This window comes from Massilia genomosp. 1 (genome assembly GCF_011682185.1).
GTDB lineage: Bacteria > Pseudomonadota > Gammaproteobacteria > Burkholderiales > Burkholderiaceae_D > Telluria_A > Telluria_A rubra.
This window is the reverse complement of sequence record NZ_WHJF01000005.1, coordinates 56380-111923: the sequence shown is the minus strand read 5'-3', so window position 1 is coordinate 111923 and position 55544 is coordinate 56380. Positions and strand designations below refer to the sequence as shown.

General features: G+C 63.6%; 57 protein-coding genes and 2 tRNA genes (1 of these 59 running past the window's edge). 41 read left to right on the top strand and 18 right to left on the bottom strand.

Annotated elements, in window-relative coordinates:
• The 4 genes in view from F1735_RS03365 to F1735_RS03350 are tightly spaced (at most 34 nt apart) and all read left to right on the top strand, a layout consistent with a single transcriptional unit that may run on beyond the window.
• Positions 1-1257, top strand: partial view of a peptidylprolyl isomerase gene (locus tag F1735_RS03365; RefSeq protein WP_229505607.1) — the 3' portion only. 147 nt of this gene lie to the left of the window's left edge; 1257 of the gene's 1404 nt are visible here — the last part of the coding sequence; its start codon lies off the left edge, out of view; the stop codon is at positions 1255-1257.
• Between the two features lie 2 nt (positions 1258-1259).
• On the top strand, positions 1260-2309 hold the full coding sequence (gene pdxA / locus F1735_RS03360) for a 4-hydroxythreonine-4-phosphate dehydrogenase PdxA (RefSeq protein ID WP_167235601.1): 1050 nt from the start codon (positions 1260-1262) through the stop codon (positions 2307-2309).
• 34 nt (positions 2310-2343) lie between these two features.
• On the top strand, positions 2344-3129 hold the full coding sequence (gene rsmA, locus F1735_RS03355; RefSeq protein WP_167235600.1) for a 16S rRNA (adenine(1518)-N(6)/adenine(1519)-N(6))-dimethyltransferase RsmA: 786 nt from the start codon (positions 2344-2346) through the stop codon (positions 3127-3129).
• A 13-nt stretch (positions 3130-3142) separates the two neighbouring features.
• Positions 3143-3496: a DUF5710 domain-containing protein gene (locus F1735_RS03350; RefSeq protein ID WP_167235599.1), complete on the top strand. Its 354-nt coding sequence runs from the start codon at positions 3143-3145 to the stop codon at positions 3494-3496.
• A gap of 163 nt (positions 3497-3659) precedes the next feature.
• On the opposite strand, the gene F1735_RS03345 is transcribed toward F1735_RS03350, so the two are convergent.
• Complete coding sequence (locus F1735_RS03345) at positions 3660-5912, bottom strand: PhoX family protein (protein ID WP_167235598.1); 2253 nt, start codon at positions 5910-5912, stop codon at positions 3660-3662.
• Between the two features lie 219 nt (positions 5913-6131).
• Here F1735_RS03345 and F1735_RS03340 point away from each other — a divergent pair, with 219 nt between their 5' ends.
• Positions 6132-7250, top strand: coding sequence for a serine hydrolase domain-containing protein (locus tag F1735_RS03340; protein WP_167235597.1), 1119 nt, complete (start codon positions 6132-6134; stop codon positions 7248-7250).
• A gap of 263 nt (positions 7251-7513) precedes the next feature.
• Here F1735_RS03340 and F1735_RS03335 read toward each other — a convergent pair whose 3' ends face one another.
• The gene (locus F1735_RS03335) at positions 7514-8128 is read right to left on the bottom strand and encodes a hypothetical protein (protein WP_167235596.1); all 615 of its coding nucleotides are present in this window, start codon (positions 8126-8128) and stop codon (positions 7514-7516) included.
• Between the two features lie 50 nt (positions 8129-8178).
• Complete coding sequence (locus F1735_RS03330; RefSeq protein WP_167235595.1) at positions 8179-8787, bottom strand: hypothetical protein; 609 nt, start codon at positions 8785-8787, stop codon at positions 8179-8181.
• A gap of 227 nt (positions 8788-9014) precedes the next feature.
• Between F1735_RS03330 and F1735_RS03325 the strand changes: the two genes are divergently transcribed.
• A complete protein-coding gene (locus F1735_RS03325; protein WP_167235594.1) occupies positions 9015-9731 on the top strand; it encodes an HAD family hydrolase in 717 nt (238 codons plus the stop codon).
• Positions 9732-9860: 129 nt separating this feature from the next.
• Complete coding sequence (gene hrcA, locus F1735_RS03320; RefSeq protein WP_166893655.1) at positions 9861-10877, top strand: heat-inducible transcriptional repressor HrcA; 1017 nt, start codon at positions 9861-9863, stop codon at positions 10875-10877.
• A gap of 40 nt (positions 10878-10917) precedes the next feature.
• Here hrcA and fur read toward each other — a convergent pair whose 3' ends face one another.
• The gene (fur, locus tag F1735_RS03315) at positions 10918-11346 is read right to left on the bottom strand and encodes a ferric iron uptake transcriptional regulator (RefSeq protein WP_126073843.1); all 429 of its coding nucleotides are present in this window, start codon (positions 11344-11346) and stop codon (positions 10918-10920) included.
• A 90-nt stretch (positions 11347-11436) separates the two neighbouring features.
• Here fur and F1735_RS03310 point away from each other — a divergent pair, with 90 nt between their 5' ends.
• The 5 genes from F1735_RS03310 to F1735_RS03290 are packed head-to-tail and all read left to right on the top strand — an operon-like array spanning position 11437 to position 14263.
• The gene (locus F1735_RS03310) at positions 11437-11997 is read left to right on the top strand and encodes an outer membrane protein assembly factor BamE (protein ID WP_167235593.1); all 561 of its coding nucleotides are present in this window, start codon (positions 11437-11439) and stop codon (positions 11995-11997) included.
• A 42-nt stretch (positions 11998-12039) separates the two neighbouring features.
• Positions 12040-12837, top strand: coding sequence for a 4-hydroxy-tetrahydrodipicolinate reductase (gene dapB, locus F1735_RS03305; protein ID WP_167235592.1), 798 nt, complete (start codon positions 12040-12042; stop codon positions 12835-12837).
• A gap of 8 nt (positions 12838-12845) precedes the next feature.
• Positions 12846-13502 carry a MotA/TolQ/ExbB proton channel family protein gene (locus tag F1735_RS03300; RefSeq protein WP_167235591.1) on the top strand — a complete coding sequence of 219 codons (657 nt, stop codon included), beginning with the start codon at positions 12846-12848 and terminating at the stop codon, positions 13500-13502.
• A 10-nt stretch (positions 13503-13512) separates the two neighbouring features.
• A complete protein-coding gene (locus F1735_RS03295) occupies positions 13513-13935 on the top strand; it encodes an ExbD/TolR family protein (protein ID WP_167235590.1) in 423 nt (140 codons plus the stop codon).
• 1 nt (position 13936) lies between these two features.
• Positions 13937-14263, top strand: coding sequence for a barstar family protein (locus F1735_RS03290; protein ID WP_166893646.1), 327 nt, complete (start codon positions 13937-13939; stop codon positions 14261-14263).
• A gap of 66 nt (positions 14264-14329) precedes the next feature.
• Here F1735_RS03290 and F1735_RS03285 read toward each other — a convergent pair whose 3' ends face one another.
• Entirely contained in the window at positions 14330-14692 is a 363-nt protein-coding gene (locus F1735_RS03285; protein ID WP_167235589.1) for a VOC family protein, read from the bottom strand.
• A gap of 134 nt (positions 14693-14826) precedes the next feature.
• On the opposite strand from F1735_RS03285, the gene F1735_RS03280 reads away from it, so the two are divergent.
• The gene (locus F1735_RS03280) at positions 14827-15168 is read left to right on the top strand and encodes a hypothetical protein (protein WP_167235588.1); all 342 of its coding nucleotides are present in this window, start codon (positions 14827-14829) and stop codon (positions 15166-15168) included.
• Between the two features lie 53 nt (positions 15169-15221).
• Here F1735_RS03280 and F1735_RS03275 read toward each other — a convergent pair whose 3' ends face one another.
• The gene (locus F1735_RS03275) at positions 15222-15986 is read right to left on the bottom strand and encodes a DUF6597 domain-containing transcriptional factor (RefSeq protein WP_167235587.1); all 765 of its coding nucleotides are present in this window, start codon (positions 15984-15986) and stop codon (positions 15222-15224) included.
• Positions 15987-16553: 567 nt separating this feature from the next.
• On the opposite strand from F1735_RS03275, the gene leuS reads away from it, so the two are divergent.
• From leuS to F1735_RS03220, 11 genes are all read left to right on the top strand, one after another.
• Positions 16554-19208 (top strand): leucine--tRNA ligase, encoded by a 2655-nt coding sequence (leuS, locus tag F1735_RS03270; protein WP_167235586.1) that lies wholly within the window; start codon positions 16554-16556, stop codon positions 19206-19208.
• Positions 19209-19211: 3 nt separating this feature from the next.
• On the top strand, positions 19212-19730 hold the full coding sequence (locus tag F1735_RS03265; protein ID WP_167235585.1) for an LPS-assembly lipoprotein LptE: 519 nt from the start codon (positions 19212-19214) through the stop codon (positions 19728-19730).
• Between the two features lie 7 nt (positions 19731-19737).
• A complete protein-coding gene (gene holA / locus F1735_RS03260) occupies positions 19738-20754 on the top strand; it encodes a DNA polymerase III subunit delta (protein ID WP_167235584.1) in 1017 nt (338 codons plus the stop codon).
• A gap of 60 nt (positions 20755-20814) precedes the next feature.
• A complete protein-coding gene (locus tag F1735_RS03255; protein WP_167235583.1) occupies positions 20815-22080 on the top strand; it encodes a glutamate-5-semialdehyde dehydrogenase in 1266 nt (421 codons plus the stop codon).
• A 24-nt stretch (positions 22081-22104) separates the two neighbouring features.
• Entirely contained in the window at positions 22105-22515 is a 411-nt protein-coding gene (locus tag F1735_RS03250) for a CopD family protein (protein WP_167235582.1), read from the top strand.
• A gap of 10 nt (positions 22516-22525) precedes the next feature.
• Positions 22526-23125, top strand: a complete 600-nt coding sequence (locus tag F1735_RS03245) for a 2-hydroxychromene-2-carboxylate isomerase (protein ID WP_167235581.1) — start codon at positions 22526-22528, stop codon at positions 23123-23125.
• 194 nt (positions 23126-23319) lie between these two features.
• A complete protein-coding gene (locus tag F1735_RS03240; RefSeq protein WP_373888462.1) occupies positions 23320-24522 on the top strand; it encodes a THUMP domain-containing class I SAM-dependent RNA methyltransferase in 1203 nt (400 codons plus the stop codon).
• A gap of 2 nt (positions 24523-24524) precedes the next feature.
• Positions 24525-25805, top strand: coding sequence for a multidrug effflux MFS transporter (locus F1735_RS03235; protein WP_167235580.1), 1281 nt, complete (start codon positions 24525-24527; stop codon positions 25803-25805).
• Positions 25806-26136: 331 nt separating this feature from the next.
• Complete coding sequence (locus tag F1735_RS03230; RefSeq protein WP_167235579.1) at positions 26137-28365, top strand: putative bifunctional diguanylate cyclase/phosphodiesterase; 2229 nt, start codon at positions 26137-26139, stop codon at positions 28363-28365.
• An 88-nt stretch (positions 28366-28453) separates the two neighbouring features.
• Positions 28454-29686 carry a putative DNA modification/repair radical SAM protein gene (locus tag F1735_RS03225; RefSeq protein WP_167235578.1) on the top strand — a complete coding sequence of 411 codons (1233 nt, stop codon included), beginning with the start codon at positions 28454-28456 and terminating at the stop codon, positions 29684-29686.
• Complete coding sequence (locus tag F1735_RS03220; RefSeq protein ID WP_167235577.1) at positions 29662-31137, top strand: UdgX family uracil-DNA binding protein; 1476 nt, start codon at positions 29662-29664, stop codon at positions 31135-31137. The genes F1735_RS03225 and F1735_RS03220 overlap by 25 nt, the downstream gene beginning before the upstream one ends.
• Positions 31138-31162: 25 nt before the next feature.
• On the opposite strand, the gene F1735_RS03215 is transcribed toward F1735_RS03220, so the two are convergent.
• Complete coding sequence (locus F1735_RS03215) at positions 31163-32287, bottom strand: hypothetical protein (protein WP_167235576.1); 1125 nt, start codon at positions 32285-32287, stop codon at positions 31163-31165.
• Positions 32288-32707: 420 nt separating this feature from the next.
• Here F1735_RS03215 and F1735_RS03210 point away from each other — a divergent pair, with 420 nt between their 5' ends.
• The 6 genes from F1735_RS03210 (at position 32708) to F1735_RS03185 (ending at position 36247) form a co-directional block, all read left to right on the top strand.
• Positions 32708-34027, top strand: coding sequence for a DNA methyltransferase (locus F1735_RS03210; protein ID WP_167235575.1), 1320 nt, complete (start codon positions 32708-32710; stop codon positions 34025-34027).
• Between the two features lie 64 nt (positions 34028-34091).
• Entirely contained in the window at positions 34092-34907 is an 816-nt protein-coding gene (locus F1735_RS03205; protein WP_229505606.1) for a hypothetical protein, read from the top strand.
• A 117-nt stretch (positions 34908-35024) separates the two neighbouring features.
• Positions 35025-35100 (top strand) — tRNA-Arg (locus tag F1735_RS03200).
• Positions 35101-35185: 85 nt separating this feature from the next.
• Positions 35186-35259: transfer RNA gene (locus F1735_RS03195), tRNA-Gly, on the top strand.
• A gap of 83 nt (positions 35260-35342) precedes the next feature.
• Entirely contained in the window at positions 35343-35804 is a 462-nt protein-coding gene (locus tag F1735_RS03190; RefSeq protein WP_167235573.1) for a hypothetical protein, read from the top strand.
• A gap of 20 nt (positions 35805-35824) precedes the next feature.
• The gene (locus F1735_RS03185) at positions 35825-36247 is read left to right on the top strand and encodes a hypothetical protein (protein WP_167235572.1); all 423 of its coding nucleotides are present in this window, start codon (positions 35825-35827) and stop codon (positions 36245-36247) included.
• 38 nt (positions 36248-36285) lie between these two features.
• Here F1735_RS03185 and F1735_RS03180 read toward each other — a convergent pair whose 3' ends face one another.
• Positions 36286-36567, bottom strand: coding sequence for a hypothetical protein (locus F1735_RS03180; RefSeq protein WP_167235571.1), 282 nt, complete (start codon positions 36565-36567; stop codon positions 36286-36288).
• A gap of 159 nt (positions 36568-36726) precedes the next feature.
• Positions 36727-37434: a S24 family peptidase gene (locus F1735_RS03175; protein WP_167235570.1), complete on the bottom strand. Its 708-nt coding sequence runs from the start codon at positions 37432-37434 to the stop codon at positions 36727-36729.
• An 89-nt stretch (positions 37435-37523) separates the two neighbouring features.
• Here F1735_RS03175 and F1735_RS03170 point away from each other — a divergent pair, with 89 nt between their 5' ends.
• The 4 genes from F1735_RS03170 to F1735_RS03155 all read left to right on the top strand — a co-directional run bounded on the left by F1735_RS03170 (position 37524) and on the right by F1735_RS03155 (position 40437).
• Positions 37524-37730: a helix-turn-helix transcriptional regulator gene (locus F1735_RS03170; RefSeq protein ID WP_166896283.1), complete on the top strand. Its 207-nt coding sequence runs from the start codon at positions 37524-37526 to the stop codon at positions 37728-37730.
• Between the two features lie 191 nt (positions 37731-37921).
• Entirely contained in the window at positions 37922-38344 is a 423-nt protein-coding gene (locus F1735_RS03165; RefSeq protein ID WP_167235569.1) for a phage holin family protein, read from the top strand.
• Between the two features lie 118 nt (positions 38345-38462).
• Positions 38463-39143 carry a tRNA (guanosine(46)-N7)-methyltransferase TrmB gene (gene trmB, locus F1735_RS03160; protein ID WP_167235621.1) on the top strand — a complete coding sequence of 227 codons (681 nt, stop codon included), beginning with the start codon at positions 38463-38465 and terminating at the stop codon, positions 39141-39143.
• 118 nt (positions 39144-39261) lie between these two features.
• A complete protein-coding gene (locus F1735_RS03155; RefSeq protein WP_167235568.1) occupies positions 39262-40437 on the top strand; it encodes a DUF418 domain-containing protein in 1176 nt (391 codons plus the stop codon).
• Here the strand turns inward: F1735_RS03155 and F1735_RS03150 are convergent.
• The gene (locus F1735_RS03150; protein WP_167235567.1) at positions 40361-41290 is read right to left on the bottom strand and encodes a DMT family transporter; all 930 of its coding nucleotides are present in this window, start codon (positions 41288-41290) and stop codon (positions 40361-40363) included. The genes F1735_RS03155 and F1735_RS03150 overlap by 77 nt on opposite strands.
• 101 nt (positions 41291-41391) lie before the next feature.
• Here F1735_RS03150 and F1735_RS03145 point away from each other — a divergent pair, with 101 nt between their 5' ends.
• A complete protein-coding gene (locus tag F1735_RS03145) occupies positions 41392-42279 on the top strand; it encodes a helix-turn-helix domain-containing protein (RefSeq protein ID WP_167235566.1) in 888 nt (295 codons plus the stop codon).
• A gap of 3 nt (positions 42280-42282) precedes the next feature.
• Here F1735_RS03145 and recQ read toward each other — a convergent pair whose 3' ends face one another.
• From recQ to F1735_RS03115, 6 genes are all read right to left on the bottom strand, one after another.
• Positions 42283-44106 carry a DNA helicase RecQ gene (recQ, locus tag F1735_RS03140; protein ID WP_167235565.1) on the bottom strand — a complete coding sequence of 608 codons (1824 nt, stop codon included), beginning with the start codon at positions 44104-44106 and terminating at the stop codon, positions 42283-42285.
• On the bottom strand, positions 44106-44939 hold the full coding sequence (locus tag F1735_RS03135; protein ID WP_167235620.1) for an undecaprenyl-diphosphate phosphatase: 834 nt from the start codon (positions 44937-44939) through the stop codon (positions 44106-44108). Before F1735_RS03135 ends, recQ begins: the two co-directional genes overlap by 1 nt.
• A gap of 140 nt (positions 44940-45079) precedes the next feature.
• Entirely contained in the window at positions 45080-45826 is a 747-nt protein-coding gene (locus F1735_RS03130) for a YoaK family protein (RefSeq protein WP_167235564.1), read from the bottom strand.
• A gap of 26 nt (positions 45827-45852) precedes the next feature.
• Complete coding sequence (locus F1735_RS03125) at positions 45853-46797, bottom strand: carbohydrate kinase family protein (RefSeq protein WP_167235563.1); 945 nt, start codon at positions 46795-46797, stop codon at positions 45853-45855.
• A 1-nt stretch (position 46798) separates the two neighbouring features.
• The gene (locus tag F1735_RS03120) at positions 46799-48007 is read right to left on the bottom strand and encodes an AGE family epimerase/isomerase (protein WP_167235562.1); all 1209 of its coding nucleotides are present in this window, start codon (positions 48005-48007) and stop codon (positions 46799-46801) included.
• Between the two features lie 106 nt (positions 48008-48113).
• Complete coding sequence (locus tag F1735_RS03115) at positions 48114-49133, bottom strand: LacI family DNA-binding transcriptional regulator (protein ID WP_167235561.1); 1020 nt, start codon at positions 49131-49133, stop codon at positions 48114-48116.
• A gap of 351 nt (positions 49134-49484) precedes the next feature.
• Between F1735_RS03115 and F1735_RS03110 the strand changes: the two genes are divergently transcribed.
• From F1735_RS03110 to F1735_RS03095, 4 genes are read left to right on the top strand one after another with little or no spacing between them, the layout of a single operon-like run.
• Positions 49485-51728, top strand: coding sequence for a glycoside hydrolase family 3 C-terminal domain-containing protein (locus F1735_RS03110; RefSeq protein ID WP_167235560.1), 2244 nt, complete (start codon positions 49485-49487; stop codon positions 51726-51728).
• Between the two features lie 6 nt (positions 51729-51734).
• Positions 51735-53069 carry a glycoside hydrolase 5 family protein gene (locus F1735_RS03105; RefSeq protein ID WP_167235559.1) on the top strand — a complete coding sequence of 445 codons (1335 nt, stop codon included), beginning with the start codon at positions 51735-51737 and terminating at the stop codon, positions 53067-53069.
• A gap of 20 nt (positions 53070-53089) precedes the next feature.
• Positions 53090-53542: a glycoside hydrolase family 27 protein gene (locus F1735_RS03100; RefSeq protein ID WP_229505605.1), complete on the top strand. Its 453-nt coding sequence runs from the start codon at positions 53090-53092 to the stop codon at positions 53540-53542.
• On the top strand, positions 53533-53700 hold the full coding sequence (locus F1735_RS03095) for a hypothetical protein (protein ID WP_167235558.1): 168 nt from the start codon (positions 53533-53535) through the stop codon (positions 53698-53700). Before F1735_RS03100 ends, F1735_RS03095 begins: the two co-directional genes overlap by 10 nt.
• A 15-nt stretch (positions 53701-53715) precedes the next feature.
• Here F1735_RS03095 and F1735_RS03090 read toward each other — a convergent pair whose 3' ends face one another.
• Complete coding sequence (locus tag F1735_RS03090) at positions 53716-53916, bottom strand: hypothetical protein (RefSeq protein ID WP_167235557.1); 201 nt, start codon at positions 53914-53916, stop codon at positions 53716-53718.
• 81 nt (positions 53917-53997) lie between these two features.
• On the opposite strand from F1735_RS03090, the gene F1735_RS03085 reads away from it, so the two are divergent.
• Positions 53998-54330, top strand: coding sequence for a hypothetical protein (locus tag F1735_RS03085; RefSeq protein WP_167235556.1), 333 nt, complete (start codon positions 53998-54000; stop codon positions 54328-54330).
• Between the two features lie 24 nt (positions 54331-54354).
• Here the strand turns inward: F1735_RS03085 and F1735_RS03080 are convergent, their stop codons facing one another.
• Positions 54355-54612, bottom strand: coding sequence for a YkgJ family cysteine cluster protein (locus tag F1735_RS03080; protein WP_167235555.1), 258 nt, complete (start codon positions 54610-54612; stop codon positions 54355-54357).
• Between the two features lie 95 nt (positions 54613-54707).
• Between F1735_RS03080 and F1735_RS03075 the strand changes: the two genes are divergently transcribed.
• Entirely contained in the window at positions 54708-55463 is a 756-nt protein-coding gene (locus F1735_RS03075; RefSeq protein ID WP_167235554.1) for a FadR/GntR family transcriptional regulator, read from the top strand.
• Positions 55464-55544: the final 81 nt, after the last annotated feature.

Below are 55544 nucleotides of genomic sequence, written 5' to 3'. Positions count from 1 at the left end.
TTGCCGCCGGCCTCGGCCTCGGCCAACGTCATCGATTCGATCGCCGTGGTGGTCAACGATGAAGTCATCACCCGCAACGAAATCAGCGCCCGCGTGCGCGCCGTCGAAGGCGCGATGAAGTCGCAAAACGCGCCCGTGCCCGAGGCGGCCGACCTGCAGCGCCAGGTCATCGAACGCATGATCGTCGAACGCGCCCAGATGCAGCTGGCCAAGGAGATGGGCGTGCGGGTCGACGACACCATGCTCGACCGCGCCATCGGCCGCATCGCCGAGCAGCAGAAGCTGTCGGTGCAAGAGATGCGCAACCAGATGGAAAAGAGCGGCACCACCTTTGCCGCCTTCCGCGAAGAGATCCGCAGCGAAATCATGATGCAGCGCCTGCGCGAGCACGAAGTCGACAACAAGATCCAGATTTCCGACGCCGAAGTCGACACCTACCTGGCCGCCGAAAAAGCCGCCGCCGCCGACAAGGTCGAGATGAACCTGGCGCAGATCATGGTGCGCATTCCCGAAAACGCCTCGCCCGAGCAGATCGCCGCGCGCCGCGCGCGCGCCGACGATGTGATGCGCCAGTTGCGCACCGGCGGCGACTTCGCCAAGATCGCCGCCACCTACTCCGATTCGAGCGATGCGCTCAAGGGTGGCGAAATCGGCTGGCGCGCCGCTGACCGCTTGCCGCCGCTGTTTTCCGACGCGCTCGGCAAACTGAAACCTGGCCAGGTCACGCCGGTCCTGAAAAGCACCACCGGTTTCCACATCCTGAAAATGGTCGACAAGCGCAACCTGGCCGACGCCAGCGCGCCGGCGGCGGTGCAGCAGACGCGCGCGCGCCACATCCTGCTCAAGGTCAGCCCGACCATGACGGCGGCCGACGCCAAGCGCAAGCTGACCGAATTGAAGGAACGCCTCGACAACAAGGCTGCCAAGTTCGAAGAACTGGCGCGCCTGTTCTCCAACGACGGTTCGGCCAGCAAGGGCGGCGACCTCGGTTGGCTGTACCCGGGCGACACCGTGCCCGAATTCGAAACCGTCATGGCCACCCTGAAACCGGGCGAACTGAGCGACGTCATCGAAACCCCGTACGGCTTTCACCTGATCGAAGTCATGGAACGCAAGAGCGATGACCAGAACAAGGAACGGGTGCGCATGGCTGCGCGCCAGGTGATCCGCGACCGCAAGCTCGAAGAAGCGACCGAAGACTGGGCGCGCCAGGTGCGCGACCGCGCCTACGTCGAATTCCGCGACGAGAACAAGTAAGCATGCGCCAGGCAAGCATACGGCCGGCGATCGCCATCACCACGGGCGAACCGGCCGGGATCGGGCCGGAAATCTCGATCCGCGCTGCCTGGGCCATGCGCGCGCAGGTCAACTGCGTGCTGCTCGGCGACGCCGCCTTCCTGGCGCTCACCGCCAGCCTGATCGACCCCGATATCAAACTGGCCGCCTTGTCGGTGCAGGCGCTGCGGAGCGGCGGCCTGCCGCACTTCGGCCCGGCGCGCATCTGCGTCATCGACGTGCCGCTGGGCGCCCATGTGGTGCCGGGCGTCCTGGACCCGGCCAACGGCCGCGCGGTGCTGGCCACGCTCGACCTGGCGGTCGAAGGCGCACGCGCCGGCTGGTTCGACGCCATGGTCACCGCGCCGCTGCAAAAGAGTACCATCAACGACGCCGGCGTGGCCTTTTCGGGCCATACCGAATACCTGGCCGAACAGACCGCCACCGCGCAGGTGGTGATGATGCTGGCCGGCGAAACCGCGCCTGACAATGTTGCGCTGCGGGTGGCGCTGGCCACCACCCATTTGCCGCTCAAGGATGTGTCGGCGGCGATCACGCGCGACGGTTTGGCGCGGGTGATCGATATCATTCATCACGACCTGAAAACCAGATTCGGCATTGCCGCCCCGCGCATCCTGGTCACCGGCCTCAATCCGCACGCGGGCGAGAACGGCTACCTGGGACGCGAGGAAATCGACACCATCACGCCGGCGCTGGAAGATGCGCGCGCGCGCGGCATCGACGCGCGCGGCCCGTATCCGGCCGATACGCTGTTCCAGCCCAAGTACCTGATGGACGCCGACTGCGTGCTGGCCATGTACCACGACCAGGGCCTGCCGGTGCTCAAGTACGCCACCTTCGGGCGCGGCGTGAACATCACCCTCGGCCTGCCGCTGATCCGCACCTCGGTCGACCACGGCACCGCGCTCGACCTGGCTGGCGCCGGGCTGGGACAAGCCGACTGCGGCAGCATGGAGCAGGCCATCCGCACCGCATTGCAGATGGTCGACGCACAGCGCGCATCACAGCCTTAGACCGCACCCTTAGAACAGAATCGAAAAGAAGAATATGAAACACGTCGCCCGCAAGCGCTTCGGCCAGAATTTTTTGACCGACAAACTCGTCCTCGATAACATCATCGACGCCATCGGACCCGAGAAGGGCCAGGCGATGGTCGAAATCGGGCCGGGCCTGGCCGCCATGACGGCGCTGCTGCTCAAGCGCCTCGACCACATGCACGTGGTCGAACTCGACCGCGACCTGGTCGCGCGCCTGGAAAACAACTTCCCGCGCGAGAAGCTGACCATTCATTCGGGCGACGCGCTCAAGTTCGACTACGGCCTCATTCCGGTACCGGAAGGGCAGAAGCTGCGCGTGGTCGGCAACCTGCCGTACAATATTTCAAGCCCGCTGCTGTTCCACCTGGCCGACTTCGCGCACCTGATCGAAGACCAGCATTTCATGCTGCAAAAAGAAGTCGTCGAACGCATGGTGGCGGCGCCCGGCAGCAAGACCTACGGACGCTTGTCGGTGATGCTGCAGTGGCGTTACGACATGTCGCTCATGTTCATCGTGCCGCCGACCGCGTTCGACCCGCCGCCGCAGGTGGAATCGGCCATCGTGCGCATGCTGCCGGTGCCGCCCGAACGCAAGCTGGCGTGCGACGGCCCGACCCTGGAGGCGGTGGTGATGAAGGCGTTCTCGCAGCGCCGCAAGGTGATCCGCAACTGCGTGGCGGGGATGTTTACCGAGGCCCAGCTGGTCGAGGCGGGGATCGATCCGTCCACGCGTCCGGAGACGGTCAGCCTGGAGCAGTACGTGGCGCTGTCGAATTTGCTCAAGAAACCGGCCTGACAGGAGGGCAGTCATGATCATGCTCAAAGTGCCGTACGCCGAAAAAGACGAGGCCAAGGGCCTGGGCGCGCGCTGGAACAAGGATAGCAAGCTGTGGTACGTGCCGGACGGGGTCGATGCGGCGCCGCTCCAGCGCTGGGTGCTCAAGGGCGTGCCGCCGCCAGCGTCGGGCAAGCCATCGGGTGCGCCGGCAGGCAGGGTCGATTCGTATGTGGGCAAGCAGGTCGTGGGAGCGCGCTATGCGGCGCTGGAACACGGATGCAATCCGTTCGAGGCGTGCGTGGAGTGCGGGCCGAAGCTGGCGGCGTCGGGATGGGCGGATGCGCGTGCCGAAGTGCTGCGGATTGTGGCTGGGCTGAAGACCTGATCTGGTTCCTTCGCTAACCGTTGGAGCCGTCGTCCCCGCGTAGGCGGGGATCCATAGCACCTATGATCAACGGTGCTATGGATTCCCGCCTGCGCGGGAATGACGGTTTTGAGGCAGGTGGGAACAAGGCCTGATCAGGCCGGTCCACCTTCCAAATCGCTCCTTACGTCCCGATCCGGCCACCATCATTCTTGGTAATGACGATGGTCGCCGAACGCGGGCGCTTGCCCGGGCCGTAGCCGGCGTTGCTCGGCCACTGGCTGGTGTACTTCGACGGATCGGCCAGGTTCGCCTGCGCCGTGGTCTCGCCCGGGTGCTGGATGTTGATGAACATCGACTTGCCATCCGGCGTTTCACAAATCCCCGTGATTTCCGAACCCGCCGGCCCGACCAGGAAGCGCTTGAGCGTGTCCGCTGTCGGCTTCTTGCCCACATACGTATCGACCGCCAGGGTGCCGCCAGCCGCTTTCGGATGGTTCAGGGTGAGCTTGGCGCCGTCGCCGACCGTGCCTGGCACCGCGGCCAGCATCATGCAATTGGTGACGTCGGTGTAGGCGCCATCGTCGGTCTGGATCCAGCAGATGCCGGTGTACGGGCTGAACGCCAGGCCGTCCGGGCTCGAGAAATCCTGGTCCGCCGTCAGGTTCGACAGGTTCACGAAGCCGCCGGCGGCGCCCGTTTCGGCGCCGAACAGGTATACATCCCACGTAAAGCTGGTCGCGGCAGCGGCGCCGGCGCCTTCTTTCATGCGCAGGATATGGCCGTTCGGGTTACCGCTTTGGGCCGAGCTGCCTTTCATGTCGGTGTAGGCGCGCGGGTTGGCGCTGTCCGGCGCCAGTTGCGACGAGGTCGGGTCGACCGCGCGGTTCGAGTTGTTGGTCAGCGAGTAGTAAATTTCGCCGTTGGCCGGATTGACCGAGCACCATTCAGGACGGTCCATCTTGGTCGCGCCCACCGCATCGGCGGCCAGGCGGGCGTTGATCGCAATGTCGGCCTGGTCGGCGAACTTGTATGCGCCGTACGCGGCGATGGCGGCGTTCGACATGGCCAGCTCGATCCACTGTCCGCTGCCGTCGGCATTGATCTTGGCGACATACAGCTTGCCGCTGTCGAGGTATTTGTCGCCGGTGGCCATGCGGTCCGTGGCGGTGGCGTCGGCGGCGGCCCAGACGGCGCTCGAGACGAATTTGTAGATGTACTCGTTGCGCGAATCGTCGCCCATGTAGACAGCGAGCTGCTGGCCGACCACCGGGTTGCCGAAGGCAGCGCTTTCGTGGGCGTAGCGGCCCAGGGCCGTGCGCTTCTTGGCCGACTTGGACTTGTCGTACGGGTCCATTTCGACGATGTAGCCCATGCCGTTCATTTCGTTGCGGTAGTCGTCGCTGCCGTCCGTCGACGCGCCTTTTTTGCTGATGTCCCAGCGTGCGTACTTGTCGTCGGTGCCGGCGCTTTCCCAGCCGTGGCGCGAGGTGGCGCCCTGGTTGCGGCCGTAGCGCTTGAGCGAAGCGATGCTCTTGTCGCCGGCACGGGCGGCGTCGTCGGCGGCGCCGCGCACGAAGTAGCCGGACCAGTTTTCTTCACCGGTCAGGAACGAGCCCCACGGCGACTTGCCGGTGCCGCAGTTGTTCAGGGTGCCGCGCGTCTTGGTGGCGCTCGGCGAGTATTTGGTCTTGAGCAGGGCATTGCCGCGCGCGGGACCGGACAGTTCGATGTCGGTCAGCGGGGTAATGCGGCGGTTGAAGGAGGACTCTTTGACATACGACCAGGCCGCGCCGCTCTTCTTGACTTCGACCACGCTCACGCCGTGGATCGCCACTTCCTTGTCCACTTCGGACGCGGGGCGCGGCAGGGTGGTCACGCCGCCATTGGCGTGCAGGAAGAAGGACGACAGTTTCGAGTCCGTGGTCGCTTCATGGTTCACGGCCAGCAGGCCGCGGTCGGAACTGCTGGTGGTGGCGCTGCCGGTGGCCGACAGGCCATAGAACTCCATGCCGTCGTGATGGTCGCCGGCGCGGGTGTCGAAGTTGTCGTCGGTGCCGTCGTTCTTGAAGGCCGGGGTGGTGCCATTGAGCGGGTCGCCCAGCGCATAGATGACCGAGGCGGTGTAGCCGGCCGGGACGCTGACCATGTCGGCCAGGCTTTTCGGCACGGCCGTGAAGGCCAGCAGTTTTTCAGCCGGGACCGGCGGCGGGGTCGGCGTTGGCGTCGGCGTGACCGGCGCCGGGTCGTCGCTGCTGCAGGCCGACAGACCGACTGCGCCGAAAATCGCCGTGGCGGCCGAGGCCATGCCGCCGCGCAGCAGGCTGCGACGGCTCAGGCGGGCGTTCAGTACCGTGTTGAAGTGTTCGTTCGGCGAATCATTGCAGTCGATGTCATCTGGATCGATGGCGCTAACCAGATCGTTTGGCTTGTTCATGAAGGTCCTATGGCTGGGGGTTGATTTAGCAAGCCGGATTCTAGCCAGCCCAGATGACCGTGCCGTGACGGCAAGATGACAGGAAGATGACAAGCTATCAATCACCTGTCCGGTCCATTCAGAAATATCATTTCCAAATAGCCAACATTGCCCATTTTCATGCCATGATGGCGTGGCGCTTGCCGACCGGTTCGCCCCTACCATAAGGAACGTCATTCGATGAAATTTCCACGCACATTGTGTTTTCTGCCCGTCACCTTGGCTGTCAGCCTGCCCGGTGCGGCCGTCCTGGCGGCGCCTGCCGCCGGGGCCGCGCCAGTGGCCGAGAGCGCTGCCAACAAGGCGGTCCTGGAATATATTCGGGCCGAAATGCAGGAACGCCGCATCCCCGGCATGCAAATCCTTGTGATCCGGCATGGGAAGATGGTGCTGTCGGGCGCGTTCGGGGTGGCCACTATCCAGCACAAGGTGCCGGTGGGCGAGGGCACCGTGTTTTCGATCAATTCCGCGACCAAATCGTTTACCGGCGTAGCCATCATGCAGCTGGTCGAGCAGGGCAAGCTGGCGCTCGATGCGCCGGTCTCGCGCTACCTGGACGGTTTGCCGGGGTCGTGGCAGGGCGTGAGCATCGCCCAGTTGCTCAACCATACGTCCGGCCTGCCCGACGTCCTCGATGAGGAAGGCGATCTGCTGCCGGGCGGCATGGACGGAGCGTGGAAAACCGCCCTGGGCACGCCACTGCAGTTTTCACCCGGCCAGCGTTTCAGCTATAACCAGACCAATTATGTGCTGCTGGGGAAAATCATTGACCGCCTCGGCGGCAAGCCTTTCGTGGACTTCATCCGGGGCGGGCAGTTCGAGGTGGTGGGCATGCCCAACAGCAGTTTTGGCGACACCGGCGACATCATCATGGGCAAGGCCAATTCCTACCGCTTCCGGGGCAGCGAGCTGCGCAATGTGGTCGAAGAATTCCCCCCGGCCATGCGCACCGGCGCCGGCATGAATACCACCGCGACCGAGCTGGGCAAGTGGATCGTGGCCCTCCAGCAAGGGCGTCTGCTCACGCCGGCCAGCCTGGCGGCGATGTGGACGCCATCGACCTTTGCCGACGGGCGCCCGGCCCCGTGGGCCTTGGGCTGGCCGGCGATCCGCCGCGGCCTCGGGGTGCAGCGCGCAGTGGCCGGCAACGGCGGCGGACGTTCGGCTTTTTATGTGTATCCCGACGACGACCTGGCGGTCATCATCCTGACCAACCTGGCCGGGGGCCGGCCGGACCAGTTGATCGACACCGTGGCCGGTTTTTATGTGCCGGCCCTGCGCAAGAGCGCCGTGCGCTGAACCGCACGCCAGGGCAGCGAAGGCGGCCACGCCTGTAACGCCGGAACGGCGCCGCAAGCCGGAACGCAGGCTGAACGCAGGTGAGAACGAAAGCCGGGACAAAAAAAAGCCCGCTGTGAAGCGGGCTTGAAATCCAATTCTTTTTGAGGAGAGTTGGAGGAGACAGGTGCAATTATGCTGCGCTACAGCATATCAGGCCAATTTATCTTTGTAATATCAGTTATGCCTTTTGCAAATATCACCTGCGCAAGCCCTCGATCGCCTTACTTTTCGCGGCACAGCACGTTGACGTTGGTCACCTCGGCATCGCCCATTTCGCCGATGCCACGGTCGACCGAGCAGACCAGCTTGCCGCCGTCCGGCTGTTGCAGGACCGATACGCCGTAGCTGGTGCCGAAAGCGATCGCAGTGCCGAATTTATACGTTTGCGCATCCTTGGCGACCTTGATCCTGTCGCTGCTGCCGTTGATCAGCACCAGGTTCTCGCCCACATACGGCTTGGCCGCGCCATCGGCGCCGACGATCTTGACGTTGCCGCCGAGCAGATAGGTATAGTCCCTGCACGTAATGGTGACGCTGATGGACGCCTGGCGCCCGGCGGTGTCCGTGTTGTTGTCCGGGGTGCAGTCCTGGTGCAGCGCACTGGTTTTCACCTTGACGTCGTACTGTACGCCGTATTCGATGGTGTTAGGAAAGCGGAAGCTGGTGGCCTTGGCATCGACCGGCAAGTCGTTCATGCCGATATTGCTCAGGACCAGGCCCGAGTACTTCAGGTTGACGACTTTGCCTTCGACAGGGAAGGTCGCTTTGCCGCCGCACGCGGCCAGGCCCAGGGCGAGGGTCAGCAGCAGCGAGTGGCGCAGGACGGATGACTTCATGAAATTCTCCAGAGAAGATGGCGCCGCCCGCTCGGGGGCGGCGGCCGGGATCAGTTGCAGGTGATGAGGATATTGTCGACGTCGGTCTTGCCCATCGTGCCGATCGCGTTGTCAATGCGGCAAATCAGGCCGGGCGGCTGCTGCAGCACGCTCAAGCCGTACGCCTGGGTTTCGCCGACTTCGCCAAACTTGGTTTTCTTGTCTGCGGACTCGGTGGTCAGGTTGAACGCGGTCTCGTTGGCGGCAATAGTGAGGCGATAGGTGCCGTTGATGATCACCAGCGGACCGCTGGTCAGGCCGACGATCTTGCCTTTGACATCGTGCGGTTTCAGGGTGCAGCTCACGCCGATCTGGCCGATGCCGTAGTTGCTCGACTTGCCCTTGCCGTTGACCATCTTGCAGGTGGCGTTCGAGGGAATCGATTTGAAGGTAATGTCGTATTCGGTATTGACGGCGATCAGGTTCGGGAATACGAAGCTGCTCGCGAACGGCTCGACCTTCAATTCCGGTCCGCCCTTGTTCTGCAGCACCAGACCGTCGATGGTGACGCCCTGGACGCTGCCGCCCAGTTGCATGGTGCCATCGTCGTCGCCGCCGCAAGCGGCCAGGCTGAGCGCGCACGCAAGTGCCACGGCGGAACGCAGGTACAGATTTTTCATACTTTCTCCAAAACGAATGCGGGTAAGGTGGGGAGGCTGGGCCGCCGACGGACAGCCTGATATGGGCGTCATTTTAGAGCATTTGTCAACGTCGCGGCTCATTGCCTTGTATCGGGGTGTGATGCGGCCGCCGTGGCGCTCCCGTCCTGCTGCGCGCGCCCGACAGTCCGGTTGATTTTCAAGCCCTGCCTCGCTATGCTGGAAGCGGACCAACTACCGAGAAGAACATGCCGACCACGCCACGCCGCACCTGGCCCAAAGCCATCCTGTTCGACCTGGACGATACGCTGTGGCCGATCGCCCCGGTCATCCTGCAAGCGGAGCAAACCCTGCACGCCTGGCTGCACAGCAATGCGCCCCGGGTGGCCGAGCGCTTCACCATCGACGCCCTGCGCCAGGCGCGCCTGGCCTTGCTGGCGCAGCAGCCCGAATTCGAACTCGACCTGGGCGCCCTGCGCCGCGCCGGCCTGCTGTCGGCCTTCGAAGCGGCTGGCGAAGACGCGGCCAAGGTCGAGCAGGCCATGGTCCATTTCTATGCCGCGCGCAACGCCGTCATCCCCTACGACGACGTGGTGCCCGGCCTGTTGCGCCTGAAAGGCCGCAGCATGCTCGGCTCGGTTACCAATGGCAATGCCGACCTCCAGGCGATCGGCCTGTCGCACCATTTCAAGGTCTCGGTGGCGGCCAGCCAGTTCGGCCGCGCCAAGCCCGACGCCGCCATTTTCCTGGCCGCCTGCGCCGAGCTCGGGGTCGACCCGGCCGACGCGGTGTATGTGGGCGACGATGTGCTGCTCGACGTGCAGGGCGCCCAGCGAGCCGGCCTGCGCGCGGTTTGGCTCAACCGTACCGGCAGCGAGCGCCACCTCGAACACGGCGTGGCGCCGGACGCCATCTGCCGCAGTTTCGACGAGTTGCTCGACTGGCTCAAGCGCGAGCACGACTGAGGCGCCGAATGCGGCGCACGCGCCGCGCCGGCCACATAAAGCCCCGCCGCGCTGGCGAACGTGCATAATAAGCGCATCAGCACTCGTGCTTGGCCTTGTTTTTGTCCTTACCGCCCCTCACCTAGAATCATGCAACTCGATACCCGCGCGCAAACGCTGCTCAAAGCCCTGGTCGAACGGTATATCGCCGACGGCCAGCCGGTCGGATCGCGCGCGCTGTCGAAAATCTCCGGACTCGACCTCTCGCCCGCCACCATCCGCAACATCATGGCCGACCTGGAAGAACTCGGCTATGTGGCCAGTCCGCACACCTCGGCCGGCCGCATTCCGACCCCGCGCGGCTACCGCATCTTTGTCGATACCTTGCTGACTGTGCAACACCTCGACGAGCACGCGGTCGACGCGCGCCTGCGCCTGCCGGCCCAGCAGCCGCAAAAGATGATCGCCAATGCGGCGCAGATGCTGTCGTCGCTGTCGCAGTTCGCCGGCGTGGTGCTCAGCCCGCGGCGCGAATCGGTATTCCAGCAGATCGAATTCCTGCGCCTGTCCGAAAAGCGCATCCTGCTCGTCATCGTCGACCCGCGCGGCGACGTGCAGAACCGCCTGCTGTTGACCGAAGCCGACTACACGCCGGCGCAACTGGTGCGCTCGGCCAATTACATCAACCAGAATTACGGCGGCCTGTCGTTCGACGACGTGCGCACGCGCCTGACCAAGGAACTGCGCCAGTTGCGCGACGATATGGGCAGCCTGATGCAGGCAGCGGTCGAAGCCGGCAGCGAGGCGATGACCGACCAGTCGGACGACATGGTCATTTCCGGCGAGCGCAACCTGCTGAGCGTGTCGGACCTGTCGTCCAACATGAGCTCGCTGCGCCAGATGTTCGACATGTTCGAGCAAAAGACCGGGCTGATGCAGTTGCTCGATGTGTCGAGCAAGGCGACCGGGGTACAGATCTTTATCGGCGGCGAGTCGAACCTGGTGCCGATGGATGAAATGAGCGTGGTGACCGCGCCCTACGAGGTCAACGGCAAGATCGTCGGCACCCTGGGCGTGATCGGGCCGACCCGCATGGCGTACGAGCGCGTCATTCCGATCGTCGATATCACCGCCAAGCTGCTCTCGAACGCGCTCAGCCACTCGTGAGCCTCGCGTAGCGCGTGGCGTAGCGCGGCGCTCGCCAAGCCTACGTCTTGTGGGGGCAGGCTGGCTTGACGCAGTTGCCGTAAATCGCCAGCGCGTGTTCGGCAATCTTGAAGCCGCGCTCGACCGCCACCTTGTGCTGGCGCGATTCGATTTCGTCGTCGTAGAACTCTTCCACCCTGCCGCAGTCGAGGCACACCAGATGGTCGTGGTGGGAGCCGGCGTTGAGCTCGAAAATCGCCTTGCCGGTTTCGAAATGGTTGCGGTTGAGCAGGCCCGCTTGCTCGAACTGGGTCAGGACGCGATACACGGTGGCCAGGCCGACATCCATATTATCGGTCAACAAAATCTTGTAAACATCTTCCGCGGTCAGGTGGCGCACCTCGCTGTTCTGGAAAATCTCGAGGATTTTCAGGCGGGGCAGGGTGGCTTTCAGGCCGCTGGCTTTGAGGTCGCTGGGATTGTTACTCATGTTTGTTACTCGTATATTGGCGTAGTGCTTTATCATATAGCGTTTTAGACGGAGGTGCCTAGGCTTCCGTACAACGATTTGAGGTCATCTATGCCTGTCGATACTGCCGTTTTGCCCCGTTTTAGCCTGCGCGCGCCCCTGATGGCGACCTTGGCCGGGGCCGTCCTGAGCCTGTCCGGCTGCACCATGTTCGGCGGCGCCAAGGATCCCGTGGTCCCGGTCAGCGCCTCGCCCGACGCCGGCGCCCAGACCGTCCAGGCCAGCAAGCTGCAAAAGTTCCTGTGGATCTTCTCGCCATATCGTCCCGACATTCAGCAAGGTAACTTCATCTCCCAGGAAATGCTGACCCAACTCAAGGTCGGCCAGACCCGCGAGCAGGTCAAGTTTCTCCTCGGCACACCGCTGCTGACCGACATCTTCCACGCCGACCGCTGGGACTTTCCGTTCTACCTGGCGCGTGGCAATGGCGAGCTGACCAGCAGCCGGGTCACGGTCTACTTCAAGGATAACAAGGTCGAGAAATTCGACGGCGGCAACCTGCCAACCGAGAAGGAATACATCGCGCGCATCGCCGGTCCGTCCAAGGTGGCCGCCAAGGAAGCGCCGAAGCGCGAAGAAGCCGGTTCGGCCTCGATCAAGATCAATAAGTAAGTCATTCCATACCAGCGCACCGGTAGCACGAGGGTCGGCATAATGAATCAGATGAACATTGCAGTAGCGGGCGCCGACGGGCGCATGGGACGGATGCTGGTGGATGCGCTCGGCGCGGCGCCGGACGCCGTGCTGGCCGGCGCGCTCGGCCTGGCCGGCTCGCCCGCCATTGGCCAGCTGGTCGGCCCGGCTCCCGGCGTGACGATCGAAGCGGAGCTGGGCGCCGGCCTGTCTGGCGCCGATTTCCTGATCGACTTCACCCGCCCCGAAGGCACGCTCAGGCATCTGGCGTATTGCGCCGAGCACGGCATCAAGCTGATCATCGGCACCACCGGTTTCGACGATGCCGGCAAGGCCGCGATTGCCGCCGCCGCCGAAAAAACCGCGATCATGTTCGCGCCCAACATGAGCGTGGGTGTGAACGTCACCCTCAAGCTGCTCGAACTGGCCGCCAAAAGCATGGCCGAGGGCTACGACATCGAAATCATCGAAGCGCACCACCGCCACAAGGTCGATGCGCCGTCCGGCACCGCGCTCAAGATGGGCGAAGTCATTGCCGACGCGCTCGGGCGCGACCTGAAGCAATGCGCCGTCTACGGGCGCGAAGGCGTCACCGGCGAACGCGATCCATCGACCATCGGCTTTGCCACCATCCGCGGCGGCGACATCATCGGCGACCATACGGTGCTGTTTGCCGGCACCGGCGAGCGCATCGAAATCAGCCACAAGTCGAGCAGCCGCGCCAGCTACGCCAGCGGCGCGCTGCGCGCCTGCCGCTTCCTGGCCGACAAGGCGACCGGTTTGTACGACATGCAGGACGTGCTGGCACTCAAGGACTAGTGTCCGCCATGCCACCGGTCAATCATTTCAGCATCGCGCGCTACTGGGAACAGGGCGACGCGCTCAGCCACGCGGTGGCGTACGTGCTGATGCTGATGTCGCTGGTGAGCTGGTTTTTCATCCTGTCCAAAGCCTTCAGCAGCTGGCGCGTGCGGCGCGCGGCGCCGGCGCTGGACGCCTTCTGGGCCGCCCCCACGCTGCAGGACGGCATCGCGCTGCTGGCCCTGGCCGACCGCGAGCGCATTTATCTGCCGCTGCCGGCGCAAGGCCTGGCCCACCTTGGGGCCGCCGCCACCCTGGCCGGCGCCATGAGCCGCGATGAACAGATCATCCGCGTGCTGCGCCAGGAAATCACGCGCGCCACCCATCGCATCGAAAGCGGACTGACCGTGCTGGCCTCGATCGGCGCGACCGCGCCGTTTGTGGGCCTGCTGGGCACGGTGTGGGGGATTTATCATGCGCTGTCGAATGTGTCCGCCGCCGGCAGCGTGCAGATCGACAAGATCGCCGGACCGGTCGGCGAAGCCTTGATCATGACCGGCTTCGGGCTGGTGGTGGCCATTCCCGCCGTGCTGGCGTATAACGGCTTGAACCGCCTGAACCGGCTCACGTTGGCCGAGCTCGACGGCTTCGCCCACGATTTGCATTCCTACTTCGGCAGATAAGGGGAACGGCATGGCATTCGGCAGCTTCAATCCATCGCGCCAGCAATCGATGATGAGCGATATTAACGTGACCCCGATGGTCGACGTGATGCTGGTGCTGCTCGTCATTTTCATCATGACCGCGCCGATGTTCACGCATGCGGTCAAGCTCGACTTGCCGCGCGCGCAGGCCGGCGCGGTGCAGCTGCAGCCGCACACGGTGACCATCGCCATCGACGCCGAAGGCGTGCTGTACTGGAATGAGGAGCGGGTCGATGCGGCCGTGCTCGACGCGCGCCTGACCCAAGCGGCGCGCCAGGCGCCGCAGCCCGAATTGCAGCTGCGCGCAGACAAAAACACCCGTTACGACGCCGTGGCCCAGGTCATGGCGGCGGCGCAGTCCCGAGGTCTCGGCAAGCTGGGCTTCGTGACCGATCCACACAAGGAGAAATAATATGGCCAGTGCCGAACTGAATGGCGCCTCGATCCTCGGCTGGGATACCTTTCATTCCGAAAGCCGCGCGGCGTTCGGGTTTCCCGAGTATTACGCCAACACGATGGATGCCTGGGTCGATTGCCTGAGCTACCTGCGCGACGAAGACGGCATGACCCGCTTCCGGCTGAAACCGAACGAGGTGCTGGAGATTGTCGTCAAGGATGCGGCATCGATGCGCGAGCGCGTGCCCGACTTGCTCGACGAAATGACTTTCTGCATCGCCGGCATCAACGAGCGCTATGAGGATTACGGCGAGAAGCCGGCGCTGGCGCTGGTGTTGCGCTGATCCGCCTGGTGGTTTTGCCTGGGGCGCGCGGGCAGCAAGTGCCCGTGCGCCTGATCCGGCTGGTGCTCAGCTGACCTTCTTGAGGTCGAAGTTCGGATTGTAGATCAGTCCCAAGGTATTGCCGAACGGATCCTTCAACTCGACCACCTTGATCGACTCGCCCACATCCTGGATGGCCGAGTGGATGCTCGCGCCCAGGCCGGTGATGCGGTCGACTTCCGCCTCGATATCGTCCACGCCCCAGTAGGCCACGCAGCCGGGCATGCCGGGCTCGCCCGGGTGCAGCCCCAGTTCGAAGCCGCCGATCTCGAAGCCGATGTAGTACGGCTCGTCGAAGTAGGGCGCGGTGCGGAACACCTCGGTGAACCATTTCTTGGCCGCATCCATATCCTGGACCGGGTAGCAGACTGTGCGCATTCCCTTGATCATGATTGTCTCCTGTGAGTGCAAAAACAGCATCCTGCCACGGCGCGCGCCGCTTGTATTGTAAAAATGTAAGGCGGTCAGCTCAGGTCCGCTGTCGGCTGGTCGATTGCGCCGGCTTGATCGCAAGCCGTTTTTGAATGTCAAAAATTATGTTGGATAACTCTCCAGAGAGCAAGAGCCTGATCAATGCCTGCTTTCTCATCGAGAAATTGCAGAATGAACTCAACAATATTCTGTCTTTTTCAAGTGATCAGCTAAGCCAATGGCATTCGCAGAACGAGCTTCGCCTGGCTCTGCTGCTTCAGTTCGCTGAGCAAGCGCGGCTTCCTGAAGAATCGTATGAACGCATTCAGAAAAACGTTTGCATGCTTCATAAACCGCTGACTGGCGCCGTGGAAATTTCCGCCGATGACATCGGTAGAATAGCTGCCTTGCTCCGTGAGATCGACAATCAAGGGTTTTGCTGCTGGATGATCTAAGGTCGCCAGCGACTATTCGCGACATGCAGACGGTGCCGGGACGATATGCACGGTCAGGCCCGCGCGGCAAACGATTCCGGCGTGCTGCCCGACAATTGGCGGAATTCGTGGATCAGGTGCGGCTGGTCGTAGTAGCCCAGCTCGAGTGCGAGGCTGGACCAGTCGAACTGCGTGGGGTCGCTGGCGGCGCGGATGCGTGCGCTGGCCTGGCGAAAGCGGCACACGCGCGCGAACTGCTTGGCGCCCAGGCCAACCCTGGCGCGGAACTGGCTGGACAGGTGCTGGCGCGACACGCCCAGCTGCGCGGCCAGGGTTTCGATGCGCAGGGAACCGTGGCTACGCTCGATGGCGCTCACGGCCGCATCTGCCAGGCCCGGCTTGATGCCGGTGGCAGTGCCGCGCAGGCGTTGCAGCAGCAGGCCTTCGACGGTGGCGACCGCCTCGCTGTCCGACAAGGTGCGCGACCACAATGCATCGGTGAACTGGCGTGCTGCGGCGCCGTCCCACAGCGCGTCCAGGCAAGGATGCTGGTCGGCCAGTTCGTGCAGCGGCATGGCGAAAAAGTGCGCGGCGGCGCCCGCTTTGAAGCGCGCCGCGATGGTGCGCACAGGCTGATGCACGGGCACGAGGATGACCGTGCTCATCATGCCCGATACCCGGCTCAGCGCGGCCACATCCTGCCACAGGATGTCCATGCAGTTGTCCGGCAGTACCCGGTGCGTGACGGGGGAGGCGCCGGGCAGCACCTGGCAGGTCCACAGGCAAGCCAGATAGGGCGCCAGCGCGGGGTGGGGCGGGTATTCCTGGTAGAGGACCATCAGGATGGCTGGGCGAGTTGGGCAGACGGGTATTTTACCGTGCCAGGGCGGCGTTCAGGCCAGCAATCCGGGCCAGAAAGTTTTCAGCAATATCGGGATGATCAGGCTGAAAAACAGCGCGCTTACCCACCTCAATTGCTGTGCATACCCTATTGCGTCGAATTTGATCGTCATGATGGCAATTTCCGGTAAAGCTTACTTAGCTCAGAAAAAATCCAGATGCTTCAGACGGACAGCCATGCGCCGCGATTGATCGTGCTTTCAGGGAAAGAAAATTTTGATCGCCATGGCGATGTTCAGCGAAATGATCAGGCCCGTCAACCAGCGGTTAACGGTCAGATCATGTTCGGTCGCTTTGAAGCGTGCCTCGGATCACGCCGGCATCTTCCAGCCGCTTCGTGCAGGCTAAGGCGTCGAATTTGCTTGTCATGTTGTTTAGACAGCAAGCCCGCCCCATCGTTCAGCGAATTTTCGCCCCTTGTCCCCGGCCGTGCCCGGATACGGGATGTGCCAGTATAATGATCGGTTCATATTACTTTTGGCCGCGCCCGCTTGGCCGCACACATCATGCAAGATAAATATAGTCCCGCCGACGTTGAACAAGCCGCCCAAGCCCACTGGAAGGCCATCGACGCCTACAAGGCCGTCGAGAACGACCCGCGTTTCCCGAAAGGTAAGTACTACGCTTGCTCCATGCTGCCTTACCCGTCGGGCAAGCTGCACATGGGCCACGTGCGCAACTATACGATCAATGATGTGATGTACCGCTACCTGCGCATGAGCGGCTACAACGTGCTCATGCCGATGGGCTGGGACGCCTTCGGCATGCCGGCCGAGAACGCGGCCATGCAAAACAACGTGCCGCCGGCGCAATGGACCTATTCCAACATCGCCCACATGCGCGAGCAGATGGAGTCGATGGGCCTGGCGATCGACTGGTCGCGCGAAATGACCGCCTGCAAGCCCGAGTACTACAAGTGGAACCAGTGGATGTTCCTCAAGATGCTCGAAAAAGGCATCATCTACAAAAAGACCGGCACCGTGAACTGGGATCCGATCGACCAGACCGTGCTGGCCAACGAGCAGGTCGTCGACGGCAAGGGCTGGCGTTCCGGCGCGCCGATCGAAAAGCGCGAAATCCCGATGTACTACGCGCGCATCACCGACTACGCCGACGAACTGCTCGACTATGTCGACAACAAGCTGCCAGGCTGGCCGGAAAGAGTGCGCGTCATGCAGGCCAACTGGATCGGCAAGTCGGTCGGCGTGCGCTTCGCCTTCCCGCATACCATCGCCAACGCCGCCGACGCTACTGGAAAAACGCTGATCGACGACGGCAAGATGTACGTCTTCACCACCCGCGCCGACACCATCATGGGCGTGACCTTCTGCGCCGTGGCGCCGGAGCACGCGCTGGCGCAGCACGCCGCGCAAACCAACCCGGAACTGGCGGCCTTCATCGCCGAGTGTAAACTCGGTAGCGTGATCGAAGCCGACATGGCGACCATGGAGAAGAAGGGCATGCCAACGGGCCTGTTCGTCACCCATCCTCTCACCAATGAGCAGGTCGAAGTCTGGGTCGGCAACTACGTGCTGATCACCTACGGCGACGGCGCCGTCATGGGCGTGCCCGCGCACGACGAGCGCGATTTCGCGTTCGCCAAAAAATACAATCTGCCGATCAAGCAGGTGGTCGCGGTCGAAGGCAAGCAATACTCGCTCGACGCCTGGCAGGAATGGTACGGCGACAAGGAAAACGGCGTCTCCATCAACTCCGGCAAATACGACGGCCTCGATCACATCGCCGCCGTCAATGCAGTCGCTGGCGACCTGGCCACGGCCGGCCTGGGCGACAAGAAGATCACCTTCCGCCTGCGCGACTGGGGCATTTCGCGCCAGCGCTACTGGGGCACCCCGATCCCGATGATCCACTGCGCCGATTGCGGCGTGGTGCCGGTGCCCGAAAAAGACTTGCCGGTGGTGCTGCCGGAAGACTGCGTCCCGGACGGCAGCGGCAATCCGCTGGGCAAGCACGAGGCGTTCCTCAAGTGCGACTGCCCGCAGTGCGGCAAACCGGCGCGCCGCGAGACCGACACGATGGACACCTTCGTCGATTCGTCGTGGTACTACATGCGCTATACCTCGCCAGGCAGCACCGAGGCGATGGTCGACGCGCGCAACGATTACTGGATGCCGATGGACCAGTACATCGGCGGCATCGAACACGCCGTCATGCACCTGCTGTACGCGCGCTTCTGGACCAAGATCATGCGCGAACTCGGCCTGGTCAAGTTCGACGAGCCGTTCGTCAACCTGCTCACGCAAGGCATGGTGCTCAACGAAACCTACTACCGCGAACCGCAGCCGGGCAAGTACGTCTGGTTCAACCCGGCCGATATCGACCTGACCCTGGACGACAAGGGTCGTCCGCAAGGCGCCACGCTCAAGAGCGACGGCCAGCCGGTGATCATCGGCGGCACTGAAAAGATGTCGAAGTCGAAAAACAACGGCATCGACCCGCAAGCCCAGATCGGCCAGTACGGCGCCGACACCGCGCGCCTGTTCACCATGTTCGCGTCGCCGCCGGAGCAGACGCTCGAATGGTCCGACAGCGGCGTCGAAGGCGCCAGCCGCTTCCTGCGCCGCGTGTGGGCGTATGCGTACGCGCAATCGCCGCGCATCGCTTCAAGCCTGGCCGCGACCGGCAAGGTCGAAGGCGGCGAAGCGCACAAGACGCTGCGCCGTGAACTGCACAAGATCCTGCAGCAGGCCGAGTACGACCTGAAACGCATCCAGTACAACACGGTGGTGTCGGCCTGCATGAAGATGCTCAACACGATGGAATCGGCCAAGCTGGAAGACGGCGCGGCCACCGACGCGGTCATCGCCGAAGGCCTGTCGATCTTCCTGCGCGTGCTCAACCCGGTCGCGCCGCACATCACCCACGTGCTGTGGGAAGAACTGGGCTACGCCAAGGTCCACGGCGATATCCTCGACGTGCAGTGGCCGCAGGTCGATCCGGCCGCGCTGGAACAGGCCGAGATCGAGATGATGATCCAGGTGAACGGCAAGCTGCGCGGCTCGATCAAGGTCGCCAAGGATGCCGACAAGGCCTCCATCGAAGCGATGGCGCTGGCCTGCGAAGCGGTGCAGAAGTACATCGAGACGCCGCCGAAAAAGGTGATCGTGGTGCCCGGCAAACTGATCAGCATCGTGGTGTAAGCGATGACCATTCCTCGCTCCGCCACCGTGCTGCGCGCCACATGTGCGCTGGTGCTGCTCGCAAGCCTGTCCGCGTGCGGCTTCCAGCTGCGCGGCTCGAACGGCCAGTTCAAGATGCCGTTCCACAGCATCTACCTGGCCTTCCCCGAAACGTCGGCCCTCGGCACCGAGTTGCGGCGCAACCTGCGCGGCGGCGACGACGTGAAGGTGCTCGCCGACGCGTCCAAGGCCGAAACCCTGTTCGACGTGCTGTCGGAAACGCGCGGCAAGCAGATCCTCTCGCTCAACGCCCAGGGCCGCGTGCGCGAGTACCTGCTGACCTACACCCTGGTATTCCGCCTGCGCGACAACAAGGGCGCGGAACTGCTGCCGGCCACCGAAATCTCGCTCAAGCGCTCGATTACCTTCGACGAGAGCCAGGTGCTGGGCAAGGAATCGGAAGAAGTGCTGCTGTACCGCGACATGCAGACCGACCTGGTTCAGCAGATCCTGCGCCGCCTGGTGGCGGTCAAGCCGACATGAGCATGCGATGCAGCTGAGGATTGACGCGCTCGAAGGGCACCTGGCCAAGACGATCGCGCCGCTGTACGTGATCGCCAGCGACGAGCATCTGCTGGCGCTGGAGGCGGCCGACAAGATCCGCCGCGCCGCGCGCGCCAACGGCTACTCCGAACGCGACGTGCTGACCGTGGAGCGCACCTTCAAATGGGGCGAGCTGCTGGCCGCCAACCAGGCCTTGTCGCTGTTCGGCGACAAGAAGCTGATCGAACTGCGCATCCCGACCGGCAAGCCGGGCAAGGATGGCGGGGCCGCGCTGCAAAGCTACGCCAAGGATCTCAGTCCAGACAACCTCACGTTGATCACCCTGCCCAAGCTCGATTGGCAGACCGCCAAGGCGGCCTGGGTGGGCGCCTTGCAGCAGGCCGCCGTGTACATCGAAATTCCGGCCATCGAACGCCCCCAGCTGCCCGGCTGGATCGGCACGCGCCTGGCAGCGCACGGCCTCTCCGCCGACCGCCAGTCGCTCGACTTCATCGCCGACCGGGTCGAAGGCAACCTGCTGGCGGCGCACCAGGAGATTCAGAAGCTCGCGCTGCTGCACGACCCCGGCAAGCTGACCTTCGAGCAGGTACACGACGCGGTGCTCAACGTGGCGCGCTACGATGTGTTCAAGTTGTCCGAGGCCATGCTGGCGGGCGATTGCGCACGCCTGGTGCGCATGCTCGAAGGCCTGAAAGGCGAAGGCGAGGCGCTGCCGCTGGTTTTATGGGCGGTCGCCGAAGAAATCCGTACGCTGTTAAAATTGAAATCCGGGATGGCGCAGGGACGGCCGCTCGGCGTGCTGCTCAAGGAACACCGCATCTGGGGTCCGCGTGAACGCATGATGGAACCGGCGCTGCGCCGCATCTCGTTGCCGACCCTGGAAGGCGCGATGCGCGACGCCGCGCAGGTCGACAAAATGATCAAGGGCCTGCGCGCCAAAGGCTTCGCCGGCGACGCCTGGGATGCGATGCTGCAACTGGCCTTGAAAGTAACGCGCGGATAGAACGCAGCGGCACGCTACCATGGTGCCGGCGCGATCGATGCGCTTCACCTAGACGAAATAATGAACATTACCGAATACATGCAACAGGTCGGCCAGCGCGCCCGCGCCGCTTCGCGCGCCATGGCAAGGTCCGACAGCGCCACCCGCAACCGTGCGCTGCTGCTGATCGCCGACGCCATCGTGCGCGACAGCGCGCTGCTGCGCGCCGCCAATCAGCTCGACCTCGATGGCGCCGCCGCCGCCGGCCTGGCGCCGGCCATGCTGGACCGCCTGCAACTGTCGGACAAAGCCATCGACACCATGGTCGAAGGCTTGCGCCAGATCGTCTCGCTGGCCGACCCGATCGGCGAAATCTCGAACATGAAGTTCCGCCCGAGCGGTATCCAGGTGGGCCAGATGCGCGTGCCGCTGGGCGTGATCGGCATCATCTACGAAGCGCGCCCGAACGTCACGGTCGACGCGGCGGGGCTGTGCATCAAGAGCGGCAACGCGACCATCCTGCGCGGCGGCTCGGAAGCGATCAACTGCAACCGCGCGCTGGCCAGGATCGTGGCCGAGGGCCTGGCCGGCGCCGGCTTGCCGGCCGACGGCGTGCAAATCGTCGACACCACCGACCGCGCCGCCGTCGGCGCGCTGATCACCATGCCCGAGTATGTGGACGTGATCGTGCCGCGCGGCGGCAAAGGCTTGATCGCGCGCCTGATCGCCGAAGCCACGGTCCCGATGATCAAGCACCTGGACGGCATCTGCCACGTCTACATCGACACCAAGGCCGACCTGGAAAAAGCGGTGGCGATCGCGTTCAACGCCAAGTGCCACCGCTACGGCACCTGCAACACCATGGAAACCTTGCTGGTCGCGCGCGCCATCGCGCCGACCGTGCTGCCACGCCTGGCGCAGCTGTATGCCGGCAAGGAAGTCGAACTGCGCGCCGATCCGGAATCGTTGGCGCTGCTGGCGGGCTACCCGCACCTGGTGGCGGCGGTGGAAGAAGACTGGTCCACCGAATACCTGGCGCCGGTCTTGTCGATCAAGCTGGTCGATGACATGGACGCGGCGATCGACCATATCAACAGCTATTCGTCGAAGCACACCGAAGCGATCATCACCGAAGACTACAGCGACGCGCTGCGCTTTTTGCGCGAAGTCGATTCGGCCTCGGTGATGGTCAACGCCTCGACCCGTTTTGCGGACGGCTTCGAGTACGGCCTGGGCGCCGAAATCGGCATCTCCAACGACAAGCTGCACGCGCGCGGCCCGGTCGGGCTGGAAGGATTAACATCGCTCAAGTACGTGGTGTTCGGCCACGGCGAAGTGCGCTCTTAAGCCCGTAATTTACTTTGGATTGCCATGCTCTGGATTAAAGCTTTTCACATCATCTTCATCGCCTCGTGGTTTGCCGGGCTGTTTTACCTGCCGCGCATTTTCGTCAACCTGGCGCAGGAGACCGAAACGGTGGCCAGCGCGCGCCTGCTGCTGATGGCGCGCAAGCTGCTGCGCTTTACCACCATGCTGGCGGTGCCGGCGGTGCTGCTGGGGGTCTGGCTGTGGCTCGGATATGGCTTCAAAGGCGGCTGGATGCATGCCAAGCTGGCGCTGGTGTTGCTGGTGATCGGTTACCACCACGCATGCGGCTCGCTCCTGAAAAAATTCGAACGCGGCGCGAACAAACGCAGCCACGTCTGGTTCCGCTATTTCAACGAGGTGCCGGTGCTGCTGCTGGCCGCCATCGTGATCCTGGTCGTGGTCAAACCCTTCTGAGGGGGGCTTCATGAGTAAAACGGTTCAGTATTTTTTCGCGCCGCAGTCGCCTTGGGCGTACCTGGGTCATGAGCGTTTTGTGGCCATGGCAAATGCGCGCGGGGCGCTGATCGACATCAAGCCTTTCGACCTGGGCAAGGTGTTCAGCGTGTCGGGCGGGCTGCCGCTGGCCAAGCGCGCGCCGCAGCGCCAGGCCTACCGCCTGCAGGAACTGGCGCGCTGGTCGAGCCATCTGGGCGTGCCGCTGATTGCGCATCCGACGTTTTTTCCGGTGCCGCCGGAAGCGGCGGCGCGCCTGATCATCGCCGCGCGCACCAGCCTGGGCGCCGAGGCGGCGCTGGGGCTGACCGGCGCGATCATGCGCGCGCTGTGGGCCGAGGACCGGAATATCTCGGACGAAGACACGCTGGCGCAGATCGCCAGCGCCTGCGGGCTCGATGGAAAAATGCTGGTCAAGTCGTCGGCCACCGCCGGCGTGCAGGAGCAGTACGAGCGCAACACCGATGAAGCCATGGCCGCCAGCGTGTTCGGGGTGCCGTGGTACGTGGTTGACGGGGAAGGGTTCTGGGGACAGGACCGGCTCGATTTTGTTGAGCGGGCGCTCTCTTAGCGCTTGAAACGCAATCTTTAGAGGTCGGCTGCAGAGTCCCGTCGTTCCCGCGAAGGCGGGAATCCATAGCACCTCCGCTAAGCACATGTGCTATGGATTCCCGCCTTCGCGGGAAAGACGAAGGATAGTGGCTCAAACAGCTACACCGGTATTAGCAACAAACGATTTTTCACAACGGACAAAGGGTTCACCACATGCCATCATTTTTCTGCCCATGCCCACGCGGCATGGAAGCGGCGCTTGCCGAAGAACTGGGCGAAATCGCCCTGACCAGCACCACCATGAAGGTACACAACCAGGTTCCCGGCGGCGTACACTGCTCCGGCGACCAGACTGACGCTTACCGCATCAACCTGCACTCGCGCATCGCCTCGCGCGTGCTGATGCGCATGGCGCACGCCAGCTACGCCAACGAGAACGATATCTACGACCTGGTCCTGGCCCAGCCCTGGGAAGACTGGTTCGGGGTCGACCACACCATCCGGGTCGATGTCACCGCCGTCAAGTCGCCCCTGCGCAGCCTGGAATTCACCACGCTCAAGATCAAGGACGCGATCTGCGACCGCTTCCGCGACCAGTTCGACAAGCGCCCGTCGGTCAACACGCGCGAGCCGGACATGCGCATCGTGGGCTTCCTCGACAACCGCAACTTCACGGTCTACCTGGACACCTCCGGCGAAGCCCTGTTCAAGCGCGGCTGGCGCGAAGAAACGGGCGACGCGCCGCTGCGCGAGAACCTCGCCGCCGGCATGCTGCGCGTCTCCGGCTGGAAGCCGGGCACGGTGCTGTTCGACCCGATGTGCGGCTCGGGCACCATCCTGATCGAAGCGGCCCAGATGGTACAGGGCATTCCGCCCGGCGCGCGCCGCAGTTTCGCGTTCGAGAAATTCCACAACTTCGTGGCCGCCCCGTGGCAGGACATGAAGAACGCGATCAAGCCGCTGCCGCTGCCAAGCGAGCCAACCATCTTCGGCAGCGACATCTCGGGCGACATGGTCGCCATGACGCGCCATAACCTGAAAATCGCCGGCATCATGTTCGACGTGCCGCTCAAGCAGATCGAAGCGCAGGAAGTGAAGGCGCCCACCGAGCAGCCGGGCATCCTCTTGACCAACCCGCCGTACGGCGAGCGGATCGGCGTGCGCGGCGACAGCACCATCCCGGCCGACGACATGTCGGTCGCGTTCTACTCGGCGCTGGGCACCACGCTCAAGCAGCGCTTCGCCGGCTGGACCGTGTTCCTGTTTACCGCCGACCTGACCTTGCCCAAGCTGCTGCGCCTGAAAGAAGCGCGCAAGACGCCATTCTTCAATGGCGCCCTCGAATGCCGCCTGTTCAGGTTCGACATGGTGGCCGGCTACAACCGGCGCGAAGAAGCCAAGCCAAAACCGGAGTAAGCATGTTCCCCAGCCCGCCGCCCGACCTGCCGCCGGACCCCGTCACGCCGGTGCCGCTGCCGCCCGTGACGCGGCGCGCGGTTCCCGGGATGGTGGGCCTGGCGACCCTGCTGGCCGGGCTGTCGATGTTGGGACCGTTCTCGATCGACGCCTACCTGCCGGCCTTCCCCAACATCGAAGCGTCGCTGGGCGCCACCCCGATCGAAGTCCAGCAAACCCTGACCGCCTACATGCTCGCTTTTGCCGGCATGGTGCTGTGGCATGGCGCGCTGGCCGACGCCTTCGGGCGCCGCAACGTGGTACTGTGCGCGCTGGTGGTGTTCGCCATCGGCACCTTCGGCTGCGCCGCCTCGCATTCGGTCCACTACCTGTGGATCTTCCGGATCATGCAGGGCGTCTCCGCCGGGGCCGGGGTGGTGGTGGGACGCGCCATCATCCGCGACCTGTACGACGATGCGCCGGCGGCGCGCCTGCTATCGCTGGTGACGATGATCTTCACGATCGCGCCGGCCATTGCGCCCATCCTGGGCGGCTGGATCGTTACCTATTCGGACTGGCGCACCATCTTCCTGGTGCTGCTGGCCTACAGCGTGATCCTGTTCGTGTACTGCTACCGGCGCCTGCCCGAAACGCTGCCGCCCGACAAACGCCAGACCTTCAATCCGCGCTACCTGTGGCAAAACTACAGCGCCATTTTCAGCTCGCCCCTGTTCCACATGAAGGCCGGCATCGTGGCCCTCAACTTCGCCGGCCTGTTCTTGTACATCTCGGCCGCGCCGGTGGCGCTGCCAATGCACCTGCGCCTGGGACCGGACCAATTCGGATGGCTGTTCATTCCCTCGGTGGCCGGCATCTTCCTGGGCGCGCTCACGGCCAACCGGATCGCCGGCAAAATGAGCTTCGCGCGCCAGATCGGCATCGGTTTCGGCTTTTTGCTCACGGCCGCCAGCGCCAATCTGTTGTATCACAGCGTCTTTACACCGGCGTTGCCGTGGAGCGTGGCGCCGATGTTTTTCTACACCTTCGGCATGTCGCTGATCGCGCCCGGCGCCACCCTGCTCGCGCTCGACCTGTTCCCGCGCATCCGCGGCACCGTCGCCTCGTGCCAGTCGTTCGCCGTCACCCTGCTGGGCGCCTTGGTGGCGGGCGTGATCGCGCCGTTCCTGTCGCACTCGATGCTGTGGCTGGCCATGGGCCAGGTCGGCTTCGCCTTGTGCGCGCTCGCCTTGTGGGTGGCCTCGCGCCTGTATCACCGCAGGCGTCCGGCGGCCCTGGCATCGTGACGCGCGGCGCCACTTGACAATAAAAAGTTTTGCTTTGAGTAACGTTCCTCGGGTCAACATTCGTGCATATATGCTAAGATAGCCGTTTTTAAAACCTGACACGCTGCCCAAACCCCGCGCGCGACAGGCGTATTTGATTTTTCGTCGTGGTCGCATCGCGTTGCGCGCCACCTCCAACCATCGACCATTTGGCGGCAGTTTTCGACACCATGCAGCATTCGGACAACGATCTTCGCAAGCGGCCCGGGCGCGCCTTGGCGCCCCTGTTTCCCGCACCGGCCGGGCCAGTGCGCGTTGCGGGTGCGGACGATGGATTCCGTTTAAGGTTCCAATGAACGACAATCCCGCCAGCGCGCTGTCGCAGACCGATGCCTGTATCAGCCCCGATGCCCAGGCGCAGCCGCGCATCCTGCTGATCGACGACGAGCCGCGCCTGCTGTCGGCGCTGCACGAGCTGCTGCGCGACCGCGGTTTCGAGCTGGTCACCGCCAGGAGCGGCGCCGAGGCGCTGGCGCAACTGAGCGCGCGCCGCTTCGACCTGGTGCTGCTCGACCTGCGCCTGCCCGACATGAGCGGCCATGAAATCATGGACTTCATCAACGAGCGCGACATCGACGCCGACGTGATCGTGATGAGCGGCGACGTCGGCATCGAGGCGGCCATCGGCGCCCTCAAGCGCGGCGCCTACGATTACCTGCGCAAGCCCTACAGCCGCGAAGAGATGCTCAAGACGGTCGGCAACGCGCTCCAGCAGCGCAGCCTGGCGCTGGACAACGAGCGCATCGCCTCGCAGCTGGAAAACTCCGAAAAGCTGTACCGCTACCTGGTCGACAGTTCGCCCGACATCATCTACACCCTCAATCACGAGGGGCGCTTCACCTTCATCAACGACCGCGCCTTCCAGTTGCTCGGCTTTGCGCGCGAAGACCTGATCGGCCAGCACTACACGATCCTGGTGCATGATGAAGACCTCGAACGCGCGCGCTACGCCTTCAACGAGCGCCGCGTCGACGAACGGGCCTCGCGCAACGTCGAACTGCGCCTGAAGTGCCATGCGCGCGCCGGCCAGGACCGCCAGTTCAACACCACCCTGATGACCATCTCGCTCAATTCGATGGGCATGCATGTGCCGGATAACGATGTCAGGAAGCTCGAGTTCTACGGCACCTACGGCGTGGCGCGCGATATCACCGACCGCAAGCGCGCCGAAGAGGTCATCTCGTACCAGGCTTACCACGACATCCTGACCGACCTGCCGAACCGCATGCTGTTCAAGGACCGCCTCGGGCTGGCCATCATCCAGGCCAAGCGCAAACTGACCGAGCTGGCCGTGATGTTCATCGACCTCGATCGCTTCAAGCTGGTGAACGACACGCTCGGCCACGTCAAGGGCGACGAGCTGCTGCAGCAGGTCGCGCTGCGCCTGAAGCAATGCCTGCGCGACGGCGACACCCTGGCGCGCCAGGGCGGCGACGAATTTACCATCGTGCTGCCGGAACTGGCCGGACGCGGCGAAGCAAAAGCCATCGCCGAGCAATTCCTCGCCTGCCTGCACCTGCCGTTCGACCTCGATGGGCACCAGGTACACATTTCGGCCAGCATCGGCATCGCGATTTATCCGGGCGACGGCGAGTCGATCGACGAGCTGCTGCGCCATGCCGACATCGCCATGTACCAGGTCAAGGCGCTGGGCAAGAACGGCCAGAGTTTTTATCACAACTCGATGCTCGACGTGTCGCACCAGAAGATCGCGCTCGAACAGAGCCTGCGCAAGGCGCTCGAGCAGAACGAGCTGGAAATGTACTACCAGCCGCAGATCGACGTGATCACGGGCCGCATCATCGGCGCCGAAGGGCTGATGCGCTGGAACCATCCGCAGCGCGGCCTCCTGACCGCCAACGAGTTCCTGCCGTTCGCCGAAGACAATGGCCTGATGCTGCCGATTTCGGACTGGATGCTGGGCGCCCTGTGCCGCGACATGCTGGTCTGGAACGAGAACGGCGGCGAATCGATCCGCCTGTCCCTGAATTTGTCGCCGCAATACCTCGACCGCGGCGACTTTTTCGAAAAGATGCGCGGCGCGCTGCTGCGCTACGGGATTTCGCCGGCCCAGATCGAAGTCGAAATCACCGAAAATATCTGCATCCGCAATCCGCAGTACGCGATCGAGCAGTTGAACAAACTGTGCCAGCTGGGCGTATCGGTGGCGATCGACGATTTCGGCACCGGTTACTCCTCGCTGTCCTACCTGCACCGCTTCCCGATCCACACGATCAAGATCGACCAGTCGTTTGTGAAGGAAATCCACGACGAGCAGGGGCATTATCCGGTCATCCTGGCGATCATTTCGATCGCGCGCGGCCTGGGCCTGCATTTGATCGCCGAAGGGGTGGAAACCGAGGTGCAGGCGCGCTACCTCAAGGCCAACGGTTGCCTGACCATGCAGGGCTACCTGTTCCACCATCCGGTTTCGCTGGGCAGCTTCCTGGAAGTGCTGCGGGAACAGGAAGTCCAACTGGCGGCCTGCCGCGCCACCCTGCCGCAGGCCAAGCGCGCGTAGCAATCTTGCACAGGCGCGCCGCGCGCGTGCCCCCGTCCATGGGAATGGTGTACCATACTGTATATATATACAGTGAAGCGTCAAGCCCATGGAACTGACCGACAAGCTCGAAATCCTCGCCGACGCGGCCAAATACGACGCCTCCTGCGCCAGCAGCGGCGCGCCCAGGCGCTCGTCCGAGGGCAAGGACGGCATCGGCGCCACCAACGGCATGGGTATTTGCCACAGCTATACGCCGGACGGGCGCTGCGTGTCCCTGCTCAAGATCCTGCTGACCAATTTCTGCGTCTACGACTGCCAGTATTGCGTCAACCGGCGCACCTCCAACGTGCCGCGCGCGCGGTTCTCGGTCGACGAAGTGGTCAAGCTGACGGTCGACTTTTACCTGCGCAACTACATCGATGGCTTGTTCCTCAGTTCCGGCATCATCCAGTCGGCCGACTACACCATGGAGCAATTGGTGGCCATCGCGCGGCAGTTGCGTGAAGTCCACAATTTCCGTGGCTACATCCACCTCAAGACCATTCCCGATGCCGACGCCGCCCTGATCGCCGCCGCCGGCAAGTATGCCGACCGGCTCAGCGTCAACATCGAACTGCCGACCGAGGGCAGCATCACGCGCCTGGCGCCCGAAAAGAGCGTACATACCATCAAGCTGGCGATGGGCTCGATCCGCCGCAAGCTCGACGAAAAGGCGCAGGAGCCGCGCGCGCCCACATTTGCGCCGGCCGGGCAGAGCACCCAGATGATCGTCGGCGCCGACGCCAGCGACGACCAGACCATTCTGAACACCGCCGAAACCCTGTACGGCAGCTACAAGCTCAAGCGCGTCTACTATTCGGCCTTCAGCCCGATCCCGCAAAGCCCCGACTCGGTGCCGGCGGCGCCCCCGCCCATGCAGCGCGAGCACCGCTTGTACCAGGCCGATTTTCTCATGCGCAGCTACGGTTTCAATGCGGCCGAACTGTTGCCGGCGGCCGGCAACCTGGCGCTCGACATCGATCCCAAGCTGGCCTGGGCGCTGGCGCACCGCGAGCATTTTCCGATGGACCTGAACCTGGCCGAAGAAACGATGATCGCGCGCGTGCCCGGGATCGGTCTGCGCAACGCCAAACGGCTGGTGGAACTGCGCCGCCTGCGCCGCATCCGCTACGCCGACCTGACCCGCCTGCGTTGCAGCATGAAAAAGATCGCCCCGTTCATCGTCACGGCCGACTACCGGCCGGCCTCGGACACCACCGCGTCCGAGGTGTTGCGCCGCTCGATGGCCGAGCATTCACCACGGCAGCTGGATTTATGGGCGGAACTGCAGGCGGCGTAAGCGCGGCCGCCTCGGCTGCGGCCGGGCGTCCGGTGCTGGTCCACTCCTTCGAGCAGTGGCGCCACGCCGCGCGCGACTTGCTGGCGCACAAGGTGCCGCCCCACGCCGTGCAATGGATTTCGCACAAGGACGACGGCGATCTTTTTTCGCAGGGCGCGCAAGCGCCGGCCACGGATGCGGTCCAAGCTGACAGCACGTCCACCATGCGCATACCGCGCCAGCTGATGGACATGCTGCAAAGCGCGGCTTGCTGCCGCGTGCCGAACCGCTGGGCGTTTTTGTACCTGGTGCTGTGGTGCTGGCAGCAGGGCGAAAAAGACGTGCTCTCGGCCGCCGACCAAGACGGCGCCCGCCTGTACGCCATGGTCAAGGCGGTGCATCGCGAGGAACATGACATGCATGCCTACATCCGTTTCCGCGAGCGCCGCGAAGACGCCGGTCCGCCCCGTTTCGTGGCCTGGTTCGAGCCGGCCCACGACGTGCTGCCGCAGGTGGCGCGCCACTTCGCCAGCCGCATGGGCAAGGTCACCTGGATGATCGCCACGCCCGAGGCCAGCGTGCTGTGGGACGGCGCCACCCTGCACAGCACCGGCCCGCTGATGCGCGGCCCGGAAGATATCGACGACGCCGGCGAAGCTTTATGGCTCACTTATTACCGCAGCATCTTCAACCCGGCGCGCCTGAATGCCGACCTGATGCACGGACACATCCCCACGCGCTTCTGGAAAAACCTGCCCGAAGGCGCGCTGGTGCCCGAGATGGTGTCGCAGGCGGCGGCCGGCGCGCGCAGGGTGGGGCAGACCCACAGCGTGGGGCAGCGCGGCGGCGCCGTCATTCCCATCAGTGCCGACCAGGCCCAGCCGCAACGCGACGCCCCCAGCACGCTCGACCAGTGCCGCCGTTGCGAGCTGTGGCAGCACGCGACCCAGGCGGTCGGCGGCGTCGGCCCGGTCGAGGCGCGCATCATGCTGGTGGGCGAGCAGCCGGGCGACCAGGAAGACCTGGCCGGCTTGCCCTTCGTCGGTCCGGCCGGGCAACTGCTGGACCGGGCCATGGCCAAGGCCGAGCTGGACCGGCGCACGATCTACCTCACCAATGCCGTCAAACATTTCAAGTGGGAACCACGCGGCAAGCGGCGCATGCACAAGACCCCGGCCCAGCGCGAGGTGGACGCCTGCGCTTACTGGCTGGGCAGCGAGCTCGCGCAGGTCCGGCCCGAGGTCGTCGTCGCCCTGGGCAGCACCGCGCTCAAGGCGGTGACGGGCAATCCGCACGCCACGCTCAAGGAGGTGCTGGGCAAGCCCTTCCTGCACGAGGGGCGCTGGGTGGTGGTGGTCTACCACCCGTCCTACATCCTGCGCGTGCCGGGCGAGGACATGAAGGTGCAAGCCTTCGGCGTGATGGTCGACGGCTTTCGCCAGGCGCGCGAACTGGCGGCGCCGGCGCCATGAGGGCGCGCCGATAGCGGCACCGGCCTCACACCAGCGGCCGCAAGCCGCCCAGGCGGGCGCCGATGCAGCGCACCAGCGCATGGCTTGCCGCATAGCAGGCCATCACGATGGCGCCCACCAGCGCATAACACAGCGGTCCCGGCTGTTGCATCAGGCGGTGGCCGAACAGGTCGGCGCCGATCGCGGTAAGCAGCATCATCAAAGGAAAATGAAACAGGAAGGCCACGCTGGCGCTGTCGGCCAGATGGCGGTTCAGCCTGGCGAAGAAGGAGGGTGCCGCGCCGCGCGCCACCGGCACCATCGGGCTGCGGTAGCGCACGCTGGCGACGGCGGCAAATCCCAAGCCGACGATCACGTACTTCCACAGCATCAGCAGTTGCCCCCAAGGCGCCGGCAACAGGTCGGTGCGGGCGCCGGCCAGGCGCGAAAACAGGATCGCCGCCGCCAGCAAGCCCCAGGCCGCCAGCGGGTGGAGCAGGGGCCGGGGCCACGGCCCGCGCAGGCCGACCGCCACGCCCAGCAGCCAGACCGTCAGCCAGGGCCAGAACGTCGGCGGCATCCACACCACCAGGCCCAGCAGCAGCGCGGCGCCGCCCGCCAGGGGCCACGGCGCGTGGCTGCGCCATGCGCGCCGCAGCACAAGCAGCAGGCAGCAGGACCACCACAGGTAGGCGTACAGATACAGCATGCCGTTGCTGCCGAAGGTGGGCGTCAGGGCCGGTTGCAGCATGAACAGATTGCTGTAAAAGGCGGGCCAGCTCAGGGTGACGGTGCTAAAGGCGGGAAAGTCGGAGTACAAGCCCGAGCCGTTGAAAAAATGCACGCCGGCCAGGTCGAGCAGGCCGCCCAGGGCCAGCACCGGCAACAGCGCCAGGTGCGAGCGCCACCAGCGCGCGAGCAGCGCACGATCGCCCTGCGCGGTCGGCATGTGGCGCAAGAACAGGCCGACGAAGATGCCGTTGATCACGAAAAACACGGCGAAGGATTCGTGCCCGAGTCCGGTGAAGAAATAGAATGCCTGGTCGATGTGCGAGCGCGCCTGCAAGGCGTCGTAGTCGACGAACATGAGGAAGCGCACGTGATAGACGAGCGCCATCAGGGCGCTGACCCACAGGGACGTGTCGAGAAATGTGGCAAAGCGTCTGTTCATGTCGCGCTCCTTCGCAAGGCCCGGACGGTAGTCCGGCGGCCCATTGTCTATGCATGTGATCGGCGCTCGTTTGTGGTGCGACAAAGTCGCAGGCCTCCACCTGGAGATGACTACTTAGCAAGCTTCACTTTGTAGACGCCACGCGTTCATCGTCGAAACGTCAGTGAGGGCGCGTCTGACCCGGTCTATTTTTCGTTAGTCCCCGCGAAGGTGATCGTGGCTATACGCTCGACCCCTCGTCGAGTGAACAGGCGCCATGAACTAGTGCGCGCACAGGTCCGAAGTCCTTCAGTGATGCTGCGTGGGGTGTTAAGATTGCGCTCGTCACTAACAACGCGTGTGCGCTCTCATTTGCGGCGCCTTCCGTTGTCTCTTCTAGTACGATTCCCCCTTACAACGCGCGACACGACTCATCAGCTTATGAAATCTGCGATACAAGAAGAACTTTTTGACCTTCCCCCCCCACCGAAAGCCGCAGGCAAGTCCCGGGCGAAACTCGATGCGGAGCAGTCCGGAACCTTCAGTCCTAACATGAAGTTGCCTGTTCACCGATGGTTTCGGTACTCAGCGGGCTTTTCTGCAGACTGGGTTGCGTCCGTGATTGCTGAACGCAATGCAACGACTGTGCTCGACCCGTTTGTTGGTTCTGGAACTGTTTGTGTTGAGGCGGATAGGGCTGGAATCAGATCATACGGGGTCGAATCCCACCCGTTCGTATACAGATTGGCGAAGGGAAAGGTATCTTGGCCATCAGATGTCTCAGCATTCCGCGATGCGGTTGCTGATATTGAGGCTAGGGCCCAGCGAGAAACTCACGAGTCTCAGGACGATGTGCCAGACTTGCTTGCGAAATGTTTCACAAGGGAAACTCTGAGCGAACTTCTTGCACTGAGACGCGCCTATTTGGCCGTTGCCCCTGGGCTTGATGAACAGACTCGCTCGCTTATATTCTTAGCTCTCAACGCGATCCTGCGCCCATCCAGTCACGTCGGCACCGCTCAATGGCAATACGTTTTGCCAAACAAGACAAAAGTAAATGTTTCAAGTCCTGCCGAAGCGCTAACTTCACAAGCCATCATCATGGCCTCTGACATGGAGACGATGCAGAGAAGCCAGAAAATTAGTCGTTCGACTTTGTTACAGGCAGATGCCAGATCACTTGAAGGAATCCCTGATCGCGTTGTCGATTTGGTCATAACTTCGCCCCCGTACGCGAATAACTACGATTATGCGGACGCGACCCGTCTCGAAATGACTTTTTGGGGAGAAGTGAATTCCTGGGGAGATCTCCATGAAGCTGTTCGAAAATATTTGATCTGTTCGAGCTCGCAGCATGCTTCGAAAGAGAAGCTCAATCTCGAGCAGCTCTTGGATCGGCCATCATTAGGACCAATTCGTGAGGAGCTATCCGTAGTTTGTAACGAACTCGCGATCGTAAGAGCAACAAAAGGTGGCAATAAGGCTTATCATACGATGATTGCGGCATATTTTTCGGATATGGCTGACACATTTACTGCACTTCGTCGCGTGACTACAAAATCAAGCAACCTATGTTTGGTCATCGGCGATTCCGCACCCTACGGTGTACATGCGCCAGTAGAGCGGTGGTTTGGAGAACTGGCAGTTGCTGCCGGCTTCGAGTCGTGGGAGTTCGAAAAGATCCGCGAGCGTAACGTTAAATGGAAGAATCGTAAACACACGGTCCCGCTTCACGAGGGACGCCTTTGGATTAAAGGATAAGATGGCGAGCTCACCTTCACACAAGTTTGGACAAGACCTCGGGAATTTACTTGAGGATATTGTTTTGAATCGCATTCTCAAGCCAAGGCTAGAGGCGTTCGCAGGCGCAAAACATTTCTATTTAGACTCTCAAAAAGAGCGCCCAGCACGAACTGGGAAAAAAGTTAGTTGGAATGACAAGTACGGCAACAAACACGATCTTGATTTTGTGATCGAGGTTGGTGGATCTGAAACCGAACGTGGAATGCCTGTTGCGTTTATTGAGGCGGCATGGCGGCGATATACGAAGCATTCGAAAAATAAGGCGCAAGAAATTCAAGGCGCTATCCTTCCGATAATCGAACTCCATCATCTGGCTGCGCCGTTTTACGGGGCAGTACTTGCAGGCGAGTTTACAGACAACGCACTTGCTCAACTTCGCAACAATAAATTTTCAGTGCTTTACATTCCTTACAGACAAGTTGTTGATGCTTTTGCAGCGGTTGGATTCGACATCGAATTCGATGAGGACACGTCGGATAAGTCCTTTGCGGAGGCCAACGTTAGGCTTGCATCATTATCTGACGCCGAGAAGGCCGAAATCCGCGTTTTTCTGGTTGACGCTTCGAAGAATGAGACCGATAAATTTATGACTGCTTTGCAAGCGACGCTCGAACGTTTTATTGTTCAGATCATATTGGTACCGTTATTCGGTACCGAAGCAAAGTGCATGTCAGTCGAGGAGGCGCTTGTCCAGTTGGGACAACTCGACAAGACCAAGCCCAACGGGTCCTTGCAAAAAATTGACGTGATCGTTGACTACAACAATGGCGATACCATTCGGGCGTCGTTCGTCGATGAGATCGGTGCGATGGATTTCCTCAGCAAATTGGCGGGGTGACTGACGGCTGGGTTGTCAGGTGTGAATCGACCGAAAACCCTTGGGTTAGAAGCGGTCGGGAGCTTATAATGCCTGCGACCGTTCAGGTCGTTCAAGCGTCCGAATCGGACCAGGAATGCGGCTGTAGCTCAATGGATAGAGTATTGGCCTCCGAAGCCAAGGGTTGTGGGTTCGATCCCCGCCAGCCGCACCATCAAGAAAAATCAGCGTTTCCCCCTTCATTTTGCAGTCGGGTAAACTTGTCGGTAGCAGTCAATCAAGCGTAAAATGCGTTGCACGCGGGTGTAGCTCAATGGTAGAGCAGAAGCTTCCCAAGCTTACGACGAGGGTTCGATTCCCTTCACCCGCTCCAATGAACTGAGCACCGGATCGTCTGTGGTCACACATCGCATGGCGCGAGCCGGTCTGCCTTCATTCCGGTGAATGAAAGGACCCATGCACGCCAGCGCGACATTGCTTTCCTTCTCCCTTGGCCTGTCACTCTTCAGTGCGCTTATTCCTGCCCACGCATGCAAACTTGCCGAGGAAACGTACAGCCTCAACGCATTCCTGGCCAAAAAAGACCCGAAGCAAGTCGTGTTCCTTGGAAAAGTGACCTCGGTCGTATCGCTGCCAACACCGCCTTCGCTTCTTGTTGCTCAAAATTTTGAGTCTGAAACGACGCGTTGGTGGCGCGGAACGCCCAGGAAGAGGGTGTCCGCAAGCGGTTACGTTGAAGAGCCAAGCGGTTCAAGCTGCGATGGTGCGTTCGATTTCTCGGTCGAGGCTGGCGCAGAATGGCTGATCGTCGGCTATGTCGAGGATGGGCGGGTGCATCCGATGCCCATGCTGAGCAAGCGCCTGACGAACGGCGGCGTGCCAAACGATGTACTTCACATCCTTGACGCCCAACAATGAATTTTTACTCCGAGGTCAGTATGAAGACAATCAACAGCGCTTGCCTTTGGCTGACGGTGTTGATGTTCTTTCCCGCCACTGCCAAGGCATGCACGCCCGCTCAGAACTTTACTCCCTACACTGTCGAGAAGCTCTACGATATCGCCACCTATGTGGTGTACGCCGAGGGCGGCAAGTTGGTACCCTCCGCCAGCGGCGAGCGGCTCACCGTCAAGGTTCTGGAGCATTTCAAAGGGCCGCCGCTCGAGAGCGTGCCTGCCTATGAAAACAGCTGCAACCGTACGCCGGAAATTGGCGTCGCCGGGGTGCATTTTCTGGATCCAGACGGCAGGGGGCATACGATGGCGTATCCCGTCGGCCAACGCGTGGAGCAGATCCTGGCAACCTTGCGCCGCATCAAAGCCGAAGACGCTGCCGGCAAGACGCCTGCCACCGAGCGATAGGATCGCCCGCAACGCACAACGGTGATCGCCGCCGCAGCCTAGAACGGCAGCATCCCCGCATCGGCTGGCCTGGCATCGACATCGATCTCGACAAAGTTGACATGTTCAAGCTGCACCAACGCAAGCAACTCGCTGGTCTGGAAGGTGGCGAAGGCGCGAAAACCATTGTCTTCGATCGACACCAGCATGATCGGCAAGGCCGGAAAATACGGCTGCAGCCGCACCAGCAGCGCCGGTCCGCGCTCGGGCAGCGTGTCGGCCGAATCGACCAGCACGATCGCCAGCACGGAACCGCCCACGGTGATGCAGGCCGACTTCATCGCGCGCCTGCTTCGCGTGGCTTGCCGTAGTCCGGCGTACCTGCGCCCCGTGCCATCGCGCGGCGCTTGGGTGTCGGGCTCCGAAGGCAGAACGTCGGTTTTTCTTCGTGTTTCACAAATTCCTCATGTGCTTCCAGCATCGCGCCATTTTCCACAACATCAGATGCGGTCACTCTCCTTGCGCACCACGCGCCCCACGATGATGCAGTCGCTGCCCCGGCACACCTTGCGGTGGTACTTGCGCTTGTCGGAATTGTCGGACTCGAGCCACCATTCCCCCGCATCGCGCGAGAGCCGCTTGACCACCGCTTCGCCCTCGTAATTGACCGCGAACACCACGCCATCGGCCGGCCGGTTGTCGGCCGTATTGATCACGATGATATCGCCCTCGTACAAGGTCGGCTCCATGCTCTGGCCCTTGACGCGCGTGGCCACCAGCCGCTCCGGGATGAAATTGTGACGTCCCACCCAGGCCGCGTCGAGCGGCAAGGTGGCGCCGATATCGTGCCCCGGATCGGTCTGGAAACCGCTGATGCCGGCCGACAGCCGCAAGGTCACCATCTTGATCTGCACGAAACGCGGGTCGCCATCTTCGGCCACGATGACCGGCGCCATCTCTGGCGGCAAGCCGTGCGCCCCGGCCGCGCGGCGCGCCATCGGCCCCGTGCCTTCGTGCAGCCACTCGAAGGCCACCATGCAGGCCGCCGCCAGCGCCGCCAGGGTGGCCGCCTCCGGCCCGCGCGTGCCGCTGCGCTTGAGGATGCGGTTGATGGTCGGCTGCGGTACGCCGGAGGCGCGCGACAAGGCGCTCTGCGACTGGAAACCGGCTTCTTCCATCGCGTGTGTGAGGCGGTCTGAAATAGTCATGCTGCCAATTATACACGCATGAATAGATATTTTCAAAACCGGAGCGTGCTCTTGTTGAAAATCTATCCGAGCATGTATAGACTGTGTACATGGATAAAGAAATCTCCACCCTGTTACGGGAAATTAAGGATGCAACCGGGTGGACTGAGATGCGAATCGCGAGGGCGCTGGGCACCACCCAGCCGACCGTCAGCCGTATCCTGAATGGCCAGGCGGACTGCAAAATCGCCACCTTCCACGCCATCTGCGCACTGCACGCGCTGAAATGCCCGCTTGCCCCGCAAGTGGATCGTTGAGTTGACCTGGGCTGACCTGAGGCACCTATGAGCACGAGCAAACTTGCCGGCGGCATTCCCGCCGCACCGGGACAGTCACGTCCCCACCTTGTCCAGCGCGCCGCCGGCGCATCGATGATCCATGTACTGGAACGCCGGGGCCCGGATGGCACTGACGCTCCCCATCCCCACCAGCGCTTCAAGGAGGTCCCATGCGCGTCTTACTCAACCTGAAACAACGGCTTGCCCCCACCTGGCTGCTCGCCTCGTGGGACGCCAGCGCATCGGCCGCCACCAGCTTCGCCAGCGACTTGTCGAGCATCCCGCTCGATGGCGTGGCCGTCGCCGTCACCCTGTCCCTGGTCGGCGGGGCCGCCGGCACCTTGCAAAAGATCGCCAGCCCCGAGGTGACGATCAAGTCGCTGCCGCTCGAAATCGCCAAGGATATCCTGGTGTCCCTGGTGGCCGGCCTGGTCACGTACTCGCTGTGCGCGTGGCAGGAGATCCCGCTGCTGCTGCAGCCTGGCTGCATCACCATCGCGGCCTACGGCGGCTCGCGCGTGCTCGAGCGCTACCTGTCGGCCGGCATCTCGCGCATGGAGCACCTGAACGGCAAGTCCGACAAACCCCTGTAAGCCCTCACCCCCGCAGCCTGTCGGGAAGGCCGGTACGATATAATGTCGTCCGGCCGTTTTTTCTTTCTCTACTCCTTCTTCCCCCATCCCCATGTCCGCAGATACCCCGAACCGCCCGATGTTGTACGACCCGACCGAACATCGCATCCGCAGCTTCGTCACACGCGCCGGTCGCCTGTCGATCGCCCAGGCGCGCGCGCTCGACGAGCTGGGGCCGAAGTTCCTGGTCGAGTATGCAAAAACACCGCTCGACTTCGAACAAGCCTTCGGCCGCACAGCGCCGGTGATCCTCGAAATCGGCTTCGGCATGGGCGACACCACCTCGCACATCGCCAAAGGCATGCCGGAGAAGGACTTCATCGGCGTCGAAGTGCATACGCCCGGCGTGGGCAGCCTGCTCAAGCAGATCGGCGAACAGGGTTTGACCAACCTGCGCCTGATCCAGCACGATGCGGTCGAAGTGCTCAAGCAGATGATCCCGGCCGGCTCGCTGGCCGGCGTGCACGTGTTCTTCCCGGACCCGTGGCACAAGGCGCGCCACAACAAGCGCCGCCTGCTGCAGCCGCCGTTCGTCAAGCTGCTGGCCGAGCGCCTCGTACCGGGCGGCTACCTGCACTGCGCCACCGACTGGGAAGACTACGCGGTCCAGATGCTAGGCGTGCTGGGCGCCGAAGCGCTGCTGCAAAACACGGCCGAAGGCTATGCGCCGCAGCCGGCCTACCGTCCCCTGACCAAGTTCGAAAACCGCGGCATCAAGCTCGGTCACGGCGTCTGGGACCTGGTGTTCACCAAAAAATAGACCCGATGGCGGCGCTGCGGCCATGCGGCCTGCATCGCCACGCTATTTTCTCCAAAGTGGTAGCGTTTCCAAATAGAATGTGATTTCTTGGTACGCTTCTTCACAAGGAGTCAATACGATGGGTTCACAAGCTTCCCGCCTGGACGTGGTCGACGCATTGCGTGGCTTCGCCATCGTGTCGATCATGCTGCTCCATAACATCGAACACTTCGACCTGTATTACGTGGTCCCCGACTCGCCGGCCTGGCTGGCCGCCCTCGACAAGGTCGTCTGGGAAGTCGCCTTCTTCCTCTTCGGCGGAAAATCGTACGCCATCTTCGCGCTGCTGTTCGGCCTCACCTTTCACCTGCAGTCGCAGGCGCGCAAGGAGCGCGGCGAGGATTTTCGCGTCCGCTACGGCTGGCGCCTGCTGATCCTGTTCGGCTTCGGCCTGCTCAATTCGATGTTCTTCCACGGCGACATCCTCACCATCTATGCCGTCGTCGGCCTGTGCCTGCTGCCGGTGGCGCGCCTGCGCGATTGGGCCCTGCTGGCGCTGGCCGCGATCCTCATGCTGCAGCCGTACGAATGGCTGGTGCTGGCCGACGCCCTGCGCCAGCCGGATGCGAGCATCGGCGACCCGGACTCGTGGCAGTATGTCGGGCGCATGAATGCGTACCTGATGGGCGACTCGCTGCTGCGCGTCTGGGCCGGCAATCTGACCAACGGCAAGCTGGGGGTGATTCTGTGGAGCTGGGAAAACGGCCGCATCTTCCAGATCCTGTCGCTGTTCATGCTCGGCATGCTGGCCGGACGGCACGGCGTGTTCGAGGCCGGCACGCACGCCATGCAGTTCTGGCGCTGCACCCTGCTTGCCGCCACGGCGCTGTTCCTGCCGCTGTACACCGTGCGCACCTTGCTGCCCGACTGGATCGCCAGCACCGCCGTGCGCCGGCCGCTGGCCACCATCGTCGCCTCGTGGTCCAACTTCGCCTTCATGCTGGTGCTGGTGGCATGCTTTGTCATGCTGCACCAGGGCGGGGCGCTGACCCGGGCGCTGCGCGTACTGGCCCCGTTGGGACGAATGAGCCTGACCAGCTACTTCACGCAGTCGATCATCGGTTCCTTTATCTACTACGGCTTCGGCCTGGGCCTGTACCAGGTCACCGGCGCCACCGTGTGCCTGTTGATCGGCGCTGTGCTGGCGGCGCTGCAGTGCGCCTTCTGCGCCTGGTGGCTCAGGCGCCACGCCCAGGGGCCGCTGGAGCGCTTGTGGCACCGGGCGACCTGGATAGGCGCGCGCCGGGCTGCATGAAGGCCATCAGGTTCCCGCCCAGGACCAACAGCAGGCCGCCAACAGCCAGGGCGCTCCACTGGTACCCTTCCAGCACGGTGGACACGCTCAACGCCACCACCGGAAACAGCACGGTGGAATACGCCGCGCGGTCCGGTCCGATGCGCCCGACCAGCAGCAGGTAGGCGGTAAAACCGACCACCGAGCCGGGAATGGCCAGGTACAGCAGCGAGGCCGCGTAGCGCACGCCCGGTTCGACCACGAAGGGCATCTTGAGCAGCCACGCGCCGGCGCCGAGGATGGTGGCGCCGATCAGCATGGCCCAGGTATTGGTCAGCCAGGGCGTCAGGCCCAGCGCCTGCATGCGCGAGGACAGCAGGTTCCCGGTCGAGAAGCACAAGGTGCCCAGCAGCGCCAGGCCGAGGCCGAACAGCATGCCACTGTCGTTCCAGTGTCCGCGCATCTGCGGCAGGAACAGCAGGGCGATGCCGCCCAGGCCCAGCAAGGCGCCACCGATCACCTGGCGCCGGATCGGGCGACCCATGAAGAGGCGGCCGTTGATGGCATTCCAGATCGGCGCCGTCGAAAACACCACCGCCACTAGGCCGCTCGGCACCCACTGGCTGGCGTAGTAGAAACAGAGGAAATTACAGCAGAACAGCGCGAGCCCCTGCGCCAGCAGATAGCGCCAGGCGCTGCGCGGCGGCCAGATTGGTTTGCGCGTGGCGATCAAAAACAGCATCAGTACCGCGCTGGCGATCCAGAAGCGGTAGGCGATCGACACCGGCGCCGGCACCACGCCGAGTTGATAGGTGATGGCGATCCAGGTGGTGCCCCAGATCAGGACCGTGAGAAAGTAGAGGAAGATATTCATGCCGCCATCATCAACCCGCGGCGCCAGCGCGGATTGTCTGATCTTGCGCACTTTGCAGCGCCTGACGGCGGCGGCGCGCTTGCCATGCTAGACTTTTCAGCATGCACTCACGACCATCACTCATTTCGCACGCCGTCTTCAACACCATGAGCGGCACCAATGCCACGCTCGAACGCTTCGCGTGGCTGGGCGACGGCATGGCAACGGCAATCTGGCAGCGCGAAACCGAGGAAGAGCTCACCAGCTACGTGCAGCCCGGCCACCACACCCTGTCGTGCTACCTGGGCGGCGGCTACCGCATCGAGCGCGCCGACGTGCCCGGACGATTCGGCGCACCGCAGCAACTCTGTTCCATGCCCGACTGGCACGAGTCGCAATGGGTGGTGCGCGGCCATGTGCGCATGCTGCATGTCTACTTCATGCCCGAGCACTTCACCCGGCGCGCCGTGGTGGAACTCGATCGCGAACCGCGCGAACTGACCCTGGCCGACCGCACCTACTTTGAAAACCCGCGCATCGTGCAGCTGTGCGAATCGCTGCTGGCGCAATCGTGGCAAGCGCCCGACGACCTGCTGCGCGCCAACGAGATCAGCCACGAAGCGCTGAGCGAACTGCTTCGCTCGCAAGCCATCGTGCGGCGCGACCTGCGCCTGCGCGGCGGCCTGGCGCCGCTGGTGCGGCGTCGCCTGGCCGACTACATCGAGCAGCACCTGGCCCAGTCGATCACCCTGGGCGAGCTGGCGCAACTGGCCTGCCTGTCGGAGTTTCACCTGGCGCGCATGTTCCGCGTCTCGTTCGGGATGCCGCCGTCAAGCTGGGTCGCGCAGCGCCGCATCGAACGCGCGCGCGCCTTGCTCAAGGCCGGCAAGCTGCCCTTGCAGCAGGTTGCCGCCGCCTGCGGCTACGCCGACCTGAGTCACTTCAGCCATCGCTTCAGCAAGGCGGTGGGCGCCCCGCCGGGACGCTACCGCCAGGCGCTGCTGGAGTAAGCGCTAGCTCATTTCCATGATGATGGCGACAATCTCGTCGCCATAGGAGACCAGCTTCTTCTCGCCCACGCCGGTCACGCCGCGCAGCTCCTGCAGCGAGGTCGGTTTGGCCTTGGCGATTTCGCGCAGGGTGGCGTCGACAAAGATCACATAGGCCGGCACGTTGTGGGCGCGCGCGGTCTCCACGCGCCACCAGCGCAGCTTCTCGAAAATCGCCTGTTCCGACTTGGACAGTTCCATCTCCACGTGCGCCTTGGACGAGACGCCCGCCGCGCGCTTCTGCTTGACCGGCTTCTGGTACTGGCGCAGCTGCACCTTTTGCCCGCCCTTGAGCACCGGGCGCGCGGCGTCGGTCAGCTTGAGCGAACTGTAAACTTCATGGTCGACCGTGATCAGCCCGAGCGCAATCGCCTGGCGCAGGATCGCGCGCCATTCGGCCTCGGTGCGTTCGCCGCCGATGCCGTACACCGACAGCGAATCGTGGTGCCACTGCTTGATGCGGTCCGTTTCGACCCCGCGCAGCACGTCGATCACATGGCCGGCCGCGAAGCGCTGGTCGACCCGGTAAATCGCCGACAGCAGTTTTTGCACCGGCACCGTGCCGTCGAAGGACACCGGCGGAATCAGGCAGGTATCGCAATTGCCGCACGGGGTCGATTGCTCGCCGAAGTATTCGAGCAGGCGCACCCGCCGGCAACTGAGCGTCTCGCACAGCCCCAGCATGGCGTCGAGCTTCATCGACAGCACGCGCTTGAACGTTTCGTCCGCTTCCGACTCGTCGATCATGCGCCGCTGCAGCACCACGTCCTGCAGGCCATAGGCCATCCAGGCGCTGGCCGGCATGCCGTCGCGGCCGGCGCGCCCGGTCTCCTGGTAGTAGCCCTCGATGCTTTTCGGCAGATCGAGGTGACAGACAAAACGCACGTCCGGCTTGTCGATGCCCATGCCGAAGGCGATGGTGGCGACCATCACGATGCTCTCTTCACGCAAAAAACGCGCCTGGTTGGCGCTGCGCTTGGGGTAGTCCATGCCGGCGTGGTAAGGCAGGGCGCGGATGCCGTTTTCGTTCAGGAAGTCGGCGGTTTCTTCGACTTTTTTACGCGACAGGCAGTACACGATGCCGGCGTCGCCGCCATGTTCGGTGGTGATGAAGTCGAGCAGTTGCTTGCGCCCGTTGGCCTTCTCGACGATCTGGTAGCGGATGTTCGGGCGGTCGAACGAGGACACGAACTGGCGCGCATCGCCCAGTTGCAGGCGCAGCGCGATTTCGGCGCGGGTCTGCTGGTCGGCGGTGGCGGTGAGCGCAATGCGCGGCACGTCCGGGAACTGCTCGTGCAGGATCGACAGCTTGATGTATTCGGGCCGGAAGTCATGCCCCCACTGCGACACGCAGTGCGCCTCGTCGATCGCGAACAGCGCGATTCTGGAAGCCTGGAACAGGTCCAGGCAGCGCTGCGTCATGAGGCGCTCGGGCGCCACGTAGACCAGGTCGATCTCGCCGGTGCGCACCAGGCGTTCGATGCGCATCGATTCTTCGTAGGTCTGGGTCGAATTCAGGAACGCGGCGCGCACGCCGACTTCGGCCAGGGCGTCGACCTGGTCCTGCATCAAGGCGATCAGGGGCGAGACCACCACGCCGACGCCGTCGCGCAGCAGCGCCGGAATCTGGTAGCACAGCGACTTGCCGCCGCCGGTCGGCATGAGCACCAGCGCGTCGCCGCCGCTGGCGACGTGTTCGACGATTTCCTTCTGCTGCCCGCGAAACGCCGGGTAGCCGAAGACCGTCTGTAGCTGTTCGAGCGCGCGCGCTGAGAGGTCGGCGTCCATTATTCCGCCCAAACGACCCATCCGTAGTGCGAGCTGGCCAGCACCACGATGCCGAACACGATGCGGTACCAGGCGAACACGGTGAAGTCATGGGTGCTGATGTAGCGCAGCAGCCAGCGCACGCACAGGAAGGCCGAGATAAACGCCGCGATCGAGCCGATCCCGAACATCGGCAGGTCGGCGGCCGACAGCAGCGCGCGTTCCTTGAACAGCGAGTAGGCGGTTGCCAGCAGCAGGGTCGGGATCGCGAGGAAGAACGAGAATTCGGTGGCGGCCTTGCGCGGCAAGCCGAACATCATCGCGCCGATGATGGTCGCGCCCGAGCGGCTGGTGCCGGGAATCAGGGCCATCGCTTGCGCGCAGCCGACCTTGAAGGCGTCGAGCAGGGTCATGTCGTCCACCGTTTCGACCCGCACCACCGGGGGATGGAGCTTGTTGCGGCGCTCCACCCACAAGATGATGACGCCGCCGATGATGAAGGCCAGCGCCACCGGCACCGGCTTGAACAGCACCGCCTTGATTTTGCTGCCGAAAGCGAGGCCGAGCAGCGCGAGCGGCAGGAAGGCGACGATCAGGTTGAGCATGAACTTGCGCGCCTTCGGGTCGCTCGTCAAGCCGGTCATCACCGAGGCGATGCGCGCGCGGTATTCCCAGCACACCGCCATGATGGCGCCGGCCTGGATCACGATCTCGAACACTTTCGCTTTCTCGTCGGTGAAGTCGAGCAGGCTGCCCGCAAGGATCAGGTGGCCAGTCGAGGAAATTGGCAGGAATTCGGTGAATCCTTCCACCAGGCCCATGATGATGGCTTTAAGCGCGAGTGCGAGAGTTATGTCCATGAAGCAGTTTGTATTGTTGTCGGGGAAGTCGAACCGGATGGCGGCACGGTGCGGGGTCGAAGCTTACCACGAGCACGCCTCCGGCTTCGGATCGCGTCGCAAGTGCGGCGCTGTTTTTCGTGGCGGATGGGGCGCTATTGTTTTCTTGTTGCAATATTCTTGACGTCGTCCAGCAGCGGCATGATCGCCAGGGTCATCAGGGCGAGCGCCAGCGGCACGGTGGCCACGTAGCCCAGATGGCTGAAGCCGAAGGCGCCTGCGATGCCGCCGACAAAAAAGCAGGAGGCCAGCATGGCCAGCACCGCCAGGCGCTGGCGGTTGGCCTGGACCGGCGCCAGCGGCGCGCGGTTCCAGTACATCATCTTGCCCAACTCGATGCCAATGTCGGTGACGATGCCGGTAATGTGCGTGGTGCGGATCTCGGCATGCGAGAGTTTGGTGATCAGGGCGTTCTGCAATCCCATGATAAAACTGAGCAGCATGACGGTTGCCGACAGCGGCAGCTCGCCGGCCGGGGCCAGGCGCGCACCGAGCAGGCCGAAGCAAAGCAGCAGCAGCGCTTCGAGCATCAGGGGCAGCGCATAGACGCTGTGCAGCGCGCGCCGCCGGCCGTAGTGGACCATGATCGCGGTGCAGGCCGCGCCGGCCATGAACGCGAGCAGCATGCCCAAGCCGGTCAGCACCAGCGCGTGCGCGCCCAGCACCAGGTCGTCGGCCATGGCCGACACCACCCCGGTCATGTGCGAGGTGTAGCGCCGCACCGCCAGGAAGCCGCCGGCGTTGATGGCGCCGGCCACGAACGCCAGCATGTAACCCAGGTGGGCATTGGCGTCGCTGGAGCGGGCCGGCGCGGTAAGCCTTCTGGCGTAATTGACGGGCATGCGGTGCTTTCTCGGGAACCGGTCGGTCATTGTAGCGCGGACCGCCCCGCTGGCGCCTGGCGCTGCAACAAGCCTTCGATCGCTTGCAGCGAAGGCGGGGTGGCGCCAGCGGCCTGGCACGCCGCCGCGCCGGCGGCCACCGCGAAGCGCAGGTGCTCGTGCGGCGCGCGCCGCGGCTGGTGCAGCAAGCTCCAGGCCAGCGCGCCGATGCTGGCGTCGCCCGCGCCCACGCTGTCGAGAACCGTGACGGGCGGCGGGGCGGCGTGCCAGTTATCCGCGCCGATATGCAGCGATGCGCCTTGCGCGCCGCGCGTGTACAGGTAGGTGGCGCCCGGGTTCCAGCCGCGCAGGGTGGCGAATGCGGTGTCAAGCTCGCCGGTGCGAAACAGCCCGGCCAGGTCTTCATCCGACACCTTGATCACATCGGCCAGCGCCGTCATGCGCTGCAAGGTGGCGTCGTAGCGCTGGTCCATCAGCGCCCGGAAGTTCGGGTCGTAGCTGATCTTGACGCCATCGGCCTTGAGCGAGGCGGCCAATGCCAGCAGCTTGCCCGCCAGCGGCTCGCGCGCCAGGCTGATGCCGCCGAAATGCACCCACTTGCAATGCGCGCGCCAGCCGTCGGGCAGGCGCGCGGCGTCGAAGTGCAGGTCGGCGCTGTCGTCGCCGACGAAAAAGTAGCTGGGCGGGTCGGTTTGCCAGACGATCGCCAGCAGCGGCGAGCGCGCCTCGCGCTGCACGAAGCGCATATCGAGCCCGGCGGCCACGCTGGCGTCCCACAACTGGTCGCCGAACACGTCGCAGCTGAGCGCGCCGGCGAAAGCGCTCGGCACGCCCAGGCGCGCCATCACGCGCGCCACGTTCCAGGTCGAGCCGCCCACCTGGCTGCGCCACTGCTGCTGGCCCGGTTCGGCGATCATGTCGGTCAGCGCTTCGCCGGCGGCCACAAACAGCGGGAAGGTCGGTGCGTTCATGTCAGTCCTTCAGTACATTGAGCACTTCGTAACAGGCGCCCATGGTGTGATAGTCGACCTTGCCGGCCGGGCTCTTTTCGTCGGTCAGCTTGCCGTTGGACGGGCTGAGAATACGGTACCACGCGCCGTGCTGGTGGTCGACAAAGTGCGTCCAGCTGTATTCCCAGAGGCGCTGGTACCAGTCCCAGTACTGCGCCTGGCCCGTGCGCGCGCCCAGCAGCGCGGCTGCGGCCAGGCTCTCGGCCTGCACCCAGAAGTATTTGTGGCCGTCGCAGATGCTGTCGTCGGGCGCGAAGCCGTAAAAGATGCCGCCGTGTTGCGCATCCCAGGCTTTATCCATCGCCTGCAAAAACAGGGTACACGCGCGCGGCAGCAGCCAGGCGCCATCGCCCGCCAGGTGTACCTGGTGGCGTTCGAGGATCAGCAGCAGCTTGCTCCACTCGGTCAGGTGGCCCGGCTGGAATCCCCACGGGCGGAAGATGTTGGTGCTGTCGTGGCGGTTGTAGTCCATGTCGACCGACCAGTCTTGCTTGTAATGTTCCCACACGGTGTTCCCGCACAGCGCCGCCTGGCGCATGGTGATGTTGTGGGCCAGCGTTTCGGCGCGCTGCAGGTAGGCCTTCTCGCCAGTTGCTTCAAAAGCGCTGAGCAGGGCTTCGCAGGCGTGCATGTTGGCGTTCTGGCCGCGATACGGGGCGAGCTGCGACCAGTCGGCGCTCGCTTCGTCGGCGTACAGGCCATGCCGCGGCTCCCAGAAGCGGCGCTCCATCAGCGCGAAGGTCTCGCCGATATGCGCGCGTGCTTCTTCCACCCCGGCCATCAGCGCGTGCGCATACGCCAGCAGCACGAAGGCCAGGCCGTAGCAGTGGTTGGTGCCGTCCATGACCTCGCCCTTGCCGTCGGCGCAGTTCAAGGTCCAGGCGTAGCCGCCGGTGGCCGGGTTGCGGTGCGCCGCGCGCAGGAAGTCCAGGCCGTGCAGGAGGCGCTGCTGGTCGGCCGGGTCGGCGAACTGGCGGAACGCCATCGCATAATTGAAGATGAAGCGCGTGCTGCTGACCAGGTGGCGCGTGTGGGCGTCGTAGACGGTGCCGTCGTCTTTGTAGAAGTGATAAAAGCCGCCGCTCGGATCGACGCAGCGCGGATCGTAAAAGCGCTTGGTGTGGCGAATGTGCTCGAGCAGGGTGTCGCGTGAATGAAAATCGGGGGCCATCGTCAAGTCTCGTCGTCAAAAAAAGGGGTGAAAAAAACTGCGTGCGGACGCCGGCCGGACGGCCGCGCTTGCACATCGCGTGTTCAGTCGGTGAGGGAAAAGCGCGCTATTTGTGCGGCCCGAAGTCGTCGCACACGGTGCTGGCGCGCACGATCAGCTCCACCGGCGCGACCTGCTCCACGGGCGCTTCCTGATGCTCGCGCAGCAGCAGTTCGACGCCCATCGCACCGAGCTGCTTCTTGTCGATGCGCAGGGTGGTCAGGGGCCGGTGCCCGAGCACCGCGCTGGAGATGTCGTCGAAGCCGACGATCGATACATCGTGCGGCACCGTCAGGCCGGCCGCCAGGCAGCAGCGCATGGCCACCAGGGCTGCGCTGTCGTTGTAGCAAAACACCGCGTCGGGCGGGTTGGGCAGGGCCAGCAGCGACTGCATCGCTTCGCAGGCGCCGGTTTCGAGGTCGACGCCGTCCGCCAGGCTCGCTTCCAGGCGCGGGTCGGCCAGCATGCCTGAGTCGAACAGCGCCTGGCGATAGCCCTTGTTCCGTTCGCGCACGCTGTAGTGGCCGAGCGAACCCGAAATCATGCCGATCCGCGTGCGTCCCAGGCCGATCAGGTGTCTGGTGGCCAGGTAGCCGCCCATGAAATTGTCGGGATTGACCGAGCTGTAACCGCGCAGCTTCATGTCGATCAGGACCAGCGGCTTGCCGCTCGCGCGCAGGGCGCCCAGCAGCTCGGGCTCGAAGAAGCCGGCGCACACCACCGCGTCCGGCGCATGCATGCGCAACTGCTCGGTCACGCCGTCGGCCGGGCCGACCGCCATGAACGAGAGCACGATGCCCTGCTTGCGGCAGGCTTCCTCCGCGCCGTGCAGCACCGGCGAATAAAACGGACTGCTGGCCGCCGTGTTGTGCTGGCGGTGCAGTAAAAAAGTCAGGCGCCGCATGCGCTTGCGCCGCAGGTTGGCAAAATCGTAGCCCAGTTCATGGGCGGCCGAGAGCACCATCTGGCGCGTGGTTTCGGTCAGTCCCGGCTCGTTCTTGAGCGCGCGCGAAATGGTCCCCGCCGAGACGCCGGCGAATTTGGCGATGTCGCGGATGGTGACGTTCGATGGGCTGGCGGCGCTCATCGGAACGGGGCCTGCGGGGCGCGCGGAAGGTTCACAAGGTTCTCCAGTGGCAGATGCCTTTTTATGCTGAGAGTCTTGCATATCGATTAGCCCATGGTCAAACGATTGGTCCGGTTTGCAAACAGTTTAGCCCGGTTTTACTAAACAGGGCCCCGCCGGCGGCTGCTAAAGCCGGCATGCCCCGCGCACGGCCGGACGCGTGTTTAGTGATCATGGCTAAACATGGTCGAAAGTGCCATTTTTTGTTTGACCGGGCGGGGCCGCAGATGCACACTCGTCTCATCCATATAAACCGGCCGGCGACCCTTTACAGGCGCCGAGCGGGTAAATACAAAACAGGAGACACGCACGATGAATACCCTGACCAAACACGCCCTGGCCGTGGCGATTGCGGCCGCGCTGCCGTTGTCGGCCGGCGCGGCCGATCAGCCCAAACCCTGGCTGGACCCGGCGCTTTCGGCCGGCCAGCGCGCCACGCTGGCGCTCAAGGAAATGACGCAGGAAGAAAAGCTGCAATGGGTGTACGGCTACTTCGGCGCCGACTTCGCGCCCAAGAAAACCATCAAGATCGCCGCCGCCCTGCCGTCGTCGGCTGGCTACATTCCCGGCGTTGCGCGCCTTGGCCTGCCGGCGCTGTTCGAGACCGACGCCGGCCTTGGCGTGGCATCCCAGGCCAGCGCCAATCCGCGCGAGCGCACCTCGCTGCCGTCCGGCCTTGCCACGGCGGCCACCTGGAACCCCAGGCTGGCTTACCAGGGCGGCGCGATGATCGGTCTCGAGGCGCGCGCCTCGGGCTTTAACGTGATGCTGGCCGGCGGCGTGAACCTGATGCGCGACCCGCGCAACGGCCGCAATTTCGAATACGCCGGCGAAGACCCGCTGCTGGCCGGGATCATGGTGGGGCAGGCGGTCAAGGGCATCCAGTCCAACCATGTGATTTCGACCGTCAAGCACTATGCGCTGAACAACCAGGAGACCGGCCGCAATGAGCTCGATGCGCGCATCGGCAATGTGGCGGCGCGCACCAGCGACCTGCTGGCCATGCAGCTGGTGATCGAACAGGGCGACCCGGGCTCGGTCATGTGCGCCTACAACCGCGTCAACGGGCCGTACGCGTGCGAGAACGGGTGGCTGCTGAACGAAGTGCTCAAGCAGGACTGGGGCTTCAAGGGCTACGTGATGTCCGACTGGGGCGCGGTGCATAGCACCGTGGCGTCGGCCAACAATGGGCTGGACCAGCAGTCCGGTTCCGAATTCGACAAGTCGCCGTACTTTGCGGGCGCGCTCGAAGAAGCGGTCAAGACCGGGGCCGTGTCGCAGGCGCGCTTCGACAATATGGTGTACCGCATCCTGTTCGCCATGTTCGACAAGGGCGTGGTCGATCATCCGGTCAAGCCGGACGGCGCGATCGACTTTGCCGCCCATGGGCTGGTCAGCCGGCGCGATGCCGAAGAAGGCATGGTCCTGCTCAAGAACGCCGCTCAGGTGCTCCCTTTGCGCAAAGACGTGAAAACGATTGCAGTGATCGGTGGCTACGCCGATCAGGGCGTGCTCTCCGGTGGTGGCTCGTCGCAGGTGTATCCGATCGGCGGCAGCGCCGTCAAGGGCTTGCTGCCGGCCAGCTGGCCCGGTCCCGTGGTGTACCACCCATCCGCGCCGGTGACCGAAATCGGCAAACTGGCGCCCGGCGCCAGGGTCGTTTTCGATAGCGGCGCCGATCCTGCCAGGGCGGCGCAGCTGGCCGCCACGGCGGACGCGGTCATCGTGTTCGGAACCCACTGGATTGGTGAAGCCAACGACGCGCCCGACCTGTCGCTGCCGGACCGGCAGGATGCCTTGATTAGCGCCGTCGCCAGCGCCAATCCGCGCACCGTGGTCGTGCTCGAGACGGGCGGCCCGGTGCTGATGCCGTGGCTGGACAAGACGGCGGCCGTGCTGCAAGCCTGGTATCCGGGCACGCGCGGCGGCGAGGCGATCGCGCGCGTGCTGTTCGGCGATGTCAATCCGTCCGGGCATTTGCCGGCCACTTTCCCGCAATCGATGGCCCAACTGCCGCGTCCCGTGCTCGATGGCGACCCGGCCAAGCCGCAGATGCAGTTCAAGGTCGATTATCACGAAGGCGCGGCGGTCGGCTACAAGTGGTTCGACCTCAAAAAGCACAAGCCGCTGTTCCCGTTCGGGCATGGCTTGTCGTACACCCAGTTCGCCTATTCCGCCCTGGCGGGCGAGTACAAGAACGGCCAGCTGCAGGTGCGCTTCAAGGTCGGTAACACGGGCAAGGTGGCCGGCAAGGACGTGGCGCAGCTGTACGTGGCGCCGGTCGGAGCGCGCTGGGAGGCGCCCAAGCGCCTGGCCGGTTGGGACAAGGTCGACCTGCAAGCGGGCGAAAGCCGCGACGTGACCCTGACGGTGGAGCCGCGCATGCTGGCCGTGCTCGATGGCCCGTCCAAGACCTGGCGCATCGCCAGGGGCAAATACAAGCTGATGCTGGCGCAGGATGCCGCCGGCACCGGTGAAAGCAGCATCACGGTCGACCTGCCGGCGCGCACGTTGGACCTTCATGGCAAAGCACTTCCTTCAAACGTGAAAAGGTAGAAAGCGATGATCAAGATGAACCAGGCGCTTGCGGCATTGGCAATGGCGGGCATGGCCGGTGGTGCGGCGGAGGCGGCGCCGGTGAGCGCGGCGGGCAAGAGCGAATTCGTCTCGGTCAAGAAGACGCACTTTGCGCGCAAGGGCAAAACGTATTACATCGCCGGCGCCAATTTCTGGTACGGCGGCTATCTGGGCTCGCCCTCCGGCGTGGGCGAGCGCGCGCGCCTGCGCAAGGAGCTCGACACCATGAAGGCGCTCGGCATCAACAACGTACGCGTGCTGGCCGTTTCCGAAAAAACCGAGATGAGCAGCGCCGTGCGCCCGGCCACCACCAACGGCCCGGGCAAGTACGACGAGGACCTGCTGGCAGGCCTGGACTTCCTGGTCGATGAACTGGGCAAGCGCGACATGACCGTGGTGCTTTACCTGAACAACTTCTGGCAGTGGTCGGGCGGGATGACGCAGTACCTGAACTGGTTCGAAGGCACGCCGGCGCTCGACCCGAACGTGACCCGCGATTACGACGACTACATGGCCAAGACGGCGCGCTTCTACGCCAGCAAGGATGCGCAGAAGGAGTATCGCGGCACGATCAAAAAGATCGTCCAGCGCGTCAACACCATCAACGGCAAGCCTTACCGCGACGATCCGGTCATCATGTCGTGGCAACTGGCGAACGAGCCGCGACCCGGCAACGGCAAGGCCGGCGACAAGGAAAAGGCGATCTACACCACATGGATCGCCGAGACCGCGCAGTACATCCATGAACTGGACAAGAACCATCTTGTGAGCAGCGGCAGCGAAGGCCTGGCCGGGTCGGCGCAGGATGCGGAACTGTTCATGGCCTCGCATTCGACGAAGCACATCGACTACCTCACGTATCACCTGTGGCCAAAGAACTGGGGCTGGTTCGATTCCAAAAAGCCGGTCGAGAGCTGGGACCGAGCAATTGCCAAAAGCCGCGATTACCTGAACTCGCACATCGACATGGCCAGGACGCTCGGCAAGCCGATTGTGCTGGAAGAGTTTGGCCTGGACCGCGACGGCGCCTCGTTCGACATCAAGGCCGGCACCAGCATCCGCGACCGCTTCTATGGCGAGGTGTTCGGATTGATTCAAAGCCGCGCGGCCAATGGCGACCCGATCGCGGGCTGGAACTTCTGGGCCTGGGGCGGCGCCGGGCGCGCCGCCAACGCCGACTACTGGTGGAAGCAGGGCAATGACTTCATGGGCGATCCGCCGCAGGAAGAGCAGGGCCTGTACTCGGTGTTCGACTCCGATGCCAGCTCGCTGGCGCTGATCAAGGAACACGCGGGCAAACTGCGCGCCCTCCAGAAGTAAAACGAGCCGACGGGACGACCATGAAAATCGCAACGACGCTGTTGATGGCGGCAGCACTGCTGCCGGGCGCGCGCGCATCGGCGCAAAAGTTCGACACCCTGGCGGCGACGCCGCAAATGGGCTGGAACAGCTGGAATAGATTCGCCTGCAATATCGATGAAAAACTGATCCGCGAAACGGTCGACGCCATGGTCAGGATCGGCATGAAGGACGCCGGCTACGAGTACGTCAACATCGACGACTGCTGGCACGGCAAGCGTGACAAGAACGGCAACATCGAGCCCGACCCGGTGCGCTTCCCGTCGGGGATGAAGGCGCTGGCCGACTACGTACACGCGAAAGGCCTCAAGCTGGGCATCTATTCCGACGCCGGCGCCACCACCTGCGGCGGCCGGCCGGGCAGCCGTGGCCATGAATACCAGGATGCGATCAGCTACGCCAACTGGGGTATCGACTACGTCAAGTGCGACTGATCGATGCGCTCTTCATCGGCGAATCAACTCATGCTGCAAGAAGTATGGGCGTCGAGATTGTCATCGCTGGCTATCCCGGCGGCTGGCGGCTCAGAATCGGGTTGTCGCAGGAAGGATGGACGGTGTCGGTCAAGGATGGAACTCCCACGATGCTTTGAACAGACAGTTGACGATCACCCATTGCAGGCCGGTGCAGTCGCCCGCTCCTGCTCCCCCAGCCACTGCATCGCATGTTCGCGGCTGCTCCCGCACATCTCTTGCGATGGCTGCAGCCCGCCGCAAAACGCCGGCCGTTCCGGCTTGCCGAAAATCAGGCGGCGCTTGTCCACACCGAGTTCGATGCAGCACTCGCCCAGCGCGCTCGTCAAATGCAACGCAGTTGGAACCGTTTTCTCGCATGCTGTGTGGTGCCGCTGTGCTAATCTGGGCTCCCCAGTTTATGAGCACCAGCCGGTATGATGTCACGAACTAGTATCATCGCTTTCACTCCCGTCCTGGCGCTACTGGCTGCGATCTGCCTTTTCGAGTTGCCCCAGTCATACTGGTGTACGCCAATTGAAATCGGCGGTAAAGAACTGGCCTGTGGTTACGACTATGCGCGTCCAGTCCTGAAATTTGCGATCGACATGCTGTTCATTGTTGGCGCAAGCGGCATCGTGGCATCGCTGGTGTTCGCGTTTCAGCGGAGACTGTCCAAACCGGGGGGGGCTGGATTCATTTTGTCGGTGCTGATTGCCATCGCCTGTTTTTACCTGAAAGCGTATCTCGGCGTCGATGATTCCCCGTAAGGGTAACGGCACGTCCGATGGCTTTCAAGCCGGCGCGGTCGCCCGCTCCAGCTCCCCCAGCCACTGCATCGCATGTTCCCGGCTGCTCCCGCACATCTCTTGCGACGGTTGCAGTCCGCCGCAAAACGCCGGCCGTTCCGGCTTGCCGAAAATCAGGCAGCGGTTATCAAGGCCGAGCTGGATGCAGCGCTCGCCCGCGGCTTTGCCATACGGCATGCCGGGAATCGGACTGGTGATCGAAGGGGCGGTGCAGCAGGCGCCGCAATTGTCACGGCAATTCATGCCATCTCATTTCTGTGATTATTCTACGTCGCCCAAGTATACACCCCATCAAATCATAAGATGTCGTACAACTATTCGGGTTGTATAATAGGTGCATGACACCTTCCCCTACTGCCCAGGCGCTGCCGCCACCCCGCAAGAAACACCGCACCCTTGCCCAAGGCGTGGTCGAACACATCACGGGCAGCATCCAGCAGGGCGTGCTCAAGCCCGGCGACAAGCTGCCCACCGAATCGGCCATCATGGAGCAGCACGGCGTGAGCCGCACCGTGGTGCGCGAAGCCATTTCGCACCTGCAGGCGGCCGGCTGGGCCCAGACCCGGCACGGCATCGGCACCTTCGTCATCGAACGCAGCAACGCGGGCCTGGCGATCAATGCCGAGAGCATCGTCACCGTCATGGATGTGCTGGCGATGCTGGAACTGCGCATCAGCATGGAGGCCGAAGCGGCCTGGCTGGCGGCGGCGCGCCGCAGCGAGGCGCAGGTGGCCGAACTGGCCAAGGTGCTGGGCGCCATGCAGCGCAGCGTGGCGCGCGGAAGCCCCGCCGTTGACGCCGATGTGCAGTTCCACCTGTTGATCGCGCAGGCCACCGGCAACCGCTATTTCGTCGATATCCTGAGCCAGCTGGGCACCACCATCATCCCGCGTGCGCGCATCAACATGCCGCAACTGGGGCACGACGATCCGGCCGCCTACCTGGAACGGGTCAACCGCGAGCACGAAGACATCTTCAACGCGATCCTGCGCAAGGACCCGGAAGCGGCGCGCGCCGCCATGCGCACCCACCTGAGCAACAGCCGCGAACGCCTGCGCCAGGCGCAGCAGCAGCTGGAGTCGCACGGGGCCTGATCGCCCGTCCGCCCACCCATCCCGCATAGGGGAGCGCGCCCGCCGGCGCTCCCGCCGCTTTTCGCTTCGCCCTCCCTGTTT

Bases quoted from the DNA above. Each gene is read 5' to 3' on its own strand.
- pdxA (WP_167235601.1), top strand. From the start codon at position 1,260: ATGCGCCAGGCAAGCATACGGCCGGCGATCGCCATCACCACGGGCGAA.
- rsmA (WP_167235600.1), top strand. From the start codon at position 2,344: ATGAAACACGTCGCCCGCAAGCGCTTCGGCCAGAATTTTTTGACCGAC.
- F1735_RS03350 (WP_167235599.1), top strand. From the start codon at position 3,143: ATGATCATGCTCAAAGTGCCGTACGCCGAAAAAGACGAGGCCAAGGGC.
- F1735_RS03345 (WP_167235598.1), bottom strand. From the start codon at position 5,912: ATGAACAAGCCAAACGATCTGGTTAGCGCCATCGATCCAGATGACATC.
- F1735_RS03340 (WP_167235597.1), top strand. From the start codon at position 6,132: ATGAAATTTCCACGCACATTGTGTTTTCTGCCCGTCACCTTGGCTGTC.
- F1735_RS03335 (WP_167235596.1), bottom strand. From the start codon at position 8,128: ATGAAGTCATCCGTCCTGCGCCACTCGCTGCTGCTGACCCTCGCCCTG.
- F1735_RS03330 (WP_167235595.1), bottom strand. From the start codon at position 8,787: ATGAAAAATCTGTACCTGCGTTCCGCCGTGGCACTTGCGTGCGCGCTC.
- F1735_RS03325 (WP_167235594.1), top strand. From the start codon at position 9,015: ATGCCGACCACGCCACGCCGCACCTGGCCCAAAGCCATCCTGTTCGAC.
- hrcA (WP_166893655.1), top strand. From the start codon at position 9,861: ATGCAACTCGATACCCGCGCGCAAACGCTGCTCAAAGCCCTGGTCGAA.
- fur (WP_126073843.1), bottom strand. From the start codon at position 11,346: ATGAGTAACAATCCCAGCGACCTCAAAGCCAGCGGCCTGAAAGCCACC.
- F1735_RS03310 (WP_167235593.1), top strand. From the start codon at position 11,437: ATGCCTGTCGATACTGCCGTTTTGCCCCGTTTTAGCCTGCGCGCGCCC.
- dapB (WP_167235592.1), top strand. From the start codon at position 12,040: ATGAATCAGATGAACATTGCAGTAGCGGGCGCCGACGGGCGCATGGGA.
- F1735_RS03300 (WP_167235591.1), top strand. From the start codon at position 12,846: ATGCCACCGGTCAATCATTTCAGCATCGCGCGCTACTGGGAACAGGGC.
- F1735_RS03295 (WP_167235590.1), top strand. From the start codon at position 13,513: ATGGCATTCGGCAGCTTCAATCCATCGCGCCAGCAATCGATGATGAGC.
- F1735_RS03290 (WP_166893646.1), top strand. From the start codon at position 13,937: ATGGCCAGTGCCGAACTGAATGGCGCCTCGATCCTCGGCTGGGATACC.
- F1735_RS03285 (WP_167235589.1), bottom strand. From the start codon at position 14,692: ATGATCAAGGGAATGCGCACAGTCTGCTACCCGGTCCAGGATATGGAT.
- F1735_RS03280 (WP_167235588.1), top strand. From the start codon at position 14,827: ATGTCAAAAATTATGTTGGATAACTCTCCAGAGAGCAAGAGCCTGATC.
- F1735_RS03275 (WP_167235587.1), bottom strand. From the start codon at position 15,986: ATGGTCCTCTACCAGGAATACCCGCCCCACCCCGCGCTGGCGCCCTAT.
- leuS (WP_167235586.1), top strand. From the start codon at position 16,554: ATGCAAGATAAATATAGTCCCGCCGACGTTGAACAAGCCGCCCAAGCC.
- F1735_RS03265 (WP_167235585.1), top strand. From the start codon at position 19,212: ATGACCATTCCTCGCTCCGCCACCGTGCTGCGCGCCACATGTGCGCTG.
- holA (WP_167235584.1), top strand. From the start codon at position 19,738: ATGCAGCTGAGGATTGACGCGCTCGAAGGGCACCTGGCCAAGACGATC.
- F1735_RS03255 (WP_167235583.1), top strand. From the start codon at position 20,815: ATGAACATTACCGAATACATGCAACAGGTCGGCCAGCGCGCCCGCGCC.
- F1735_RS03250 (WP_167235582.1), top strand. From the start codon at position 22,105: ATGCTCTGGATTAAAGCTTTTCACATCATCTTCATCGCCTCGTGGTTT.
- F1735_RS03245 (WP_167235581.1), top strand. From the start codon at position 22,526: ATGAGTAAAACGGTTCAGTATTTTTTCGCGCCGCAGTCGCCTTGGGCG.
- F1735_RS03240 (WP_373888462.1), top strand. From the start codon at position 23,320: ATGCCATCATTTTTCTGCCCATGCCCACGCGGCATGGAAGCGGCGCTT.
- F1735_RS03235 (WP_167235580.1), top strand. From the start codon at position 24,525: ATGTTCCCCAGCCCGCCGCCCGACCTGCCGCCGGACCCCGTCACGCCG.
- F1735_RS03230 (WP_167235579.1), top strand. From the start codon at position 26,137: ATGAACGACAATCCCGCCAGCGCGCTGTCGCAGACCGATGCCTGTATC.
- F1735_RS03225 (WP_167235578.1), top strand. From the start codon at position 28,454: ATGGAACTGACCGACAAGCTCGAAATCCTCGCCGACGCGGCCAAATAC.
- F1735_RS03220 (WP_167235577.1), top strand. From the start codon at position 29,662: ATGGGCGGAACTGCAGGCGGCGTAAGCGCGGCCGCCTCGGCTGCGGCC.
- F1735_RS03215 (WP_167235576.1), bottom strand. From the start codon at position 32,287: ATGAACAGACGCTTTGCCACATTTCTCGACACGTCCCTGTGGGTCAGC.
- F1735_RS03210 (WP_167235575.1), top strand. From the start codon at position 32,708: ATGAAATCTGCGATACAAGAAGAACTTTTTGACCTTCCCCCCCCACCG.
- F1735_RS03190 (WP_167235573.1), top strand. From the start codon at position 35,343: ATGCACGCCAGCGCGACATTGCTTTCCTTCTCCCTTGGCCTGTCACTC.
- F1735_RS03185 (WP_167235572.1), top strand. From the start codon at position 35,825: ATGAAGACAATCAACAGCGCTTGCCTTTGGCTGACGGTGTTGATGTTC.
- F1735_RS03180 (WP_167235571.1), bottom strand. From the start codon at position 36,567: ATGAAGTCGGCCTGCATCACCGTGGGCGGTTCCGTGCTGGCGATCGTG.
- F1735_RS03175 (WP_167235570.1), bottom strand. From the start codon at position 37,434: ATGACTATTTCAGACCGCCTCACACACGCGATGGAAGAAGCCGGTTTC.
- F1735_RS03170 (WP_166896283.1), top strand. From the start codon at position 37,524: ATGGATAAAGAAATCTCCACCCTGTTACGGGAAATTAAGGATGCAACC.
- F1735_RS03165 (WP_167235569.1), top strand. From the start codon at position 37,922: ATGCGCGTCTTACTCAACCTGAAACAACGGCTTGCCCCCACCTGGCTG.
- trmB (WP_167235621.1), top strand. From the start codon at position 38,463: ATGTTGTACGACCCGACCGAACATCGCATCCGCAGCTTCGTCACACGC.
- F1735_RS03155 (WP_167235568.1), top strand. From the start codon at position 39,262: ATGGGTTCACAAGCTTCCCGCCTGGACGTGGTCGACGCATTGCGTGGC.
- F1735_RS03150 (WP_167235567.1), bottom strand. From the start codon at position 41,290: ATGAATATCTTCCTCTACTTTCTCACGGTCCTGATCTGGGGCACCACC.
- F1735_RS03145 (WP_167235566.1), top strand. From the start codon at position 41,392: ATGCACTCACGACCATCACTCATTTCGCACGCCGTCTTCAACACCATG.
- recQ (WP_167235565.1), bottom strand. From the start codon at position 44,106: ATGGACGCCGACCTCTCAGCGCGCGCGCTCGAACAGCTACAGACGGTC.
- F1735_RS03130 (WP_167235564.1), bottom strand. From the start codon at position 45,826: ATGCCCGTCAATTACGCCAGAAGGCTTACCGCGCCGGCCCGCTCCAGC.
- F1735_RS03125 (WP_167235563.1), bottom strand. From the start codon at position 46,797: ATGAACGCACCGACCTTCCCGCTGTTTGTGGCCGCCGGCGAAGCGCTG.
- F1735_RS03120 (WP_167235562.1), bottom strand. From the start codon at position 48,007: ATGGCCCCCGATTTTCATTCACGCGACACCCTGCTCGAGCACATTCGC.
- F1735_RS03115 (WP_167235561.1), bottom strand. From the start codon at position 49,133: ATGAGCGCCGCCAGCCCATCGAACGTCACCATCCGCGACATCGCCAAA.
- F1735_RS03110 (WP_167235560.1), top strand. From the start codon at position 49,485: ATGAATACCCTGACCAAACACGCCCTGGCCGTGGCGATTGCGGCCGCG.
- F1735_RS03105 (WP_167235559.1), top strand. From the start codon at position 51,735: ATGATCAAGATGAACCAGGCGCTTGCGGCATTGGCAATGGCGGGCATG.
- F1735_RS03100 (WP_229505605.1), top strand. From the start codon at position 53,090: ATGAAAATCGCAACGACGCTGTTGATGGCGGCAGCACTGCTGCCGGGC.
- F1735_RS03085 (WP_167235556.1), top strand. From the start codon at position 53,998: ATGATGTCACGAACTAGTATCATCGCTTTCACTCCCGTCCTGGCGCTA.
- F1735_RS03080 (WP_167235555.1), bottom strand. From the start codon at position 54,612: ATGAATTGCCGTGACAATTGCGGCGCCTGCTGCACCGCCCCTTCGATC.
- F1735_RS03075 (WP_167235554.1), top strand. From the start codon at position 54,708: ATGACACCTTCCCCTACTGCCCAGGCGCTGCCGCCACCCCGCAAGAAA.